The following is a 57671-nucleotide window of genomic DNA, read 5'->3' as shown; positions in this document are numbered from 1 at the left end:
GTGTGGCCGCCGAGGATCACCGGCAGGCCCGGGGCGGACCGGCGTACCTGACCGATGAGCTCCAGCGTCCGGTCGTCGTCGGGATGGCAGACGGAGACCGCGTCCGCACCGGCGCCCCGGGCGGCGCGGGCGACCTCCCCGGTCGACTTCTCCCCGCCGAACCAGGAGTAGTGCATGGTGTCGATGTCGGCGATGACGCCGATGTCCCAGGCGTCGAGGCCGCGCCGGTACGCCATCACGTCGTGCGGGTCGGGGCGCACCATCCCGTGCGCGGTCAGCGTCATGCCCACCAGGGCGTTGGCCCGGATGAAGGAGCCGCCGGCGACCTTCGCCACCGCGAGGGACGCCTTGAGCGCGTTGCGCATGAGCTGCACCCCGATCTGGAAATCGGGGCGGACGGCCTGCCGCACCGCGTTCACCACCAGCCCCATCGCGACCGTCCGGGCTGGATCGGCGGAGTCCTCGACGCTGTAGACCCGGTCGACGGTCTGCACGAGACAGCCGTCCGCGCCGCCCGCGTCCAGCGCCCGGGCCGAGCGCACGGCAGTGTCCAGTGTCGCCGCGAACGAGCCCTCGGTGAAGAACGGGGTGCCCGGCAGCGGCGACAGGTGGATCATGCCGAGGACGAGTTTCTGGCCCTCGGTGATCGAGTACGGCACAGTGTGGCCCCTTTCCTCGCTGTCGCGGTCAGCTCGCCGGGCCGTCGGCCAGCCGCCGACCGACGCGCTCGGCGGCTTCGGACAGATCAGACCAGCTGCGGGCCGTGGTCACCCGGCCGACACCGCCGGAGAGACAGAACGTGAGGATACCCGGGAAGACCGACACCCCGGTCTCGCGCAGCAGGTCACGGAAGCAGCGGTACGAGTCGTCCCAGCCGGGGAACTCGATGGCGAGGTTGATCGAGTAGGGGGCCGGGTGGACTATCGCCCGGGCCTCGTTGAACACCGCCGTGGCGCCGTCGCGCAGGGTCAGCAGCCCGTGCTCCCGGTTGATCCGGTCGTTGCGGTACGCGACGTAGGTGGCGTTGAGCAGGGCGGCGTCCATCGGGTACGTCGCCTCGAACTCGGCAAGCTCGGCCGGACCGACCTCCTCCCGGCCGCAGATCAGCCAGCGTTCCATCCGGGCCAGCACCTCGACCAGGGTGTACAGGAACGACGGCGGGCCGCCGAACGTGGTCGAGGCGTACTCGTAGTAGTCGGCGATGAACCCGGCGTCCGCGGTGATCCAACCGACCTTCAGCCCGGGCGCCGACCAGGCCTTCGACAGGCTCGACACCCGGATGACGTTCGGCGCGGCTCGCAACGCCCCGGCCCGGCGGGGGGCGCCCAGCCACTCGTGGCACTCGTCGAGCAGGATCATCGTGCCCGGCCCGGCCGCGGCGATCAGTCGACCCAGCTCCTCCTCGCAGACGGCGGCCCCGGTGGGGTTGCCGACCGTCTGGAGGAGGATCAGCGGGGTGGCCGGGGTGACCGCGGCGATCAGCGGCTCCAGCGACATCTGTCCGTCGGCGGACGGGAGCGGCACGAGCCGCACCGGGCGGCGACGGGCGACGGACTCGACCAGCGGCGGGTAGTTGGGGATGCCACAGAGCACCGGGTGGTCGGTCTCGCCCCGGCCGTGCAGGATGAAGTCGGCCAACGAGCTGACCGCGAAGGTGCCGCCCATGGTCAGCGCGATCTCGTCGACGGTGTAGGGGGCGCCCTCGATGCGCTCGTTCTCGTACGCGGCGACCGCCTCGCGGGCCGGGACCCGCCCACGGGAGTCGGAGTAGCCGTACCAGTCCTGGTCGAGCGCGAAGCGGAGGCAGTCCTTCAGGGACTCGGGCAGGCCCCACTCCTGCTCATCGACGGATCCGCTGGAGAGCAGGACGGTGTCGGGTGTCGCCAGGTCACCGTAGAGGTCGTCGCGGAAGTACGAGTTGAACAGCTCCTTGACGAACCGCACGGTGGCCCGCGACCCGAGCACCTCGTCGGGCGTCAGGGATTGCCGGGGGGCCGTCGACCGCCACCGGTCGGCGAGTCCGGGCCGGTGGCTGGCCGCACCGAGTTCGTGTTCCACCCGGCCGAGCCACAGGTCGCGCAGCTCCATCGGGTCGCCCGGGTCCTTGGCCCGGGCGAACACGTCCAGCACCCGGCTGTCGACGACCGGCAGGAGTCGACTGTCGGACGGGGCACTGGCCCGGGCCCGTTGGGCCGCGGCGTGTGCCTCGTCCGGGACCACGGCGGACCGCTGCCGGGGCACCGGGGCGAACAGTTGCATCTTCTTCTCCGATCGGGGCGGGACGGGGCGTTGCCGTGGCGGGCGGGTCACACGACACGCAGGCGTCGCAGATGCCGCCGGTGCGGAGAGGCGACGGCCGGCCCGGCGGTGCGGCCGTGGAAGAAGAACCTGTTGTCGATGACGACGAGGAGACCGGCCCGCCAGTGCACGCTGGAGGCCGACTCCGCCGAGTACATCGCGCGGAGCAGGTCGGCGATGGCGTCGTTGACGGTGTCCGCGTCGGCGTCACCGTGGCTGGTCCACTCCAGCGGCTGGGCGAGGAAGTCCCGGAAGGTGAACACGCATCGCCCGTCCTCGTACCGGACGATGGGCGACAGGCGGGCGTCGTGCCGGTACCGCACCTGGCTGAGCGTGGCGAGGCTGGCCGGGTCCATGGCCGCTGCGACGGCCCGCATGGGCACCAGGACGGTTCGCGCCGACGTCGCGTCACCCGGATCGTGGCACAGCAGCACGATGTACCGAGGCTGATCGCCCGGCGGCCGGCCGCTGCCCTCGGTGTGCAGGGACAGGTAGTTCGTGGCGAACGGCTGCAGGGCGACATCGCCGGTCCGGTTGTGCTCGCTGCGCAGGTTGAGGATCACCCGCTGCTCGACGTACGGCTGGACGGCCGGATCGGTCTCGGGCATCGCGGTGCCGAGCAGGCGGCCGAGGGCGAGGAAGCGGTCGTCGGAGAGGGAATCGTCGAGCTGGACGAGGCCGAGACCGTGGGTCTCCAACTGTGCGGTGAGCGCATCCGCCGCCGCCTCGGGAAATTGCTGGGATTCGGCCGTGAGGGCGGTCACATCGGGCCCCGGAAGCTCGCGCCCACCCAACAGGCCCTCACGCAACGTGAGGTACTGGTGTGTCGAGTGTCCTTCGAGGAATGTTCCGTCGGTCATGTCACTCCCGTGCTCGACCCGGGCAGCGCCGGGGCTTGGGCTGCCGACTTTCGGCAGGTCGGATTCCGGTGAGCCCGCCGTGCGCAGTGAGACAATGCCATACCTCGGCGCTCTCCACTAGACTCGATCAACATGGTCGATCTGCTCCCACCCCGCACCGACGGCGCATCCACCGATGACTCTCCGTCAATGTCACCGATCACCGACCCGCGTACCGGCAGCGAACGGTCCCGTGGTCGGCCCGGCCGGGAGGCCGAGGTCGCCGCGGTCGTGACGGCGGCCCGCCGGGCGCAGCCGGCGTGGTGGCGACTCACCGCCCGGGACCGGTCCCGCCGGCTGCTGCGGCTGGCCGACCGGATCGAGGAGCGGGCGGAGGACTTCCTCCGGGCGGAGCGGGCCGGCACCGGCAAACCGGCCAGCGAGATCAGCGGTGAGCTGGAACAGTGCGCGGACGTCCTGCGGTTCTACGCCGGTGCGGCGCGGTCCGACCTCAGCCCCGCGAGCGGGCGCCGGATCCCCGATCGGGAGAGCTGGGTACGGTGGGAGCCGCTCGGGGTCGTCGGCGTCATCGTGCCGTGGAACTACCCGCTGCTGATGGCGGCGTGGCGGCTCGGTCCCGCCCTCGCCGCCGGCAACACGGTGGTACTCAAGCCGGCACTGACCACTCCGGACAGCGCGGTGCTGCTCGCCCGGCACGCCGACGACCTGCTCGGGCCGGGCGTGCTCGGCGTGCTGCCCGGCGACCGGCGTACCGGCCAGCTCCTCGTCGAGAATGACGTGGACGCGATCGCCTTCACCGGCAGCAACGCGGGGGGCGCCGACGTGGTGGCCCGGGCCGGCGTGCGCCGGGTGAGCCTGGAACTGGGCGGCAACGCCCCCGCTCTGGTGTTGCCCGACGCGCCGGCCCACACCTATCAGGGCCTCGTGGACGCCTGCGTCTACAACGCCGGGCAGAGCTGCGCCGCCCCGGCCCGGGTCATCACGCTGCGGGACAACCACCGGGAGACCGTCGAGCGGTTGGCCGACGCGATGCGGCAGCGCCGCGCCGGCGTCGACTTCGGCCCGTTGAACAACCCCGACCAGGCGGCCCGGTTCGACCGGATCATCGCCGAGAGCGCCGCGCGGACCAGGCACGCCGCCGAGCTGAGCGTGACCGCGGAGGAGACCCACGGATACTGGCGGGCCGGCATGATCCTGGCCGACCTGCCCGACGACGACCCGGCGGTTCTCGGCGAGGTGTTCGGCCCGGTGCTGACGGTCCAGGCCGCCGACGACCCGGCGCACGCGGTCGCCCTCGCCAACTCCGTGCCCCAGGCGTTGGCCGCCAGCGTCTGGGGCTCCGACGCCGGCCTGCTGCTGCGCCTCAGCGGCGAGCTGGACGCCGGGGAGGTGTGGGTCAACTGCCATCTCGACCAGACCGCCGAGCTGCCGCACGGCGGTCGGCGCGGCTCCGGTCACGGTACCGACCTCAGCGTCCTGGCGCTGGCCGAGTACCAGCGCCCCAAGACCGTCACCGTCCGACTCTCCTGCCCCGGGGCGCGGCCCGGCCTCCGCGGCGGCGCGGCCGGGGGGCCGCCGGGCCGCGCCGGGCTCCCGTCCGTGCGGGGCGACGGGCTGGCCTGGCCGGGCCGGGGCCGCCGGTCGACGGGGCCGGGCCACGGCGGTCAGCCCGTGGGCCCGGGCAGCGGTTTGTGGAGATAGGCCCAGGACCGTCCGGACGGGTCGGAGTGCGTCGGCCCGCACGGCACGAAGCCGAGGCCGGTCAGCAGCGACCAGGTCGGGGCGAGGTCGGGGTTCGCCTCCGAGCGCAGGCTGTCGGCTCCGGAGGCCGCCGCGACCTGGACCGCCCGGCGTAGGCACCGGACCCCGATCAGGGAACCGGCGGCCAGTTCGTCCGGATGCACCGACAGCCGGCTCAGATAGTGGGGCTGCCGGGCGGCCGGGAACGGCACCGTTGAGGCGTCGTAGGGGGCCTCGGCGGTCAGGGTGAACATCCCGACCGCGCGACCGCCGACCCGCAGCAGGTGCACCGCGCCGGCCTCGACCCGTTGCCTCGTGGTCGCCAACCGCCGAGCCGGCGCCGGTGATCCGGTCGCCGCCGCCTGGTGGGCGTCCGAGGCGCAGAGCAGGTCGTGCACCTCGACCGGATCGTCGGCGACCGCCCAGCCGTCGGGAAGCGCCGCCTGCCCCGATGCCGGGTCGGTCACTTCACCAACGTCATGCGCTTGGTCGACTCGATCGGCATGTGCGGTACGCCGAAGGCCAGGATCTCGAGCACGTCGTCCACTTCGGGGTTGGTCTTGACGCCGTGGGCGAAGTTGGCCGGCACGTACACCGTGTCGCCCTCGGTCATCTCGTAGTCGACGCCGTCGACGTGGATGAAGCCCCGGTTGCGCAGCACGTACAGGATGTGGGCGCCGGGGTGGGTGTGCAGCTCGAAGGCGGACCCCGGCTGCATGATGAGCCGGTCGGCACCGATCTCCAGGCCGGCGTCGATCATGTCTGACACGCCGGCGACGCCGGCGATGCCGGGCACCACCGAGCCGTCCTCGGTGAAGAGCTTGACCTCGGGGCCGGTGAGCACGTTCTGCACATGCTCGGACATCTCGAAACGCTGATCCGGCATGGTGTCTCCCCACGGTTGGACGTCCCGTCGGTCGTGCCGCGGCCGGCGACGCTGGCTGCCGTACGCCGCATCCGACGGTTTCGTCCCTGAAATAGGTCATGGCTCTGCTTCTGATGTGTATCAAAGGCAGACGCCGGACACAATGTAGGGCTCGGATTGGTTCGCCGCAACCGTGAGAACTGTCTGCGACGGGGTCGGTCGGATTCGTCGACGTGTGCGCCGACCAATCGCGTAACGTGCGACCCGTATCGGCCGCGAAGCCGCAACCCCTACTCAGAAGAGCGAGTTCCCGGTATGGATGACGTCCTGCGTTCTGTCGTTGAGATCGCCCACCGCCACCTGTCCCCGAAGGCCGGCGCCGTGCTGCGGGAGGATCCGGACGCAGATCTGGCCGCCCTCGGCCTGACCTCGCTCAGAACGGTCGACTTCATGGTGGAGCTGGAGGAGCGGCTCGGTGTGGAGCTTCCGGAGGAGGCGATCCACGCGGAAACTTTCCGCACCGCGCGTACCGTCGCCGACGCCCTCCGTCAACTTCCGCGAGAGTCGGCACGTTGAGTTGCTGATCAGCGCTAGATGAGTCACCAATGAGTTCGGGTCGAAAAGCACGAGCCTTCCTGCCGAATTGTCCGGCATTGAAGCAAAACAAAATCCGCATTCTCGCTGTCACGCGGGACGCGGATGATCCGGTACTGTCCGAGCCAATTGCGAACGAACTAGTCACGAGGGGTATGTGACATGGGTGGCGGCGTCTTGGACCCGGCGATGTGGACTCCGCTGCGGGACGGCGCGGGCGGGCCGGACCTCGTGCTCACCGTCGACTTCGGTGGGGCCAGGCCGGAGGCCGGGTTCGTGGAGCTGGCCGCCCGGCTGCCGGCCGACCGCACCGTGCTGGCCACCCGGCCGCCGGACCGGGTCGTCGACGACCCGGCGGACGCAGCCCGGCAGATCGACGCCTGGCGGGACGCGGTCCTCGCCACCGGGGCGCGAGTCTCGGCGGTGATCGGGTACTGCTCCGGCGCGGCCGTGGCCGCCCGCCTGGCGCAGGACCTCACCGCCCACCGACACCGGGTCGGCCTGGTGCTGGTCGATCCCGCGGTGGCGACCCACGAACTGCTCCTGGACGCGTACCGCAATTCGATCGAATCGCTGGGGGCGGTGCTCGACCAACCGCCGGACACCGGCGACGAGGTATCCGGTCCGGGACCGGGGCGTACCGGGATGGTGGACCTGGCCCGGCGGCTGGGCGACAGCTACGCCCGCGTTGCCGGCCAGGTCGGCCGGGAACTGGAGCTGGACGACGAACTCGTCGAGGACCTCGTCGTCAGGTTCCAGCGCTACCTGTCGTACCTGGTGGTGGCCGCCGTCGCCGAGCTGCCGGCATCGCTCACCGGGCAGTCGGCCGCACTGCCGGTGCTGACCGTCCTCTCCGCCGTGCACCCCGAGGACGCCGTGCCGATCGTCGGCGACCGCCGGGTCCGGTTCGACATCTCCCGCGCCGACCTGCTCGCGGACGCCGGAGTCGGTCGGCTGGTGGCGGAGTTCATCACCGGGCGGTCGGCGACGCCAGCCCCAGGTCCCGGTAGAGCGCGTCACTGATCCGGTGCCAGATGGACTTGCCCGCCGCGAAGCCGGGCAGACCGTTGCCGTTGAAGGCCACCACCAGATCGTGTTCCGGGTCGACGTACGCCATCGGTGACGACCCGTGGCCCTGGTGGCCGAAGGTGCGGGGACTGGTGTGTGACCCGTAGTAGGCGTACTCCTCCCCGTGCCGTCTGCTCTCCAGGGTCAGGCCCAACCCGAAGTCGATGAGGGGGGCCTCGTCGAAGAAGCTCAGTCGCTGCGGTCGGATCATCTGCTGGACGGTAGGCGTGTCCAGCGGGCCTTCGGGCCCGGCGTTCCGCGCGTCGCCGACCGCGAGGCGGCAGAGCAGCTCGTAGAAGCGGGCCATGCTGCGGGCGCTGGCCCACAGCCCCTCACCGGGGTGCCTAATTTTGTGGACCACGCCGCTGGCCAGCAAGCGCCGGCTGGCGGCACCGGTCTGCGCCTCCTGCGGGCTGCTGAACTGCGCCGCCCGGTGCTGGTGGTAGGCGCCCACCCGGCCGCCGAGCGCCCGTAGCTCGTCTGCGGAGAAGCCGTAGTGGTACGTCGCGCCGAGCGGGCCGGCGATCTCGTCGGTCACGAACCGGTCGAATTCCCGACCGTCCACCTGCCGTATCACCTCCGAGAGCGTCAGCCAGCCGATGGCCGAGGAGGAGTACGACGGCTGCCGGCCGGGCACGTCGTCCGGGTGTAGCCGGGCCCCGAGAGCTCCCCGAACCGCCCGCTCATAGCCCACCGAGTAGGGGTCGGCGTCGGCCGGATCGTCGGTGAGTAGCCGTCCGGAGGAGTGGGTGAGCAGGTGGCGGAGGGTGATCGCGTTCTTGCCGCCGACGCCGAACGCCGGCAGGTAGGTCGCCACCGGCTCGTTCGGGTCGAGTGACCCGCGGCGCCACAGCTCGGCCAGGGACGCCGCGACCAGCGGCTTGCCGCCGCTGAACCAGGGTAGGAGGTCGTCGGGCTCCAGCGGCGTGCTGTCCTCGCGGTGCCCGGCGACCAGGTCGTGCACCGGCTCGCCGGCGATCGAGACGTAGAGCTGGACGCCGAGGTGCCGGACCTCCCCGAGCGCCTCGGCGAGCGCCCGGTCCAGCTCACCGGCGGCCGAACGGGCTGCCCGCCGGTCGGCCGCCGGCTCGTCCCGGTGGTGCTCGGCGCGTAGGACGGCCAGCCGTTCGGCGAACCGGCGCGGGGTGGATGCCGAGATGAGCGTGTCGAGGGGGATCGGCAGGCCGAGCGTCCGGCGTACCCGTTGGAGAAGCTGGATCGCCAGCAGCGACCGGCCGCCGGAGGCGAAGAAGTCGGCGTCCGCCGACAGTTCGGGCTGGTCGAGCAACTCCCGCCATAGAGCGAGCATGTCGGCCAGGAGCGGCTCGTCGCGGTCGACCGATCGCGACTCCGCCGGGAGGGGTCGGCGTGGCGACTCGTGGTCGACGCGTTCGTCCGGCTCGCTCTCCAGCATCATGGTCCTCTCGAACAACGGCCGGCGCACCTCAGGCGCAGGATTCCTGAGGCCACGACGGCGTCCGGTCGCTGGCCGGCCCGTGGGGCGGCGGACCCGCCCGGCCGGTCGTGGCGGTCATCGTAGTCGGCAGGGGACACCCCGTCCTGACCGTGGTGGCGACGTGGCCGATCGGCCGGAACGGGATGCGCCGGCCGCGCGGATGCCGCCGGCCGCGACGGTGGTCACCCGGGCGGCCACCCTCGGTCACGACGGGGTTGGTCCGGTCGGGCGCCGCCGGTCTCCGGCCACCCGATCGTCGCGACGATTGCGCAGGTCAGAGGGGATCGGCGGCGGGCTCGGGCGGGCTCCGACGGAGCACCCCTGGACGCTATTGATCACCCGATCCACTCCTGCTAGCGTCGGTGCCGCATCGGGGATCAACTGTGTTACATGTGCTGATTGTGGCTGAGGGCAGTGACCACAGGGGACGTAGCGACGTGACAGTCAGTGAGCGCACCGCTGCGACCCGGTCCGACCGGATGCCACGACCCGGACCGTGATCATTGCCCGGCCAGGTCGTCGGCGGGCTTCCGCCCGACAGACCCGTTCCGGCGTCCATCAACCATCACCCGGGCTTGTCGGCCCCGCTCACCCGGTGGGGTCCGGCCAGCCGCCGTAGGGTGGGCCGGATCTGCCCGGCCTTGGCGGTGACGCGCCAGCGCCACGGCTCGGTTCGGCTGACGCAGCACGGCCCGGCGAAGCATCGAGGCGGAAGGGACGGATCAGGCAGGTGGCAGGCTTCAGTGGCGTTGCCGGTTGGCCGAGGCGCTGGTGGTCCGGTGTCCGCGAACTGCCGAAGGTCGAGGCGATCCTGCTCGTCAACACCCTCGTCGGGTGCGTCGGGTTCGGCCTCTACACCGCAGTCAGCGTCATCTACTTCTCCACCTTCGCCGACGTGTCGGCGGTACAGGTGGGGCTCGGTTTCTCGCTCACCGCCTCGGTCTGGATCTTCGCGGCCGGGCCGGTCGGCCGGCTGGTCGACCGGATCGGACCCCGCGAGATGACCATCGGAGCCGGTGCGGTGCAGGGGATCCTGCTCGCCTGCCTGCCGCTGATCAACGGCGTCGCCTCGTTCCTGATCCTGATGTGCACCCTCGGCATCGCCGAACGGGGGGCCAGCGTCAGCCGGGAGGCGCTCCTGGCGCAGCTCGTCGACGAGAAGCGCCGGGTGGTCACCGCCGCACGGAGCCGCAGCGTCGCCAACATCGGCCTCTCGGTGGGCACCGCGCTGGCCGGCGTCGCACTCGCGGTGAACACCCGGACGGCGTTCGTCGTGCTCCTGGTCTGCTACGCGCTGCTCACCCTGGGGGTCAGCGCGATCAGCCTCCAGTATCCCCGGGTGCCCGGCCGGCGGGGGACCACCCGCAGCGGCCCCCGTGGGGTCTTCCGGGATCCGCCGTTCCTCGCGGTGTCCCTCCTCTCCGGTCTCGTCTCCATCTATGACACGGTGCTGGTGATCGGCCTGCCGCTGTGGATCGCCCACCACACCAACATTCCGACCACGATCTTTGCCGGGCTGATCATCGCCAACACCCTGCTCATCGTCCTGTTCCAGGTCCGGGCCGCGCGCGGCGTCGAGTCGGTGCCCGACGCGCGCCGGGCCCTCGTCCAGGGCAGCCTGGCCGCCGCGTTCGCCTGTGCCATCTTCGCCGTCACCGCCTGGACCGACACCGCCGTGCTGGCCGGGGCGATCCTCGCCGCCGGCGTCCTGCTGCTTACCGCCGGTGAGCTGCGCGCCGCAGCCGCAGACTGGGCCCTCCGGTTCGAGTTGGCCCACCGCGACGCCCAGGGCGAGTACGGAGCCATCCACTCCCTCGGGTCGACCATCCGGTCGATCTGCGGTCCGGTCCTGGTGACATACCTGCTGAGCGTCTGGACCGACACGGGCTGGTTCGTCCTGGTCGTCATCTTCCTGGCGCTCGCCGCCGCGACCGGGCCCGTCGTCGGATGGGCGCAGCGCACCCGCGACCGGTACACCCCCGCCGGCAGCCACCCCGCGCCGGTCCCCTCCGCCACCGACGGCGTCGCCGACGAACCGGTGCCGACTGCTCAACCCCAGGGAGCGACGCGATGAGCCCGCTGGTGCCGGCTAGCCCCGAGCAACGTCGACTGTGGCTGGTAGATCGGCACGAGGAGGGGGGTGCGGCCTACACCGTGCTGCTGGTCTGGCAGGTGTACGGCGAGCTGGACGTGCCGGCCCTCGAGGCGGCCCTCGACGCGCTGGTGGCCCGGCACGAGGCGCTGCGCTGCGCGTTCGTCGACGACGGCGACCAGGTGCAGATGCGCGTCAACGAGGCGACCGCCGGCAACCTGCGGGTGTCGACCGCGTCGGGAGCCGAGCAGGCCGAGGCCGAGTTGGCCGCGTTCCTCGACCGGCCGCTGAGCCTGCAACGCGGTGAGGTGTTCCGGGCGGCGCTCTGGACGCTGCCGGAGCAGGAGGCGCTGCTCGCCTTGGTCATGCACCACGCGGTGGTGGACGGCTGGTCGGCCGCCAACCTGGCCGAGGACCTCTCCGCTCTATACGCGAGGCCGGCCGACACCGAGGGGGCCGGCCCGGACCTGCCGCCGGTTCCGGGGCTGGCCGAGTTGGCCGCCCTGCAGCGCCGGGAGCGCACCGAGCAGACGCAGCAGGAGGCGGTCGGCCACTGGCGGGAGGTGCTCCGGGGTGCGCCCGCCGAGCTCGACCTTCCGGTCGACCGGGCCCGCCGCCCCGACCTGCTCGACTGGCGTGGTGGCATCCACACCCACGAGCTGGACCGGTCGACGGCCCAGGCGCTCAGGAAGCTGGCCGCCGACCGTCGTACCACCCCGTTCGTGGTGGCGATCTCGGTGCTCGGGGTCTTCCTCGCCCGGTGGTGCAACGTCGACGACCTGGTGATCGGCGTGCCGGTCGCCGACGACCGCGATGAGGTGACCGAACGGGCTGTGGGCTTCTTCGTCAACACGTTGCCGATCCGGCTCGACCTCAGCGGCGACCCGTCCTTCGACGAGCTGATCGACCGTACCCAGGCCCGCGCGTTCGAGGCGCTGCTGCACCGCGAGGCGCCGCTGGACCTCATCATCCGGTCCCTGGAGCTGGACCGGACCTCCGGGACGCATCCGCTGTTCCAGGTCATGATGACCTACCAGAACGTGCCGGAGTTGCACCTGCGGCTCGGCTCCGCCCGGGTGCACAACCGTCCGGTGTTCCCGTCCGGCGCGAAGTTCGACCTGCTGGTCGACCTGCTGCCCCGGGGCGAGGGCCTGAACGTGCGGTTCGAGTACCGCACCGCCCTCTTCGACGACCGGTCGATCGCCGACGCCGTCGGCTCGTACGTCGAGGTGCTGCGCCGCTGCCTCGCCGACCCCGGCGTCCGGGTGGGCGAGATCGACCTGCCCGCCGGGGAGCGGATGGCCGAGCGGACCGCCGAGCAGGCCATCGACTCGGTGCGGCAGCCGGCGGCCACGCCCCCGTCGGTGCTCGCCCTGATCGCCGACGCGGTCCGGGCCGAGCCCGAGGCGATCGCGGTGAGCTGTGGGGAGGCCCGGCTCACCCGGCGCGAGCTGTGGGGGGCCGGTCTCCGGCTCGCCGCCCGGCTCCGTGCCGCCGGCGTCACCCCGGGGGTGCCGGTCGGCTCGTACCTTCCCCGGGGTGTCGGTCTGCTGGTGTCCCTGCTGGGCATCTGGGGGGCGGGCGGGGTGTACGTGCCGCTGGACCCGCGCAACCCGCTGCCGCGCAACCTGTTCATCCTCGATGACGCGGGAATCGGGGTGCTGGTCGCCGAGCGGGCGGTCCCCGAGCTGGGCCGGCGCACCGCGGTGCTGCTGGGTGAGGACGGCGACACCGGCCCCACCGTCGGGGAGTTCCCGGCCGACCCCGGGTCGCCGGCGTACGTCATGTACACCTCCGGCTCCACCGGCCACCCGAAGGGTGTGTTGGTGGGGCACGGCAGCCTGGTCGGGCTGATCGCGGAGATGGAGCGGCTGGTGTGCCCGGCTGCCGGGGACCGGATGGTCGCGTCGACGACGGTCACCTTCGACATCTCGCTGGTGGAACTCTTGCTGCCGCTGAGCGCGGGTGTCGAGTGCGTGGTCGCGGACGACGCGACCGCGGCCGATCCGGTCCGGCTCGCCGAACTCGTCCGGGACCGTGGCGTGACCGTGGTGCAGGCGACGCCGAGCGTGTGGCGGATCCTCGCCGAGCACCTCGGCACCGGGGTACGGGTGGCGATCTGCGGCGGTGAACCGTTGACCGTGGAGGTCCGTGACGCGCTGCTGGGCCTGGCCGGGCGGGCGTTCAACGGGTACGGCCCGACCGAGGCCACCGTCTACTCGTCGGCCTGGGAGATGACCTCGGGGGAGATCTCCGTCGGCGTGCCGCTGCGCAACAACCGGTTCCTGGTGCGGGACCGGTGGGGCCGCCCGGCCCCCGCCGGCACCTGGGGCGAGCTGTGGATCAGCGGCCCGGCCCTGTCGCACGGCTACCTGAACCGACCCGAGCTGACCGCCGAGGCGTTCGTGACGATCGCCGGGATCGGGCGCGGCTACCGCACCGGTGACCGGGCCCGGCGTACCCGCGACGGCCGGTACCAGCTACGTGGCCGGGTGGACGACCAGTTGAAGCTGCGCGGCTACCGGATCGAGCCGGGCGAGGTGGAGAGCGCGATCAACCGGCTGCCGGGGGTGAGTGGTTGCACGGTCGTCGCGGTCGACGTCGACGACAACCGCAGCCTCGCGGCACTGGTGGTGCCCAGCGAGCGGGACGGGGCGAGCGCCGCCGTCGACGACTGGCGCACCCAGTGGGAAGAGGTCTACACCGACCTGGACCGGTCGGAGTTCAGCGGCTGGACGAGCAGCCTGACCGGCGAGTACTACCCGGACGCGGTGATGCGGGAGTGGTCCGGCCACACGGTCGACGCGCTGTCGCGCCTCGGGTTCGCCCACGTGCTGGAGATCGGGGCGGGGTCGGGGATCGTGACCCGGCCGCTGGCGCGTAAGGCCACGACCTGGCTGGCCACCGACATCTCGGCGCGGTCCGTGGACGCGCTGAACGCGGACCGGGAGACGCTGGGCCCTGGGTTCGCGGCGCTGCTGAGGTCGGCCGACGAGTGGGACGGGCTGCCGGATCGGTTCGACCTGATCGTGCTCAACTCGGTGATCCAGTACTTCCCGAACCGGGCGTACCTCGACGAGGTGCTGGGCGCGTGCCTGGACCGCCTGTCGCCCGGCGGCCGGCTCTTCCTCGGCGACCTCCGTTCGTGGCCGCTGGCGCGGGCGCACTACCGGGCGACGGCCGAGGCGCGGCATCCCGACGCGGACGAGCCGCAGCTGGTCGCGGCGGCCGACCGGCTCGCCGACGCCGAACGGGAACTGCTCGTCGACCCGGCGTACCTGTACCGGCTCGCCGGGGACCGGGGCGACCTGCGGGTCTCCCTGCGGCCCAAGCACCTCACCGCCTGGAGCGAGATGTCCGCGTTCCGGTTCGACGCGGTGCTGACCAGGGATGGGGCGCCGACCGCGCCCGACCGTGCCCCCGCCGAACACGTCTGGCGGACGCCGGAGGCGTTCGAGGGGATCTGCGCCCTGGTGGGCGACGGCCGTGACCCGGTGGTGGTCCGGGGGATACCGAACGCCCAGAATGCGGCCTGGCTTCCGGCCCCGGCGCAGCCGGCGACCCCGGCGACCCCGGCTGCGCTGGTGGAGCTGGCCCGCGCCCACGGCTGCGCCGCCGTGGTACGCGTCGACCCGCGCGACGCCACCCTGCTCTGCGCCTACCTCGACCGGTCCGCCACGGCCGCCCGGCGGCACGCGGAGTGGGACGCCGCGCGGTCCACGGTGGATCCGGACCGGCCGCTGGTCGGTGAGCCGCGGCGGTCGCCCGCGGCCGGGTTCGACCCGGACGACGCGATCGAGCGGCTGCGCCGGATCCTGCCGGCCTACCTGGTGCCCCACGTGATCGTCATGGTGCCGGCGCTGCCGCTGCTGCCCAGCGGCAAGGCCGACCGACACCGGGCGCGGCAGCTGGTGCGTGACCACGTGCGGGCCGGGCAGGGCCCGACCGCCCAGCCGGCCGACCCGCTGGAGGCGGCCGTGCGCGACGCCTGGGCCCGGGTGCTCGGCCACGACAGCTTCGACCGGGCGGATAGCTTCTTCCGCCTCGGTGGCGACTCGCTCGGCGCGGTACGTGTGCTGGCGGACCTGCGCCGCCGACTAGGGGTCCAGCTTCGCCTGCCGCAGTTCGTGCAGGCGCCGACGTTCGCCGGACTGTGTGGGTCGGTGCGCGCGCTCGCGGCGCCGCCGGGCGCCGGGGACTGCTGAGGGGTTGGGGCGGATGAGGGGAGCGGCAGGGTGACGGGTTCAGGGGGCACGGCGATGGTCGACGACACGGTGCTCGGCCTCTTCGAACGGTCGGTGCGGGAGCACCCGGACCGACCGGCGGTCAGCGACGGCGGCCGCCGGTTGACGTACGCGGAACTCGACCGCGAGTCCGACGCCGCAGCGTCCGGGCTGCGGGCCCGGGGGGTGGGCGTCGAGGACCGGATCGGGCTCTACGTCGAGCGGTCGGCCGACCTGTTCGTGGCGATCCTCGGGATCCTCAAGGCGGGCGCGGCCTACGTGGCGGTGGACAGCCGGTACCCGGACGGCCGACGGGACCTCATGCTGCGGGCCGGCGGCGCGAAACTGATCATCGGCGAGCCGGCGTGGCGGGACCGGTTGGCGCACCTCGCGGCCGAACTGGTGACGCTGGCCGAGCTCTCCGAGGTGTCCCCGGCCGGTCCGGCCGGTCCGGTGGCGGCGGCCGTCGAGCCGGACACTGCGGCCAGCGTGCTCTTCACCTCCGGTTCCTCCGGGGAGCCGAAGGCGATCGTCCTGGAACACCGCAACCTGGTGTCGTTCGCACTCAACCCGGGGCTGCCCCGGCTCACCTCGGCCGACCGGTCGGGCCAGATCTCCAGCGTGTCGTTCGACGCCTTCCACTTCGAGATCTGGACGACGCTGGCCGCCGGCGCCGAGGCGGTCGTGCTGCCGCCGGTCCCGGAGCTGCTGGCCGCCGACTTCCAACGGCAGATGAAGCGGTACGGCATCACGGCGATGCTGGTGCCGACGATGGTGGTCAACCACGTGGTCCGGGAGGACCGGGACGCGTTCGCCTCGCTGCGGATCCTCCAGGTCGGCGGGGACGTGCTCCAGCCGTCCGCGTGCCGGGACCTGCTGGGCGGCCGGTTCGCCGGGGAGCTGTACAACCTCTACGGACCGGCCGAGATCACCACGGCCTGCACCGCGTACCGGGTGACCATGGCCGACGCCGAGAGTGACCTGGTCCCCATCGGCGCACCGCTGCCCGGGGTGAGCGCCCACGTGCTCTCCCCGCAGCTGCGGGAAGTCGGGGATGGTGAGACCGGGGAGCTGTTCATCGGTGGGCCGGGGGTGGCCCGCGGCTACCAGGACCAGCCGGAGCTGACCGACGAGCGGTTCCGGACGCTGACCGGCGACGACGGCCGTCCGGTCCGGGTCTACCGCACCGGTGACCTGGTCCGCCGACGCGACGACGGGGCGCTGGAGTTCATCGGCCGGGTGGACGACCAGGTGAAGATCCGGGGTTACCGGGTGGAGCCGGGCGAGGTGGAGCGGGGCCTGCGCCGCCAGCGTCAGGTCCTCGACGCGGTCGTCCTGCCCGACGGGACGGCCGACGACCGGCGGCTGATCGCCGTGGTCGTGGTCGACGGCACGCCCGGCGTCGCGGAGCTGCGGGCCCAGGCGGCACGCGACCTGCCGGACTTCATGGTGCCCAGCCACTTCATCGTGGTGCCGCAGATCCCGGCCACCGAGCACGGCAAGCGGGACACCGCGGCGCTGCGCGAGTTGCTGGATGCCCATCGCCTGCGCCGGGAGAGCCATCTGCCGCCCGGCACGGAGACCGAGCGGTACCTCGTCGAGCTCTGGGAGCGGCTGCTCGGCGTGGAGAACATCGGCCGCAACGAGAACTTCTTCGCGTTGGGTGGTCACTCCCTCCAGGCGTTCCAGATGCACCGGCGGATCAGCCGGGACCTCGGGGTGAAGCTGCCGTTCCAGGCGCTGCTGGCCAACACCGTCCTGGCCGACCTCGCGGGCCTGATCGACCAGTCCGTGGCGGGGGGCGGGGCGGCGTGACGGCCGCAGCGGGTATCGACCTGACCGACGTCGACCTCTTCGTCCGGGGCGCGCACCTCGACGCGTTCGCCACGCTGCGGGCGGACGACCCGGTGTACTGGAACGAGGGGGCCGACGGCAGCCGCTTCTGGGCGTTGACGAAGTACGACGACGTGCAGTGGGCGTACCGGGAGCACGAGGTGTTCAGCTCGTCGCGGGGCGCCGTCGTCGGTGGCTCCTTCCAGAGCGCCGATGACACCGCCGCCGGCCGGATGCTGGTCGTCGCCGACCTGCCCCGGCACCGGCTGCTCAAGCAGGTCATCCACCCGGCGCTGTCCGGCGCGGTCGTGGGCGCGGTGTCCGCGCAGGTCGCCAAGCTGGTCGACCAGGCGGTCGACCGGCTGCTCGCCGACGGGGGTGGCGACTTCGCGGTGGACGTCGCCACCGAACTGCCGGCCGGGGCGCTGATGACGATCATGGACATCTCCTGGACGGACGCGCACGAGCTGATCCAGTTGACCAGGCGCATGGTCGGCTACCGCGACGAGGTCTTCGTCGACACGGGCGACGACGCCCGGCTGCGCCTGGCCTGGTTACAGGCGGAGATCTTCGACTTCTTCGAGGACCTGCTGGCGCAGCGGCGTCGGCGACCGGGGAACGACTTCGTCAGCCTGCTCGCCCAGGCGAGGATCAACGACCGTCCGCTGGCCAGCGACGAGATCCTCTACAACTGCATGAACCTGGCCGTCGGTGGCAACGAGACGTCGTCGTACACCGCCTGCACCGGCCTGCTCGCGCTCATGCAACACCCGGAGCAGCACGAGCGGCTGCTCGCCGACCACAGTCTGCTCGGCACGGCGCTGGACGAGATGCTGCGCTGGAGCTCCACCAACGCGTACGTGCAGCGGGTGGCGAAGCGCGACGTCGAACGCCGGGGCCGGCAGATCCGCGCCGGTGACTCGGTGACGCTGTGGAACGTCTCGGCCAACCGGGACGAGGAGCAGTACCCGGACGGTGACGTCTTCGACGTCGGGCGCACCCCGAACCGGCACCTGACCTACGGCTCGGGCATCCACCGCTGTATCGGGGCGCCGGTCGCCCAGGTCGAACTGTCGCTGCTGTTCCAGCGGCTGCTCACCGCCGGTGTGCGGTGCGAGCCCGCCGGCGAGCCACGCCGACTGCGGTCGAACTTCATCCTCGGCATCACCTCCCTGCCGGTGCGGATCGCCTGAGTCCGGATGGTTCAGCCGCCCCGTTGGGGCGTTACGCGGCTGTCTCGGCAGCCGCACGAATTGGTCGATCCGACCAGGTGGCCGGGGGCGTGGCCCGTTCACCGGGCATTCGGTGGAAAGCCGCACCGAATGCCCTCTCGATCATATTCGGCGCGTTTCCCACGCCATCCGCACGTCGTATTTGGCGAAATTGGTGACGGTCCCGGGCGGCGGTCTCCCGGAGCACGTCGCTGATCATTCGGTGGTCGCCGCCACCGGTTGGGGCCTCCAGCAGCCCGAAAGCCCTGCCATCGGCGCTTCTCGTCAGAGCAAGGGCCGTCCGGTTCGTTCCTCTGTCCGGTAGTCGACACGCCCGTGGGCGTACCCGTGGCGTGCCAGGTCAGCACGTCCGGCCGGAACGATCATCGGATTGGCGGACGCCAATAAGTCGACTTTGATCGGCCTGTGACGGGGAACACACTTGCCTCCAACTTGGACGCTGGGACATCCTTGCTCACGAATATCCGCGGGGGGTTTGGAGAACGATGCTCTTGTCATTCGAGGCCATCATCATCCACACAGATTCTGGGGCCGCGCGGTGAACTCGAATAGCGACCTCACTCTCCTGGACGTCACATTGCGTGACGGTGGTTATGTCAACGGACACAGCTGGACGACGCGCGAAGCCGAAGCGATTGTCCGCACCGTCGGCGCGTCCGGCGTTCCCTACGTCGAGGTCGGGTACTTCCGCGAGGTGCACGAGCCGCAGCGTCCGAGCGCGAGTTGCCCGCCCGCGTACCTCGCCGCGCTCGCCGCCGTGACCGACCCTCCGCGGCTCGCCGTGATGGTGCGCCCGGGCGAGGTGCCGGTCGCCCGGATCGCCGAGCTCACCGGGCACGGCGTGGCGATGGTGCGCGTCCTCGTCTCCGGCGGCTCCGTCGGGAAGGCCGCCCCCTACGCCGACGCGGCGCGGACGGCCGGGCTCGCGGTGGCGATGAACCTGACCAGGGTGAGCGAGCGCACGGACGACGAGATCGTCGCCGCGGTCCGGGCCTGTGCCGACGCGGGCGCGCAGCTGGTGTACCTCGCCGACTCCAACGGCAGCCTGGACCCGGAGACGGTCACCGAGCAGGTCGGCGCGGCGGTGGCGGCCAGCCCGGTGCCGATCGGGTTCCACCCGCACGACAACCTCGGACTGGCGTTCATCAACGCCAAGGCGGCGATGGCGGCGGGCGCCACCGCCGTGGACGCCTCGATCGCCGGCATCGGCAAGGGCGGCGGGAACCTCCGGCTGGAGGTCATCGTCGCGCACCTGATCGTCCGGCACGGCGCGGGCCTGCGGCTCGATCCGATCGCCGCCGACCAGACGACGCTGGCCGCACGGCTGCGCATGCTGGCCGACGGCAGCACCAAGGCCGTCCTCACCGGCCTGCTCGACCTGAACCTCGACGGCGCGGCCGAGTTCTACGACATGGTCGCCGCGAACGGGTACGACGCGACCATTTTGACCATGTCCGACCAGTGACCGTCGCCCGGGGCGTGGGCAGCGCCGAACGCGGTGCGCCCACCCGAGTCCGTGCGTCAACCCGACAAGGAAAGGGGAGCCCGATGACCGACTTCGTAGCCGAACTCGACCGGATGATCGGCGAGCGGAAGAAGATGACCAGCGAGCTCTACCAGACGATCCTCGCCGGCAAGGCGACGGAGCGACTGCTGCAGAACTTCGTCCTGCACCGCTGGCCGATCAAGAGCTTCTGGACCCGCAACATCCTGGGCATAGCCTCGCGGATCGAGGACTACCGGCTGCGGGTGCTGCTGGTGGAGAACATCTACGAGGAGGAGACGGGAAAACTGTCGGACTCCGGCCGTCACCTCGACACCTTCGCCGACTTCGGCGCGGCCGTCGGCGTGAGCGCCGAGGCGCTCGCGAAGGCGCCGGTGGCCCCGGAGACCGCCGCGGTGATCGCGCACAACGTCCGGGTCTGCAACGGCGAGGCGCACTTCACCGAGGGAGTGGCGTCCGTGTTGTTGCTGATGGAGGGCCAGCCGCCGATCACCAACGACAGCGGCAGGAGCATGCTGTCGGTGATGCGCGACGTGTACGGGCTGCCGGAGAAGGGCTACGAATTCTTCGTCCACCACGCCTCGGCCGACGCGGGCGACGGCGCGGTCAGCGAGCTTGAGGACGAGCACGCCGCGGCGGCCCGCGAGCTGCTGCGCCGCTACTGCGACACGCCGCTACTGCAGGAGAACGCGATCGCCGCGCTGGCCACCGCGCTGGAGCTGCGGCACCGCCACTTCGACATGATCCTCACCAGTTCGTACGAACCCGCGGAGCCCGTGTTCCGCCGCGCTGCGTGAGCGCGTCGTCGGCCAACGGCCAGGCCGCCGAGGGCTGGCCGCTGGCGCACCACCGTGGCGCGCTGGTGCCGAAGGGGCAGGCGACCCTGCCGATGGGCAGCATCGCCCTGCGGTACGGGGTCTCGGTGTTCGAGGGGATCCGGCTGTACCGCAAGGCATCCGGCGGGGTCACCCCGTGGCTGCTGGCACCGCACCTCGACCGGCTGCGTAACTCGTGCCGCCTGATGGGGCTCGACGACCTCTGCTGCGACGACGTGCCGGCGATCATCGACGAGCTGGTGGCGGCGCAGGCGATCGACGCGGACGGCTACGTGCGGGTCGCGGTCAGCGCGGCGAACGTCGGAGGCATCGACGAGGAGGCGGAGGCCGCGCTGACCGTCACCATCGCCCCCTCCGGGCGCAAGCGCTGGCTGGCCCGGGGCGAGGGCATCCGGTTGGGCGTCAGCTCGTGGCAGCGGCCGTCGGACGCGGTGTTCCCGAACGAGGCGAAGAACATCTCGGCGTACGCCGGCCCGCGCATCGCGCTGACCGAGGCGAAGCGGGCTGGCTTCGACTCGTGCGTGCTGCGGACGGCCGAGGGGTTGATCAGCGAGGCGCCGACCGCCACGGTGTTCCTGGTCGAGGGCGCCACGGTGGTCACCCCGCGCCTCGGCGACCACGTGCTGCCCGGGGTGACGCGGGCCTGGGTGCTGGCCACGGCGCGGGCGTTGGGTTACGACGCGGTCGCCGACGCGGTGACCGAGGACCGGCTCGCGGCGGCCGACGAGGTGGTGCTCTGCGGCACCGGGCTGGAGTTCGGCCCGGTGCGCTCGGTGGCGGGAATGGAGCTGTCCGGGTGGCCGGTCTGCCCGGTCACCACCGCCCTGGTGGACACCTACTTCGACCAGGTGCGCGGCCTCGCCCCACCCACCCCGGTGGACTGGGCGCTCACGTCCGGGAGGGTGCGTTGAGCGTGTCCGGGCTGATCGACTGGCCGGCAGCCCTGCTCCTCGCCCACGTCACGGTGTCCCGTGCGGCGGAGACCGAGCGGGCGGTGCGGGCCGCGCTGGCGGCCGGCCCGGTGTTCCGGAACAGGGACTTCCCGCTGTCACCGGTTCCGGTGCTGGTCCGCGACGACCGGGCGCAACTGCTGCAACCGCTGCTCACCCGGTACGTGGACCTGCTCGGCAAGGCCGGATCGCTGTGGCGTTCCCGGGCGGACGTGCGGGCGTTCTACGCGCTCGGCTCCGCCGCCGACCGGCTGGTCGCCGCCGACCGGGCGCTCGGAGACGCGCCCTGGGTGTGCCGGCTCGACGGCTACCTGGAGGCGGGCACCGAGCGGCTGCGGGTGCTGGAGAACAACGCGGACTCGCCGGCGGGCACGCTCTTCACCGCCCGGATCAACGAGACCGTCGCGGCCGTCGTCCGGGAGTTGACCGCCGGGGAGGTCCGCCTGACCGAGTTGACCTACAGCGGCGAGGACCGCTTTCTCGACGGCCTGCGGGCGGCGGCCCGGGCGGCGGCGAGGCGCGAGCCGGGCAGGTGCGCGGACCCGGCCCGGATCGCCGTGCTCCAGCCTACGGGCGCCGCCAACCGGGAGAGCGTCGAGCTGGTCGAGCGGATGCGCTCCGTCGGGGTCGACGCGTTCCTGGCCGACCCGCGCGCCGTCGACGTCGACGGCACCCGAACCCGGTTCGACGGCCGACCGGCCGACCTGTGCTGGAACAAGGTCAACACGGTCTCCTGGGTGGCGTACTGCGCCGATGAGGAGTTCGTCGCCCGGTGGGAACGGGCGGTCCGGGACACCGCGATGGTGCACGTCAACCCGTTCGGAGCCCGCTACGTGGCCGAGAACAAGCTGACGCTGGCGTTCGTCCAGCAGCCGGAGTTCGTCGACCTGTTCACCCCGGACGAGCGGGCGCTGGTGGCCGGCCTGCTGCCGTGGTCGCGCAAGCTCACCCCGGGCGCGGTGGACGACGACGGCACCCCGCTGGCCGAGCGGCTGCTGGCCGACCCCCGCGAGTTCGTGCTCAAGCAGGCCTACGACATCCGGGGCGACGGGGTCACCATCGGCCACGACTGCCCGCCGGGCGCCTGGCGGGAGGCGGTGGCCGCTGCGGTGCGCGGCGGGCACGTCGTCCAGCGTCGGGTCGTGCCGACCAGTTACCCGGTCGTGGAGCCCGGCGTGGGGCGGGTGAGCGCCCTGCCGATCAGCCTGGACACGTACCTCCTGGGGGGACGGGTCGCGGGCTTCGGCGCGAAGGCCAGCCGGAACTCAAAGATCAACATTTTTCAGGGAGGCCAGAAGTTGGCTGTTCATGTCGTCGCGGGCGGTACCCGGTGAGCGCCCTCGGTGCGGCGCTGGCCGCACACGGCACGGCCGCGGTCAGCGACGCGCTCGACCTTGCCGGAGTGTCGAGCACCCTCTGGGGAGTGCGACGCCTCTCGGGCACGGGAATGGTCGTCGGCCCGGCCTTCACCGTACGGTTCGCACCGGTCGCCGACGGCGTGCGGGCCCCGGCGGCGGACTTCATCGACGACGTTCCCCCCGGATCGGTCGTCGTGATCGCCAACGAGGGACGACACTGCACCGTGTGGGGCGACATCCTCGCCGAGGTCGCCCTGGCCAGGCGGCTCGCCGGCACGGTCGTCGACGGCTACTGCCGGGACATCGACGGCATCCGCGAACTCGGCTATCCGATGTGGGCGCGGGGCGCCTTCATGCGCTCCGGCAAGAACCGGGTGCGGATGGCCGCCGCGCAGGAGCCGGTGACCGTCGGCGCCGCCGACGACCGGATCACCGTGCGCCCCGGCGACCTGGTCGCCGCCGACGGCAGCGGCGTGGTCGTCGTACCCCGAGGCCTGGTGGACGAGGTCGTGGAGACCGTGACGCGCGTCGCGGCGATGGAGCGGCTGGTCCTCGCGGACGTCCGCGCGGGCACGCCGCTGCGCGAGGCGCGCGCCAACCACGGCTACAACGAGGTGGCGCGGCGGTCCACCGCCGGAGGGCCGTCGTGACCGGATCCGACCGGGACCGGGCCGCCGCCAAGCCGCTGCGCGCGCCGCTGCTGGTGGGGATCGTGCTGCGCCCGCAGCGGCACTACAAGGTGCCCGAGTGGGAACAGCTCGCCGCTGCCACGGCCGTGGTCATCCAGCTGTGCCTGTTGCTGCACGAGGCGGGCTGGTCCTCGATCTGGCGGACCGGGCCGCTGCTCGACGCGCCGCCGGTCCGCGCGGCGATGGACGTCACGGAGGGGGAGAAGCTGCTCGGGTGGCTCTACGTGGGCCGGCCGGACCCGCCGGCGCCCCGCCCCGACCGTCCCCCCGCCGACCCCCGCGCGTACCTGAGCGTTCTCGGCGCCGAGGCCACCGGACCGGTGTCCCGGTGGTGAACGCGGGCCACCGCGCCGACCCGCTCGCGGTGGCCGAGAAGCCCCGGTTGGGCCCGGAGTTCGGGAAGTTCTGGACGGCGGCCGCCTGCTCCGGCGTCGGCAACGGGATCTCGCTGGCCGCCGCCCCGCTGATGGCCAGCAAGCTCACCGACGACCCCCGGCTGATCGCGGGCGTGACCATGGCGCTGACCCTGCCCTACGCCATCTTCGGCATCCCCGCGGGCGTCCTCGTCGACCGGCTCGACCGCCGCCGGTCGATGGCCGTCATCGACGTCGTCCGGTTCGGGGCCATGGCCGGTTTCGCCGTGACCGTCTTCCTCGGACACACCCACCTCGGCGTGCTCTACCTGTGCTTCTTCGTCATCGGCACGGGCGAGACGTACTACCGCAACGCCGCGCAGGCGCTGGTGCCCTCGATCGTGGCACGCGACGGGCTCATGCACGCCAACGGCCGCCTCGTGGCTACCCAGAGCGCCACCACCCAGTTCGTCGGCCCGCTGGCCGGCGCGGGGTTGTTCGCGCTCACCCCGGTGCTCCCGTTCGGCATCGACGCGATCACGTTCCTGCTCTCGGCGGTGCTGCTGAGTCGGCTGCGGCTGACCGGCCGACAGGAGTTCGTCGGTGCCGCACCGGCCGATTCCGGTGCCGCCCGTCGGCTGCTCGCCGACATGACCACCGGGGCCCGCTGGCTGTGGCGGCACCACCTGCTGCGCAACCTCGCCGCGATGGCCGGGGCGCTGAACTTCGTCGTGGCCGGCGCGATGGCCGTCCTGGTCGTGTACGCCCACGACACCCTCGGGCTCAGCGACCTCGGATACGGCATGCTCCTGGCTGCCGAGGCCGTCGGCGCGGTGCTCGCCGCCCCGGTGGCGCCCGCGCTGGTCCGGCGGATCGGCCGGGACCATGCCCTGGTGGTCGTCGCGGCGACGCACGCCGTGGCCTGCCTGATGCTCTGGCTGGTCCCGACCTGGCCGATGGCGGTCGCCGCGTTCTTCGTCGCCGCGTGCGGCTCGGTCACCTGGGACGTCGTGGTGGTCGCCCTGCGCCAGACCCTCATCCCGGACGGGCTGCAGGGGCGCGTGAACAGCGTCTACCGGCTGGTTGCCTGGGGCGCGATCCCGCTGGGCGCGGCCACGGCGGGCGTGGTCTCGCACCGCTTCGGCCCACCGGCCGTGTACGGCTTCGGCGCGGCGCTGATGGCACTGATCATGCTGCGGGTGCTGTTCGGCGCGCGACGCCGCTGGATCACCCGGGCACTGGAGACGGAGGTGGCGCGGTGAGCGGGCCGATCCTGGAACACCCGGGCACTGGAGACGGAGGTGGCGCGGTGAGCGGGCCGCCCCTGGCACCGGTCGTGCGGGCCGACACGGTCTTCGACCTCACGGCGGCGCTGGTCGCGGTGGGCTCGGTCAGCCGGGACGAGGCCGGGCTGGCCGATCTCGTCGAGGCCCGGCTCACCGGGCGGGCGCCGCACCTGCGGGTGACCCGGGTGGGCAACAACGTCGTGGCCAGGACCGCGCACGACCGGCCCACCCGGGTCATGCTCGCCGGTCACCTCGACACCGTGCCCGGCGTGCCACCCACCGGGCCACCGGCGAGCGGTGACGTGATCGAGGGCCTGGGCGCCGTCGACATGAAGGGCGGGGTCGCGGTCATGCTGATGCTCGCCGAACTTGTCCGCGACCCGGCCCACGACCTCACCTTCGTCTTCTACGACAGGGAGGAGATCGGCTCCCACCAGAGCGGGATGCGGTTGCTCTTCGACGAACACCGCGAGCTGGTGACGGCTGACGCCGCCGTGCTGCTGGAACCGACCGACGGCCTGCTGGAGGCCGGGTGCCAGGGCAACCTCGTCGTCGAGTTCACGTTCACCGGGGCGCGGGCGCACACGGCCCGGCCGTGGCGGGGCCGCAACGCCGTGCACCTGGCGATCCCCGCGTTGGCCCGGTTCGCCGCGTTTGAGCCGCCACCGGTGGAGATCGACGGACTGGTCTACCGGCAGTCCGCGTCGGTGGTCGCCGTCACCGCCGGGGTGCAGGGCAACGTCGTGCCGGACCGGTGCACCGTGAAGGTCAACTACCGGCACGCGCCCCACCTGGGCACGGCGGCCGCGATCGAGGAGCTGACCGCGCTGGCGCCGGAGGCGGACGAGGTGCACGTCCTACTCACCTCGCCGCCCGCCGCGCCGGCGCTCACTCATCCGCTCCTCAGCGCGCTGCGCCGCACCGGCGGGCTCGACGTGCGCCCCAAGCTCGGCTGGACCGACGTCGGCCGCTTCGCCGCCCACGGGATCCCCGCCGTCAACTTCGGACCCGGCGACTCCGAGCTGGCGCACACCCCGCACGAGGTGGTCAGCCGCGACGCGCTGGGGCACTGCCTCGCCGTGCTGCACCGGTTCGTCGGCGCCACCGACCGCACGGCCGATCCCACCTGACGTACACGACTGGAGACCTCGACCATGGCAACCCACGCAGCCATCCCGGCGGGCCGCGACCTCACCGTCGGCTACCTCGAAGAACTCTCCCGGCTGGGGGTCGACCCGGCCGGGCTGGCGGTGCACGCGATCGGGTCCACCCGGCTCGCGGTGGCCTACCGGGACCGGTTCCTGCCATGCCCCGTGTTCCTGGAGCCGGGCGAGAGCCGCCAACTCGGCGAGGACCTGCTGCTGACCCATGACCTGCTCACCGAACTGCCGGATCGGCTGTTCGACGGCGACCGGGTGGCGCTCGGGCGCGGCCTCGGGCTCACCGAGCCGCAGATCGAGCTGATACGGCGGGCCCCGACCGGGCCGATGACGGTGCTGGCCCGGTCCGACCTGTACCGGGCCGTGGAGGGGTTCAAGCTCCTGGAGCTCAACATCACCTCGGCGCTGGGCGGGTTCGAGAACGCCGACATCAACCGGGCGATGCTCGCGCACCCGGCGCTGGCCGGGTACGTCACGCAGCGCGGGCTGGAGTACCACGACACGTTCCGGGCGATCGTCGACACCATGCGCTACGAGCTCGGTGACCGGGTGACGGGCCGGCGACCCGTGATCGCCCTGGCCGACTGGCCGGAGAGCTACCAGTTGTACGCGCCCCGGCTCGGTGTCATGGCCGGGCTCTTCGACGAGCTCGGCATCGACGCGATCCCCTGTCACGTCGGTGAGATCGAGGAGAAGAACGGCACGCTGACGGCCCACGGTCGGGTGGTCGACCTGGTCTACCGGTTCTTCCTGCTGGAGGAGATCGTCACCCCCGAGGACCTCGCCCTGGTGGAGCCGGTGATGTCGGCCGTGGAGCGCGGAACGGTCGTGCTCTTCTCCCGGATCGACGCCGAGCTGTACGGGAACAAGGGCGCGCTGGCGATGCTCTCCGACGACCGCAACGCCCACCTGTTCAGCGCTCGGGAACAGGAGTGCCTGCGGCGTCTGCTCCCCTGGACCCGGTACGTCCGGCCCCGGACGACCGGTCCCGAGGGCGAGGCCGTTGACATCGTGGCCTACGCGAGGGCGCACCAGCGAGACCTGATCCTCAAGCCGATCATGCTGCACGGCGGCTCCGGGATCGTCCCCGGGTGGCGGGTCGACGCCGCCGAGTGGGAGGCGCGGCTGACGCAGGCCATGGACGGGCCCTGGGTCCTCCAGCAGCGGGTCCGCCCGGCACCCGAACCCTTCCCGGTCGTCGGCGGCGAGGGCTACCAGGATTTCTACCTGAACTGGGGTGTCTTCGTCGCCGACCCGAGGGCGGTCGGCGGCGACGGCTACGCCGGGTGCATCGTGCGGGGGACGGAGGATCCGCAGGTTGGCGTCGTGAGCATGGGCGCGGGCGCCCTGGTCGGCTGCTGCTTCCACCCCGGCGCCCTCGACGCCTGAGGCGGACAGGCCGGGGTGGTGTTCCGAGGAGGCCCGGGTCGGCCGAAACGGGCAGGGAGCGGGGGTGGCGTGCCGACCATTGCCATCGTGGACGGCTACTCCACGGGCAGCGCGCTGAGCAGGGCGTTGGCCGAGCGGGGCGTCGTCTGCGTGCACGTCTGCGGCGCGGCGACCGCCGCCGGCTACTTCCGAAAGACGTTCCGCCCCGGTGACTACGAGGTCGACCTCGGCTACGTCGCCGACCGGGAGGAGTTGGTGGGCCGGCTGCGGGCGTTCGGGGTCGACCGGGTCGTCGCGGGCACCGAGTCGGGCGTGATCCTCGCCGACACCCTCAACCACCTGCTCGGTACGCCCGGCAACGAGATCGCGACGGTCGCGGCGCGTCGGGACAAGTCGGCGATGGCCGAGGCCGTGCTCGCCGCCGGGCTCGCCGCGCCCACCGGCCGCGCCTGCGCGTCGGTGGACGAGGCGGCCACCTGGTACGCGGCCGCCATCTCCGGCCCGGCGGTGGTCAAGCCGCTGGACAGCGCGGGCACCGACAACGTGCGGTTCTGCCGGGACGTCGACGAGGTCCGCGCGGCCAGCGCCGACGTGCTCGCCGCGCGCAACATCTATGGGGCGGCCAACCGGCGGATCCTGGTGCAGGAGCGGCTCGTCGGCACCGAGTTCTATGTCAACAGCGTGTCCCACGGCGGGTCGCACCGCATCGCCGAGATCTGGCGGTACGCCAAGCGCCCGGGCCCCACCGGTGCCCCGATCTACGACTACGAGGAGCCTGTCGACCCGGCTTCGGCCCTGGCCGCGACCATCAGGGACTTCGTCTTCGCCGTACTCGATGCCCTGGGAATCCGGTCGTCGGCCGCGCACACCGAGCTCATGCTCACCGACCGGGGGCCGGTGCTGATCGAGACCGGAGCCCGTCTCGGCGGGGCGACCCTGCCCGACGTCGTGGCGAAGCTGTCCGGTGTCTCGCAGACCTCGTTGCTGGTCCAGTCCCTGGTCGACCCGGCCTCGTTCGCCGCCTTCGACGACCGTGCGTCGCGCTGGTCCGCTGCCGTGCGGAACATCTCGCTGATCAACCCGATCCTGGTAGCCGCGCAGACGCCCGACTGGCAGGCCCGCCTGTCGGAGCTGCCGACGGCGGTGGCCGTCGCCGCGAGCTGCGTGCCGGGCGCGGAGTTGCCGCAGACCGTCGACCTGATCAGTTCGCCCGGGTTCGTCTACCTCGTATCCGAGTACCCGTCGGAGGTGGAGCGGGACTACCTGGCGTTGCGCCGATGGGAGCGGTACGGCCTGTACGGCGGTTGATGGTCGCGGTCCCGCCACCGTGGGTCGTCATCGCGCCAATCTATGGGCCCGCGGCACCTGCCCGGTCAGCTCCGCTCCCGGCGTCCGCCGGTGGGCTCCGCCGAATCCACTCTCCACCCGCCAGTACATTTGTCACGAAACACACCCATTTGTAGGCATCAATGCTAAGCTGGGCCGGCCTGTCCCGCCAGACCCGCTGCTTCCGAGGGGATGAAAACCATGATCGTCCGGGCAGTTCGTGGTGCACTCACCGTCACCGTGCTGGCCGCAACCGGCCTGACCGTCGCCGCGCCGGCGCAGGCGGCCCAGGCCGACATCACCGTCACCTCAGCCAACGTCGCCAACATCAACGAGCTCCAGGTGTACGGCACGGTGACCTGCACCGGGTCGACCGGCGCCGCGCACATCACCGTGACGGCCACCCAGGTCATGCCGTTCTCGTTCGGTTCGGCGTCCATTAACGTGCCCTGTGCGAGCGGACCGGTCCCCTGGGAGGTCACCCTGTTCAGCGGCTTCGGCTGGCAGTCCTTCCACACCGTCTCGGTGAACGCGCACATGACCGACGACGACGCGGGCACCGACAGCTCCTCCGGCACCTGGTTCGTGTAGGGGAGCGGGAGCGAGGAGGGACGGTTCGGGGTCGGACCCGAGGGCATCCCGGAACCTGACGGTCACCTCGGCGCGTATCGACGCGCGCCGTCCGACGACGCCTGCCTGGCGATCACGGCCCAGCATCGGGTGGATGTTGGGACAGGATCGCCAGGCAGGAAGGTCGCTCACGCCAACGTGACGGTCAGCCCGGGATGTCCCGCGGGTCGCGGCTGCGCGGGTACGTGTTCTTCTCCGCGATCGTGCCGTCGGTCTTCTTGATCACGTGCTCGACGCCCCGGTCCTTCGCCATCTCCCGCCCCGGCTCCTGCGCGTCGGCCTTGGTGTCGTGCGTGCTGCTGGCCTGCTGATTGCCTTCCGGGCGGTTCTTCCACTGCCCGTCTTCGTAGTAGGTCTCGATGTCGCCCTTCGCCATGGCCACCCTCCCTAGCGGACTTGCACGGTCGACCACGTACGTGCCCCGCCACCGTCCCGTCCTAAACGCACCGAACGACCCCGCCCCCGCCTGGACCCGCGTCTCGCGCATTTCCCGGGCGTACTTTCCCGGAAAGAGTGGCATCCGCGCGCCGAATGGCCACTCATTCCCAGAAAGTGCAGGCCGGCGGGGGCCGCGGTGGGCGGGTGGCGGGGGAGTGCGGGGTCGGCTTGGCTTCGAGGGTGTGTTCCTGTGGGCCGGTTACACCGTGGTGACCGCCTCCCAGCAGGAGCCACGGCTCGGTCAGATGGTCTCGGGGACGACGTGCGCGTACTGCTCGCGTAGCCGGGTGAGGACCCGGTGGTCGGTGGGGTAGCTGGTGTGGTCGATGGCGGCGAGGGGGCGGATGGCGCCGACGGCGTTGGTGGCGAAGGCGGCGGTCATGCGGGGGAGGTGGGACAGGTGGACGGGCTCGGTGCGCTGCGGGCCGTGGTGGGCGGCGGCGAGCAGTCGCATGGTTACCCCGGGTAGCACGTCGGCCTGTGGCCAGACGATGGTGTCGTGGCGGATGAAGCCGATGTTCCAGGTGACGCCCTCGCTGACGAGCCCGTCGTGGTTGGTGAACAGGGCGTCGTCGTAGCCGGCGAGTTGGGCGCGGCGGCGTTCGTAGAGCGCGCCGAAGAGCCCGGTGTGTTTGATGGTGGGTGCGTCGCGTTCGTACGTGGTGGAGCGCACGCGCAGGGGCGGCGGGGTCTGCGTGGCGGGGGCGCGGGTGGTGACCGCGACGTGCGGGTGGGCGGGCGCGGCGGGGTGGGTGAGCGGGAGGTGCGGGTCGGTGACGGTGACCCGGACGGTCAGCGGGCCCTCGGCGGTGGCGGTGCGGAGGCGTCGTCGGACGTGGGCGGGGCAGAGGTCGGCCGAGAACACGGCGGCGCAGTCTGTGACGAGCCGGTGGAGGTGCAGGCCGAGGCCGCGCACCGCGTGGTGTTCGACCCGCATGGTGGTGAAGTGGCCGTAGGCGGTCATCGCGGGGTCGTCGGTCGCCGTCATGGCGGCCAGTCTGTCACCGTCGGTGTTCGTCTCCGGGGCGGTGCCGCATGGCCGCCCCGGCTGCTCTCCGTTACGCTCGGCGGCGTGACGGGAGCGAGGGGTCGGCAGCTCGGCGGGCAGCGGGGCGCGGGTGTGTCCACCGCCGCCGGGTCGCTCCGTGGCGCCTGACGGCCTGCGCCGGGTGTTGTCGGCCGTCGACCGCACGACGGCGCTGTCGCGGACCGGCCTGGACGCGGTCGCGGACCCCGCGCTCGACCGGTTCGCGGCGATGGTGGGTACGGTGCTGAGCGCGCCGATGGCGCTGGTGTCGCTGGTCGACGCCGAGCGCCAGTACTTCCCGGGGGCGAGCGGGCTCGGTCCCGCCGTGCAGCGGCAGCGGCAGACACCGCTGAGCCACTCGTTCTGCCGTCACGTCGTCGCCGACGCGCGGTCGTTCGCGATCGCCGACGCCCGGCGGGACCCCCGGCTCAGGACGAACCCGGCCATCGAGGATCTCGCGGTGGTGGCGTACGCCGGCGTGCCGCTTACCGATGCGGACGGCGTCGTGCTCGGCTCGCTCTGCGTGATCGACCACCAGCCCCGGCAGTGGGCCCGCCGCGAGCTGGACCTGCTCGCCGACCTCGCCGCCGCCTGCTCCGACAGCCTACGGCTGCGCATCGCCGCCTTCCACGCCGAACAGGACCGGATCCGGACGGAGGCGCTCAAGCAACGCTCCGAGCGCGCCTTCACCCGCAGCCAGTTGCTGTTGCGCGCCAGCGTGGCCCTGTCGCCCGCCGAGACGGTGGCCGACGTCATCGCCACGGTCAGCCAACTGGTCACCGGCAGCCTCGACCCGGCCCATGTCGGTGTGGCGCTGCGCGAGGACGGCCGGTACCTGGCCATGGCCGCCGCGCCGATCCTGCCCCCCGACCTCGCCGCCCGTTGGGCCCGCTATCCGGTCACCGCAGACGTCCCGCCGGCGGTGGCCGTGCGCACCCGCCGACCCGTCCTGCTCAACGACGCGGCGGCGGTCCGGGACCGGTTCCCGCACCTGGTCGACGACCTCAATCGGCTCGGCTGGCAGGCGCTGGTCAGCGTGCCCCTCAACGGGCTGCGCGGCGTGCTCGGGGCGCTGACCTTCGTCTGGGAACAGCCCTACGACATCGACGTCAGCGAAGAAGCGGTCATCACCACCCTGGCCGGCTACGTCGCCCAGGCGCTGGAACGCGCCACCGTGCTCGACGAGCAGCGCACCGTCGCGCAGACCTTGCAGAAGGCGTTGCTGGGCGCGCTGCCGCGCCACGATCGCATCCGGATCGCCGCCCGGTACCTGCCCGCGCACCGCACGGACCACGTCGGCGGCGACTGGTACGACGTCGTCACGCTGCCTGACGACCGGCTGGTCCTGGTCATCGGTGACGTCACCGGTCACAGCATCGCCGCCGCCGCGGCAATGAGCGAGCTGCGCAGCATCCTGCGCGGCCTGATCATCGACCGGGCTGAACCGCCGTCCGCGCTGCTGCGCCGCCTCGACCACGCCAACCAGGCCCTCGGCAGCTCCATCATGGCCACCGTGCTGCTGGCCTACCTCGACCCCGCGCCCGACGGCGGGCACCGGCTGCGCTGGTCCAACGCCGGACACCCGCCCCCGACGCTGGTCACCCCGGACGGGCGGATCGGCCTGCTACCCGGACGCGACCCGTTGCTCGGCGCGGTGCGCGACGCCCCGCGCACGGACCACACGTGTCACCTACCGGCGGGCAGCTTTCTGCTGCTGCACACCGACGGCCTGGTCGAGAGCCGCACCGCGACCATCGACGACGGCTTCGCAGCCCTGCACCGCGTCCTTGCCCACAGTCGCGAGACGGATCCCGAGCGGCTTGCCGACCTGGTGTTGCGCCGTACCCCGGAGCTGGCCTTGCTGGGCGGCCCGGTGGCCGAGGACGACGTGGCCCTGCTGATCGCCGCCACCCCGCCCGACCCCACCGGGCCCGACCCGGCGCGCGGCTGACGAGCCGCTTCCGAAAGAAACCTTCGTCGCGGGGAGGCTGAGTGTAGACATTATTTCCGCCACGGCCTATCGTCGCCGCATCGCTAAGTGTCGATGAAGGAGTAGTGGGCCGATGGGACAACTACGTCCGTGGACCAACGTTTCGATGGCTCTTTTGGCGGCGGGGATCCTGCTGGGCGGTCAGCCTGCGGTCGCCGTGGCGGCGCCCAAGCCGGTGCCCCCGATCCCGACCGTCACGGAGGCCGTGACCAGCAAGCTGCTCGGCCAGGCCGAGCGCTCCGCCACGAGCTCCGCCGCGGCGGAGCAGACCCGGATCACGGTGAGCCGACAGGACGGTCGATGGGCGTTCGGCACCGCCGTCGCGGTCGCGCCCCGAACGAAGGACGCCCACCCGACCGGAGCGGTGTTCATCGCGCGCGCCGACGCCGGGCGGTGGCAGGTCGCGTTCGACGGTGAGGCCGCCTTCAGCGCCCTGGCCGCCGAGTCGCCCCTCGTCACCGAGCGGGAGCGCCAGGTCTTCGGCACCAGCCCGGCCCCCATGCTCGCCGGCGGCGACTACCGGACCGGGATGGCCCTGCCGTTCGCGGTCGGGCAGACCTGGACGCTCACCGGCGGCCCGCACGGCTGGGGCGGCGGTGCGCCGTACAGCTCCGTGGACCTCTCCGGTGGCGACCAGGTCGTCCGCGCGGCCCGGGGTGGCACGGCGTACACCATGTGCCAGGGCTGGATCAGGGTGATCCACGACCGGGGCTACTCGACCGACTACTACCACCTCTGGAGCAGCATCTCGGTCAACGGGGCGGCCGTCGGCGAGGGTGCGTACCTGGGCTACACCGGCACCGACGTCACCTGCGGCGGTTCCGCCACCGGCCGGCACGTCCACTTCGGACTCCGGCAGAACAGCGCGTACGTCGCCATCGCCGGGCACGGCATCGGCAAGTGGGAGATCGTCGCCGGAGCGGCCTACCAGGGCGGCGCGCGGCACGGATCGGCCTGGGCGGGGATCGGCGGCGGGGTCTACAACTACGGCGCGCTCGGCTTCAACCAGGCGGTGGTCGACGCCAACGGCGGCGGCACCCTCACCCGGCGCTCCGGCCCCGGCTCCGGCTACGGCTCCCTCGGCTCGGTCGGCGACGGCGCCACCGTGACCATCTCCTGCTCCGCGAACGGCACCTCACACACCGGGCGCTATGGCACCACGGCACTCTGGAACCGGCTCAGCGACGGTAGCTGGGTGTCCGACGCGTACCTCTGGACCGGGGTGAACGGCCCGGTCAACGGCTGGTGCTGACCCTCGCCCGGCGCGGCGGCCCACCGCCGCGTCGGGCCATCTCTTCTTCCCTTGATCGTCCGTGAGGAGTGGCAGTGACCGTTCGATCTCGCCCACGACGTCCCCACCGCCTGCTCGGCGCCGCGCTGGTCGCCGCCGTCGGGCTGGCCGGCGCGGCCGGTGCCGCGGCACCGGCCGCGGCGACCGCGTCGCCGTCGGGTGCCCTGGCCGCCGCCTTCGACCGCGCGGCTGCCCGGTACGACGTCCCCCGTGACCTGCTCGTCGCCCTGGGGCAGGCCGAGACCCGCCTGGACGGGCACGCCGGCACGCCCAGCGCCTCCGGCGGCTACGGCGTCATGCACCTGGTGAGCAGCCCCCGGCCGGCCACCCTGGAGAAGGCGGCCACGCTCACCGGACTCGCCCCGGCGGCGTTGCGCACCGAGGTGGGCGCGAACATCACCGGGGCGGCGGCGGTGCTGCGCTCCTACGCGGACGCCACCGGCCTCGGCCGGGCCGAGCGGGCCGACCTCAACCGCTGGTACGAGCCGATCGCCCAGTACGGCGGCGCTGCCGACCCGGCGGTCGCCCGGCTCTACGCCGACGGCGTCTACGACCTGCTGCGCAGCGGCTTCTCCGCCGCGTCCGGCGCGGCGCTGACGGTGCCCGGTCGCCCGGTCGCGCCGCAGCGGGGTGCCCTGAGCCGGGCGTCGGCGGCGGGCGGCTACGAGACCCTGAGCACCGACTACGGGCCGGCCGCGTGGGCGGCGGCCAGCACGAGCAACTACACCGTGGCCACCCGCCCGAGCAGTCACCCGGTCGCGTACATCGTCATCCACATGACGCAGGGCTCCTACGCCGGCGCGATCAGCTGGTTCCAGAACCCGGCGGCCCAGGCGAGCGCGCACTACACGTTCCGCTCCTCCGACGGCGCCGTCACCCAGTCGGTCCGGGAGAAGGACATCGCCTGGCATGCCGGCAACTGGACCTACAACACCCAGTCCATCGGCATCGAGCACGAGGGCTACGTCGACAACCCCGCCTGGTTCACCGACGCGATGTACCGCGCCTCGGCGAAGCTCACCCGGAGCCTGGCCACCAAGTACGGCATCGCGAAGGACCGGGCGCACATCATCGCCCACCGCGAGGTGCCCGGTGCCACCCACACCGATCCCGGTGTGAACTGGAACTGGACCTACTACATGCAGTTGGTCAACGGGGTCACCGGCACCGGATCCGGCACGGTCGACACCACGGCGAGCAGCCTCAACGTGCGCTCCGGGCCCGGCACCGGCTACGGCGTCGTCGATTCGGTCGCCGACGGCGCCGCCGTGACCGTCTACTGCCAGGCCACCGGCACCTTGGTCACCGGCCCCCACGGCACCACCAGCATCTGGCACCGGATCGGCACGAACCGCTACGTCTCCGACGCCTTCCTCCAGACCGGCTACGACGGCTTCATCCCCAACGTGCCACGCTGCTGACACCCGGGCGTCGACGCCCACACGAGCGCCTCTCTCCGCCCCCTCGCCGCCGACGCGAGGGGGCGGAGCACGTCAGACCGCCATCCCTCGTCCCGACGCCTCGCGTCCGGCCGCGTCGACTGGTGATTTTGCCGATGCGGGGCGGGCGAGGCACACAGAAGACTGACATGCGTCGATACAACCCCGAAGTAGCAGGGAGTGCCCGACGTGCGATCAACCACCACCAACCGCCCCCGCTCCGCCGTCCGTGCCGTGGCCAGGCTGACCGTGGCCGCCGTCCTGGCCGCCGGAGGTGTCCTGGCGGCGTCCTCCAGCGCGCAGGCTGCGGAGAGCCCGTACGAGCGCGGCCCCGATCCGACCAGCGCCATCCTGGAGGCCAGCCGCGGCCCCTTCGCCACCGCCTCGCAGAACGTCTCCTCGATCAGCGTCACCGGCTTCGGCGGCGGGGTCATCTACTACCCGACCAGCACCAGCGAGGGCACCTTCGGCGCCATCGCCATCTCGCCCGGGTTCACCGCGAGCTGGTCCAGCATCAGCTGGCTCGGGCCACGGATCGCCTCGCACGGCTTCGTGGTCATCGGCATCGAGACCAACACCGTCCTCGACCAGCCGGACAGCCGTGGCCGGCAGCTGCTGGCCGCGCTCGACTACCTGGTCCAGCGCAGCTCCGTGCGTACCCGGATCGACGCCAGCCGGCTCGCCGTGGCCGGGCACTCGATGGGAGGCGGGGGGAGTCTGGAGGCCGCCGCCGCGCGCCCCTCGCTCCAGGCTGCCGTGCCGCTCGCGCCATGGAACCTCACCAAGAGTTGGTCCAACCTGCGGGTGCCGACGCTGATCATCGGCGGTGAGAGCGACAGCGTCGCCCCGGTCGCGTCGCACTCGGAACCGTTCTACAACAGCATCCCGGCCTCCGCGGAGAAGGCGTACCTCGAGCTCAATGCGGCGAGCCACTTCTTCCCGCAGACCGTCAACACGCCCACCGCCAAGCAGACGGTGGCGTGGCTGAAGCGGTTCGTCGACGACGACACCCGCTACGAGCAGTTCCTCTGCCCGGGCCCCAGCGGCTCCAGCATCGAGGAGTACCGCAACACCTGCCCCAGCTCCTGACCGCGATCGGGGCGGCAGCCACGCGCTGCCGCCCCGACGCGTGCCGGCCCGGCGTCGCGTGTTCCGGGTCGGGCCGTCGGCGCGTCGTACGAGGGGCTTCCGTCCGGCAGGACGGCAGCTTATATGGCATGGCCAGTGCAATTAGGGGGAACCGCCGTGGAGGTCTGCGTGCAGTTGCACGGCGGCATCGGCTTCACCTGGGAGCATCCGGCGCACCTCCACCTCAAGCGGGCCCGCAGCGCCGCGATCGCCTTCGGCCCCGCCGATCGGCACCGGGCGGTCCTGGCGCGGCTGGCCGATCTGCCCCCGCCACCGCTGGTCGTGTATCCGCCGAGCCACGTCGTGTATCCGCCGAGCCACGCCGACGCGGAGACCGCTGCGCGGGGGCCGGTCGCGTCGGCGGATCGGTGACCGCCGGCCGGGAGGCCGGAACGAGCCATCGAGGGTGTTGACGAAACACTTCAGAAAAATACACTAGCAGTGTAAATGCATGCGACCGGCATGGGGGATGCGTGATGGAGCAAGGGCTCGCACTGCACCACATCGGGGTGCGCTTCGGTGGCCTCACCGCCCTCGATGACGTCTCGCTGCGGGTCCCCGCCGGCAGCGTGGTGGGCGTCATCGGCCCCAACGGGGCCGGCAAGACCACCCTGTTCAACGTCATCTGCGGCTTCATCGCGCCGGAGACGGGATCGTTGACCCTCGACGGCCGGCCGCTGCGGCCCCGACCGCACCAGCTCAATCGGCTCGGCATCGCCCGGACCCTCCAGGGCACCGGGCTCTTCGCCGGGCTGACGGTGCTGGAGAACGTCATGGCCGGCGCCTCGCACACCGCCCGGGCCGGCTTCCTGTCGGCCCTGCTCGGCCTGCCGCGCAGCGACCGCGACGAGCGGCGGCTGCGCCGGCACGCCCTCGACATCCTCGACGGCCTGGGCGTCGCCGACCACGCCGGCGCCGCGCCGGCGACGCTGCCGTTCGCCGTACGCCAGCGGGTCGCCCTGGCCCGCGCGCTCGCCGCCCGGCCCCGACTGCTCCTGCTCGACGAGCCCGCCGGCGGCCTGGGCGGCGACGACATCGCCGAGCTGGCGACCCTGGTCCGAGGCCTGCCCCGGCGCGACACCGACCCCTGCGCCGTGCTGCTGGTGGAGCACCACATGGACCTGGTGATGTCGGTCTGCGACGAGATCGTGGTGCTCGACTTCGGGCGGGTCATCGCCGCCGGCACCCCCGAGGAGATCCGCGCCGCCCCGGCGGTCGCCGACGCCTACCTGGGCGCCGCCGTTGACGAGGCCGCCGCGTGAGCGCCGCCGGCCTGCTCACCGTGCGCGGGCTGGTGGCTGGCTACGGCGCGGCGCCGGTGCTGCACGCGGTCGACCTCCGCGTTCCGCGCGGCGCCATCGTGGCGGTCGTGGGGGCCAATGGGGCCGGTAAGACCACCCTGCTGCGCAGCCTCTCCGGCATGCTGCCTCTCACCGCCGGCCGGATCACCCTCGACGGGGAGGACCTGCGCGGGGTGCCGGTGGAGCAGCTCGTCCGACGCGGCCTGGCACACGTGCCGGAAGGGCGGGGAGTGGTCGCCGAGCTTACCGTCGACGAGAACCTGCGACTCGGCGGGCTGTGGCGCCGGGACCGGGCGGACGCCGCGCGCGCCCTCGACGAGGTCTACCAACTCTTCGAGCCGCTGGCCCGACGGCGACGGCAGCTCGGGCACCAGCTCTCCGGCGGCGAGCGGCAGATGCTCGCCCTCGGCCGGGCGCTGGTCGGCCGACCCCGCGTGCTGCTGCTCGACGAGCCGTCGCTCGGCCTGGCGCCCCGGGTGGTCGCCCAGATCATGGCCCTGCTGCGACAACTGCGCGACGGCACCGGGCTGACCGTGCTGCTCGTCGAGCAGAACGTCCGCAGCGCGCTCTCCGTGGCCGACCAGGGCGTGGTGATGGCCCTCGGCCGGGTCGTCGCCACCGCACCGGCCGCCCGGCTGCGCGACGACGAAGACCTGCGCCACGCCTACCTCGGTTTCTGACCACCCCGTCCGCCGGAAGGAGGACCGTTGGACCGCTTCGTCTTCCTCACCCTCGACGGGCTGTCGAGGGGCGCGGTCTACGCCGCGTTCGCGTTGGCCCTGGTGCTCATCTGGCGCGCCGCCCGCATCGTCAACTTCGCCCAGGGGGCGATGGCCGTCGCCGCCGCCTACGTCGCCTACGGCGTCTGCGCGGCGACCGGCTCCTACTGGCTCGGCTTCCTGGCCGCGCTGTTCGCCGGGCTGCTCCTCGGCGCGGTCGTCGACGTGGCCGTGATGCGCTTCGTCGACCACCGGTCCCCGCTCAGCCCGGTGATCGTCGCGCTCGGGCTGGTCCTGCTGATCCAGGCCGTGCTGGGCATGGTCTACGGCAACGAGTTCCGACCCGCCGAGGCGCCGTTCTCGCGGGCCGCCCTCACCGTGGGCGGCTTCGCCGTCCTCTCGCCGTACGACCTGTTCGCCTTCGCGGCAGTCGGGGTGGTGGTCGTCGCCCTCGCGTGGACCTTCACCCGCACCGCGGTCGGCCTGCGAATGCGCGCCGCGGCGTTCGCCCCCGAGGTCTCCCGCCTGCTCGGGGTCAACGTCGGCGGCATGCTCACCCTCGGCTGGGCCCTGGCCTCCGGCGTCGGCGCCCTGGCCGCCATGCTGATCATCCCCACCGAGCTCGGCCTGCACCCGCACGCGATGGACCTGGTCTTCGTCTCGGCGTTCACCGCAGCCGTCGTCGGCGGGTTGGACAGTCCGCCGGGAGCCGTCGTCGGTGGCCTCCTGGTCGGTCTCCTGCTCTCCTACGTCAGCGGCTACGCCGGCAGCGACCTCACCCCCCTCGCGGTGCTGGCCCTGCTGCTGGCGGTGCTGCTGGTCCGCCCCGCCGGCCTGTTCGCCCCGGTCACCGCGAGGCAGGTGTGAGCGCCACCCGGGCGGCGGCCCCACCGGCGAGCCGGACGCCCGCCGCCCGCGACCGCCCGGCCGAGGGTCACCGTGGCTCGACCCTGCTGCGCCACCTCGCCGTCGTCGCCGTCGCCGCGCTGCTGCTGGTGGCCGTCAGCTACGGCGTGGAGCCGTTCCGCAACTTCCAGCTCGCCACCGTGGCGGCCTACCTCTGCGCGACGGCCGGGCTGACCGTCCTCACCGGGCTCAACGGGCAGCTCTCGCTGGGGCACGGCGCGCTGATGGCCGTCGGCGCGTACACCGTCGCCCTCTGCCAGAACGCCTTCGCCGACGCCGGGTCCACCGGCGGGTGGCTGCTCGCGGTCTCGCTGGTCGCGGCGGTGCTGACCACCGTCGCCGTCGGCGCCGTCATCGGCGTGGCCGCAGCCCGGTTGCGGGGGCCGTACCTCGCCGGGGTCACCCTGGCCGTCGCGGTCGTCGTGCCGGCGCTGACCGTCACCTTCGACGGCGTGTTCAAGGGCGAGCAGGGGCTGTCGGTCCCCGTCGAGCCACCACCGGCGGCGCTCGGCGCCTACTTCCCCTACGAGCGGTGGCAGCTCTGGGTCGCCGGGGCGGCCACCCTGCTCGCCCTGCTGCTGCTGGCCAACCTCCTCCGCAGCCGATTCGGCCGAACGTTCCGGGCGGTCCGCGACGACGAGGTCGCCGCGCGCCTCGCCGGCATCCACGTCGCCCGCACCCAGGTGCTCGCCTTCGTGGTCAGCGCCGCCGGCGCCGGGCTCGGTGGTGCCCTGCTCGCGGTGCTCGCCCAGAGCGCGTCGCCGGGGGCGTTCTCCCTGACGCTCTCGCTGTTCCTGCTCATGGCCGTGGTCATCGGCGGGCTCGGCCGCCTCGCCGGTGCGGTGTGGGGAGCCGCCCTGCTGGTCGTCCTGCCCGACCTGACGCACACCGTGAGCGACCTGCTCACCCTCTCGCCGGCGGTGGCGCAACGGCTGGAGGGCAACCTGCCGCTGGCGATCTTCGGGATCACGTTGGTCGTCGTCATGATCGCCGCGCCCGGTGGCGTGCAGGGCCTGCTGTCGCGCCTCGGCCACGCCCTGCTCGCCCGGTGGCGGCTCCGGCGTTCCTGAGCTGCTCCCTGTCGTCCCACCCGCCGGCCGGCCGTCACCGGCCGGCGGATCACCCCACCACCAGCAGCAACCGGACCGAGGAAAGGTCGGTGTTCCACATGCCACGCGTCGCACGCCACGCTCTCGCGATCACCACCGCCATCACCCTGCTCGTCACCGCCGTCGGCTGTACCGGCGAGGAGTCCGACTCCGGGGGCCGTCAGGTTCCCGGCGTCACCGACTCCGAGATCGTGGTCGGCACCCACATGCCGCTCACCGGGCCGGCCTCGGCCGGCTACTCCAAGATCGCGCCCGCCACCAAGGCGTACTTCGACTACGTCAACGCCAACGGCGGGGTGCACGGCCGGAAGATCACCTACAAGGTCATGGACGACGGGTACAACCCGGCGAACACCCAGCAGGTGGTGCGCCAGCTGGTCCTCCAGGACAAGGTCTTCGCCGTCGTCAACGGCCTGGGCACCCCCACCCACAGCGGGGTGCTCGACTTTCTCAAGAGCAACCGGGTGCCCGACCTCTTCGTCGCCTCCGGCAGCCGCAACTGGGACCAGCCCGACAAGTACCCGGGCACGTTCGGCTTCAACACCGACTACACCGTGGAAGGCAAGATTCTTGCCTCCCACGTGAAGTCCACCCTGCCCGGGCAGAAGGTCTGCTTCCTCGGCCAGGACGACGACTTCGGGCGGGACAGCCTGGTCGGCGTGGAGAAGGTGCTCGGCGCCGGCGCCGTGGTCGCCAAGCAGACCTATGTCACCAGCAATCCCAACGTGGCACCCCAGATCGGCGCGTTCAAGGCGGCCGGCTGCCAGGTCGTCATCCTCGCCACCGTGCCCGGCTTCAGCGCGCTCTCCATCGGCACCGCGGCCCGGCTGAAGTTCAGGCCGCAGTGGCTGGTCTCCAACGTCGGCGCGGACCAGCCGACCCTGGCCAAGCAGCTCGGTGCCGCCGCCCCGCTGCTGGAGGGCATGGTCGGCGCCAACTACCTGCCGATGCAGGACGACGCCGAGAACCCGTGGATCCAGCTCTTCACCAAGGTGAACAAGGCGCACAACGCCGAAGCGCCGTTCGACGGCAACAGCGTCTACGGCATGGCGGTGGGGTACCTCTTCGTGCAGGCTCTCCTCGCCGCAGGCAAGGACCTCACCCGTGAGTCGCTGCTCGCCGCCGTCGCGAAGGGCGGCTTCCAGGGGCCCGGGCTGGCCCCGCTGCGCTTCTCCGCCACCGACCACTCCGGCTACGGCGGGGCGCGACTGAGCAGGGTGAGCGGGGGGAAGCAGAGCTACTTCGGCCCGGCGTACGAGACCGACGAGGGCGACGGGCCGGTCAAGGAGTACACCGTGGCGCCGGTGACGCCCCCGGCCAACGGGGTGCCGACGGTCTCCTGACCGGACGGCTTCCTGCCTGCCACGGGCCGGTCCGACCGGGCGCGTTCGCGTGTCCCGTCGGGCCGGCCCGGTTCGGTTTCCGCACGTACGGTGCTTCCCGTTTAACCGGGCGGTTTCCTCGCCACCGCCGTTGACGTGGCCCGACCCGGCAACAAATACTTGCACTGTGAGTGCAAATTCAGCTCGGTTTGCGGGTCGGGTCGCGCTCGTCACCGGCGCCAGTCAGGCTCGCCTCGGGGCCCGGACGGATCCACCACTGCATGCGGCTGGTCGGCATGGCCGAACGGGCCATCGAGCTGATGTGTCGGCGGGTGATCGACCGGCACGCCTTCGGTGGGCCGCTGGCCGAGCAGGGCGTCGTGCGGGACTGGATCGCCGAGGCCCAGGTGCGCCTGGAACAGGCCCGGCTGCTGGTACTCAAGACCGCCTGGCTGATGGACACCGTCGGCAACCGGCGGGCGCACACCGAGATTCAGGCGATCAAGATCGTGGTACCCGAGGCCGCCCAGTGGATCATCGACCGGGCCGTTCAGACGCACGGCGCCGCGGGGCTGAGCCAGGACACCCCGCGGGCGAGCCTCCGGGCCCGCGCCCGCGCCCTGCGGCTCGCCGACGGTCCGGACGAGGTGCACCGGCAGTCGCTGGCGCGCCGGGAACTGCGCCGGCACCAGCCGGATCTGCGCTGCCCACCCCGCGTCTAGACTCGGCGCGGGTGCGGTCACGGGTGACGTGACGACGGTGAAGGGGGAGGTGCCGGTGGGCAGTGCCGAGGCGCCGGGCCGGGTCGACGGGCGGACGGCCCGGGCCGAGCGGACCCGGGCGGCGATCGTCGAGGCGCACCTCGCGCTCATCTCCGAGGGTGACCTGAGACCGACCGGCGAGCGGATCGCTGAGCGGGCCGGTATTTCCCTGCGCACCCTCTGGACCAACTTCAAGGACATGGAGACGCTCTTCGAGGCCAGCGGTGAGGAGCTGCTACGGCAGCAGGACGCGGCCTACCGGCCGATCTCGCCCGCGTTGCTGCTGGCCAAGCGGGTCGACGCGTACTGCCGGCAGCGGGCGCGGCTGCTTCAGCTCATCGCGCCGTCCGCCCGGGCGGCGCAGATGCGCGAGCCGGTCTCCCAGCAGCTGCGCCGCAACCGCCTCAAGCACGTCGACCGGGTCCGCGACGAGGTCGAGCAGTTGTTCGCCACCGAGCTGGAGCAGGCCGGCGCGGGCCGGGACCAACTGGTCAACGCCCTGGTCGCCACGAGCATGTGGCCCAACTGGTCGTTGCTGCGCGACGGTCTCGGGCTCGGTGTGGATCAGGCCCGCGCGGTGATGACCCGCACGGTGGCCGCCCTGCTGTCCGAGCCGGCGGCCCGCTGAGCGCCTCAGCTCAGCCGGCGAGGAAGTCGACGATCGCCGGGGCGAAGCCGGGTCACGGACGACGCCCAGGTGGCTGTGTGGCCGTCGGGCACCGCGGCGGTTCAGTGGCGGACGGGTGCGCCCGGCCGCTCGCGGCGATGCCCCGTGCCGGGAGTGGCCCCCGCGTCCGGGGGTTGCAGGGCGCGCCGCGTGGCCTCGGTGGCGGCGGCGTCCCGGCCCGTCGCGCGCCTGCCACGGGTGCGCTGGCTCAGTACGACGCAGGCCAGCACGACCAGCGCCGCCCCGATCGAGGCGGGGGTGACGGCCTCGCCGAGTAGGAGCGCTGACCAGAGCAGGGTGAGCACCGGCTGGGCGAGCTGGATCTGGCCGACCTGGGCGATGCCACCTCGGGCCAGCCCCGCGTACCAGGCGAAGAAGCCCAGGAACATGGAGATCACGGTGAGGTAGCCGAACGCCGACCAGGCGGCCGCCCCGGCGCGCGGCGGATTGGCCGAGGCCGCGACGAGCGTGACGAGCAGGGTGGCGGGGAGCGAGAGCAACAGCGCCCAGCAGATCGTCCGAGCGCCGCCCAGTTCCCGGGCGAGCGCGCCGCCCTCGGCGTACCCGAGTCCACACAGGACGACCGCCGCGAGCAGGAACAGGTCGGCGGCCGACACCGCGCCGTGCACCGCGTCGCTGGCGATCAGGAAGGCGAGCACCGCCACCAGCCCGCCGCCGCTGGCGACCCAGAACAGCGGCGGTGGGCGCTCGCCGGCCCGCAGCACTGCGAACACGGCGGTCATGGCGGGGAGTGTGGTGATGACGACCGCGCCGTGCGCGGAGGTCTGGGTGGTCAGTGCCAGCGAGGTGAACAGCGGGAATCCGACGACGACGCCGAGGGCGACGACCGGCAGCCGCCGCCACTGGCTGCGGGTGGGTCGCGGCGCGCCGGTGAGACGCAGGTACGCCCCGGCCAGCAGCGCCGCGCCGACGGCCCGGCCGAAGGCGACGAACCACGGGTCGAGCTGCTGCACGGCGACGCGGGTGGCGGGCAGGGACATGCTGAAGGCGAGCACCCCCAGCGCGCCGAGGGCGAGGCCGGCGAGCCGGTCAGCCGTTACCGGGTTGGAGACAGTAGCGCTACTCTTAGCCTTCATGAACAACGGTAACGCAGCGGCCCGTGTTATCCAAGATCTGCGCGGGCTCGTGGCCACCGCCGCCGGGACCCGGCTGCCCTCGGTGCGCGAGTTGACCGCCCGGCACCAGGCCTCGCCGGTGACCGTCGCCGAGGCGGTCCGGCAACTGGTGGCGGAAGGGCTGATCGAGACGCGGCCGGGGAGGGGCACCTTCGTGGCCGCCCGGCCGGACGAGCGGTGCCCACCCGACCTGTCGTGGCAGACGGTGGCGCTCGGCGCCCGCCGTCCGGGCGAGGACGAGATGCAGGCGTTGCTCGCGTTGCCCCGGCCGGGCGCGATCCCGCTCTCCGGGGGCTACCTGGACGCGGACCTGCAGCCGGCCGCGGCGCTCGGCGCCGCGCTCGCCCGCGCCGCCCGGCACCCGGCGGCCTGGCAGCGCGGGCCGGCCGAGGGGCGGGCGGACCTTCGCGACTGGTTCGCCCGCGAGGCGGGGGCCCGGCTGCGCGCCGACGACATGGTGATCTGCCCGGGCGGGCAGGCGGCCCTGTCGTCCGCGTTGCGCGCGCTCGCCGCGCCCGGCGACACCCTGCTCGTCGAGTCGCCGACCTACCTGGGCGCACTGGCCGCGGCCCGGGCGGCCGGGCTGCGGGTGGTGCCGGTGCCCGCCGACGCCGAGGGTGTCCTCCCCGACCAACTCGCCGCCGCGTTCGCCCGCACCGGCGCGCGGCTGTTCTACTGCCAACCGCTCTACGCCAACCCGACCGGCGCGACCCTGGCGGCGCACCGCCGAGCAGAGGTCGCCGACGCCGTACGCGTCGCCGGAGCGTTCCTGATCGAGGACGACTACGCCCGCGACCTCACCGTCGACGGAGAGGCCCCGCCGCCGCTGGCCGCCGACGATTCCGACGGGCACGTGATCTACCTGCGCTCACTGACCAAGTCCGCCGCCCCCGGCCTGCGGGTCGCCGCGATGGGCGCCCACGGCCCGGCCGGAGCCCGGCTGCGCTCGGCCCGGCTGCTCGACGACTTCTTCGTCGCCGGCCCGCTGCAGCAGGCCGCGCTGGAGTTCGTCACCGCCCCGGCCTGGCCGCGGCACCACCGCACCCTGCGCACCGCGCTGCGGGCCCGGCGCGAGGCGCTGCTGACCGCGCTGCGCCGGCACCTGCCGACCTTCGTCCCACCGATGATCCCCCGCGGCGGCCTGCACCTGTGGGCCCGCCTGCCCGACGGCGTCGACGACGGCGCGCTGGCCGCCGCGGCCTCCGCCGAAGGCGTCATCGTCTTTCCCGGCCGCCCGTGGCACGCGGCCGAACCACCCGCGCCGCACCTGCGCCTGACCTACGCCGCCGCCCCACCCGACCTCATGGACGAGGCCGTCCGCCGCCTCGCCCGCGCCCTCGGTCCGGACTCGACACGTCGCTGACCCGCCGCCTGCGTCCCCGGAGGGCGAAACACTGGGCCGGGCCGCCAGCGGCCTCTTTCCATCAGGTTAACGATGGGTAACACTGACTAGATGGTTCATGCATCAACAGTGCAAATAGCCGTACTGCGTGGCCGGGACGACGAGTGCCGGGCGATCCGCGGCCTGCTCGACGGCGTGGCGGTTGGTGGGGGAGCGCTGCTGTTCCAGGGCGAGCCGGGCTCGGGCCGGAGTGCGCTGGTCAGCTACGCGCACCGGCAGGCGCGGGGCTTCACCGTCCTGTCCGCCTCCGGGCTCGCGGAGGAGGCGACGCTGCCCCACGCGGGGCTGCAACGGCTCCTCGATCCGGTGCTCGACCGGGCCGTTGCCCTGCCCGACCTGCAGCGGCACGTGCTTCGGCGCGCCCTCGACGGCGAGGGCTGCCCCGCCGAGCAGCGGCTGGCGTTCTCGTTGGCCGTGCTCGGGCTGCTCGCCGTCGCCGCCCGGGAGCGCCCCCTGCTCTGCACCGTGGACGACGTCGACGTCGGCGACCGACCCACCGCCGATCTGCTGGCGTTCGTCGCCCGCCGGGTGCGCCACCTGCCGGTCGTCGTCGTCCTCACCGGGGCCGCCGACACCGCGCCGGGAGGCATTCCCGCCCACCGGCTGACGCCCCTCGACGAGCGCGACAGCCGCGCCGTCCTCGTCGACCGGCTGCCCGCGCGCCCGTCCGACCTGGTCGCCACCGCGCTCAGCGCGGTTGGCGGGGGAAACCCGCAGGCGTTGGTGGATCTCGGCGGCTCGCTGAGCTCCGCCCAGTGCCGAGGAGAGGAACCCCTGCCCGCCGCGCCGCCGGCCGACGGCGTCCTGGGCCGTGGCTACCGGGCCCGGCTGGGCCGTCTGCCCGACGAAACCCGGCGCTTGCTGCTGATCGCCGCCCTCGACGACGAGCTGGACGCGGCCACCCTGGTCCGGGCCGCGCGCGCCGCCGGGACGGTGATCGAGGCGCTCGCCCCGGCCGAGGTCGCCGGCCTGGTCCGCGTCGAGCCACACGGCGTGACGTTCCCGCACCCGCTCGCCCGGGCGATGGTCGAGGCCACGACGCCCCTCGCCGAGCGGCGCACGGCACACCTGCTGCTGGCCGCCCTGCTCGACGGCCCCGGGCAGCGGCTGCGTCGGGCCCTGCACCGCGCCGCCGCAGCCGAGGGCCCGGACCCCGTGCTGGCGACCGAGTTGGAGGAGGCGGCGCGGGGCGGAGGCCGCCACGCCATCCTGTCGGCGGCGCTACGCCGCGCCGCCGAGCTCAGCGCCGAGCCGGCCCGCGCCGCCGCCCGGCTGGTGGCCGCCGCCCACCACGCCTGGGCGGCGGGCCAGCCGTACCGGGCCCGGCTGCTGCTGCGGGGCCTGCCCGCCGACGCGCCGGGGGCGGCCGTGGCCGGTCGGGCCGAGCTGCTGCACGGCGAGATGGAGTTGCGCTGCGGCCGGACCCCGGTCGCCCTCACGACGCTGCTGGCCGCGGCGGACGCGCTGGCCGGCACCGATCCCGCCCCGGCCCTCGGCGCGCTGGTCCGCGCCGGCGAGGCGGTCTGCTTCGCCGGCGACCAGTACCGGTACGCCGAGGTGGCGCGGCGGGCGCGGGCACTGCACCGCCCCGGGGAAGCGCCCGCGACGGAGCTGATGGCGACCCACGTCGCCGGTGTCGCGGCGACGCTGCGGGGCGACCACGAGCGGGGCGGGCCCGCGCTGCGCCGGGTCGTCGTCCTCGCCGACCAGCTCACCGGGGCCGACCTGACCCCGGCCGCACTGACCTGCGCGTCGGTGGCCGCCCTGCTGGTGGCTGTGGACGGCACGGCACACCGGCTCGCCGACCGGGCCGTCGAGCTGGCCCGCACCCGCGGCGAACTGTCGGTTCTGTCCCGGGCGCTGGAGCTGCGCGCGGACGCTGAGTACTGGTTGGGCCGGCACGAGACGGCGGCGGACACCTCCCGGGAGGGGTTACGCATCGCCCGGGTCACCGGCCAGGCCACCTGGACCGGTGTCCACCTGGGAATGCTGGCGGTGCTGGCCGCCATCCGCGCCGACCGCGAGGCCAGTCTGCGACTGATCCGGGAGATCGGCGAGGACTTGGCAGCGGACAGCCGCCCCGCCGCTCTGGCCGGCTGGGCCCTGGCGGTGCTCGACCTGGCCGACGGGCGGCAGTCCGACGCCGCGGAGCGGTTGGCGGCCCTGGCCCGGCCCCGTACCGGACGCGGTCAGGTCATCGTCCAGGTGATGGCCACGCCGTACCTGGTGGAGGCCGCGGTCCACCAGGCCCACCGGCCGGCGGCCGTCGCCGCCCTCGCCGTCTTCGACCGGTGGGCCAACAGCACGGCGAGCCCCTCGCGGCGGGCCCTGTCGGCGCGCTGTCACGCGCTGCTGGCCCCCCGGGGCAGCGCGGAGGCTGAGGAGGGGTTCCGCACCGCGCTGCGGTTGCATCCGGCGGGCGGCGGGGCGTTCGACCGGGCCCGCACCGAGCTGCTCTTCGGCCGGGAGCTGCGCCGCAGCCGGCGGCCCCGCGACGCCCGCGCGTACCTGCACGACGCCAGCGACACGTTCACCGTCCTCGGGGCGACCGCCTGGGCCGAGCAGGCCGCCGCCGAGCTGCGCGCCGCCGGGGAGTCGGTCGGTGGGCCGGATTTGTCGGCGGCCCGGGTGCTGACCGGGCAGCAGCTCCGGATCGCGCAGCTGGTCGCGGAGGGCGCCACCAACCGGGAGATCGCCGGCCGGATGTTCCTGTCCACCCGCACGGTCGACCACCACCTGCGCAACATCTTCCACCGCCTCGGCATCCGCTCCCGCACCCAACTGGCCCGCGCGCTCTGCTGACCGGCCCGGGGCGCAGCCCTAGGACCGCCGCCGGCGCCACCAGACCCGGTGCGGTGTCACGCGGTCTGCCGCAGGAGCCACCAGGACGCTGTCCTCGGCCACCGAACGGACAGGCTGCGCCGGGAGGTTACGTTGGAGGACTCCGACGCGATGAGTTGCCATCAAGGAAACACATCGCTATGGTTTCCGACATGGAAACACAGTTCACCGGTGATCCGTCCTCCGCTGCTGCCCGTCGGATGCTGGACGCGGCCGAGGCAGCGGAACACGCCACCATAAATCCTCCCCTGACCTGGACCTACTTCGTCATCCAGGCGGTATTGCTGGCGGTGGTGTGTGCGGCACAGATGCTGCCGGCAGCCGCTGCGAGGGGGGTCGCGCTCGTGGGGATCGTCGCCGTCGTCGCCGTCGGTATCCGATGGGTGTTCTATCGGTCGGGCTATGGAGTGGTGCTTCCGGACGGCACGGGTGCCTACCCGTACCTGATCGCCATGATCATCACCGTCGGCATCCCGGCCGGGCTGGCGCTCGGGTTCGAGCAGCCGTGGATCTGGCTGGTCGCGGCCGTCTGCGCGGCTGCCACGACACTCGACATGGGCCGCCGTTACCGCAAGATGACGAACCGTGCCTGACGCCGTGTTCGACGAGTTGATTCATGCCCCGCAGCGGCTGCGCATCTGCGCCATCGCCAACGCGGCGTCGTTCGTGGAGTTCGGGGAGCTTCAGGCCCGCCTGGGCGTGTCGAAGTCCGCACTCAGTAAGCACATCGCTCAACTCGTCGCCAGTGGATACCTGGACGAGGAGCACGTCACGCGCGACGGTCGCGCCCGGTTGCGGCTGTCTCTGACGCCGAAGGGTCGCAAGGCCTACCGTGGTCACACGGCGGCCCTGAGGAACATCATCGCCGCAGAGACCTGACGCACGTGCGTCAGGACGAGTTCGTCGAGACGAGTTCGTCGAGCTGGCGGAACGTGGTCGGATCAGCGCAGGCGAGGCCCGCATCAGGGCCAGCGGCAGACACGTCGAGGTCTTCTGGATGAGGCGTGCGGAAAGCCCATCCTCGGGCGACCTCGGCCGCTGTTCGTAGCCCACACGCCAACCCCGCATCTCCGTCGAGCCCTTTGCTCTGCTGCCCCCGACGCAACAACCTTGCTCTGCTCCCCTCGACGCAACAACCTTGCTCTGCTGCCCCCGACGCAACGCTCACGCAGCGCGACGCTTCCCGTCGTCGGCTCGCGCTGCGTCCGAACCGTGAAAGGGCTGCGTAGTGCTGGTGTTGCGGATACGGCAGCAGAGCAAAGGAGCCGAGGTCGGCATGGTCCGGCCGGCACCCGACAACGGAAAACCTGACCTAGCGTGAGGGAGTAGCCCCCGGCGCTCGGGTGTTGCCCGGTCGCGGAGGGGCCACGACCGCAGCCCACGCGTCCACGACCTCGCGGACGCAGCCGGCGTCGCAGCCCGCTGGACCAGGCGCTAGGGTCGGACCACCGTGCGTGCTCCCTCGCCCCGGGCCATCCGGGCGAAGGCCTCCGGAGCGCCGTCCAGTGTGGTCCGGTCGGTGATCAGCGGGGTCAGGTCGAGGGTGCCGTCGAGCACGGCCCGGGCCAGCTCCGGGACGTCCCGGTCCGGATCGGACGAGCCGTAGACCGACGAGCGCAGCGTACGAGCCGAATGGAAGATCTCCAGGGCGCTCAGGCCGACGATGTCGTCCTTGGCACCCATGCCCACCACGGTCACCTGTCCGCCCCGGCGGGTCGCTCGCCAGGCGGTGCGGATGGTGCTGGCCCGCCCGACACACTCGAAGGCGTGGTCGACGCCCCGCCCGTCGGTGCGTCCGCGCAGCGCCCGGTTGATCTCGTCGTCGGCGATCAGGAACTCGGTGGCGCCCACGGCGAGAGCCAGCTCCGCCTTGGCGGGCGACACGTCGACGGCGAGCACCGGGCCGGCGCCTGCGGCGCGGGCGGCGGAGACCACCGACAGTCCCACCCCGCCGAGGCCGATGACGGCCACCGCGTCGCCGGGGGCAACTGCGGCGGTCCGGCGGACCGCGCCGATTCCGGTGAGCACGGCACAGCCCAGCAACGCGGCGGCCTCCATGGGCAGCTCGGCGGGGACCGCGATCACCGCGTGCTGCGGCACCACCACCTGCTCGGCCAGGGCACCCAGGCCCAGTGTGACGTGCAGCGACTCACCGTCGACGCTGCCGCCCCTGGGGACGGCGGGTGCGCCGGCGCGCTCGCAGAGCCACGGCTCGCCGTGCCCGCAGTACCAGCACCGTCGGCACGGCGGCGACCAGTTCAGCACCACGTGCTCCCCGGGGGCGACCCGGGTCACGCCCGCGCCGACCTCGGCCACGACGCCGGCCGCCTCGTGACCGAGCACCAGCGGGTACGGCGCTGCCACCGTGCCGTTGATCATCGACAGGTCCGAGTGGCACACCCCGGCGGCCCGGATCTCCACCCGTACCTCGCCGGGGCCGGTGGGCGGCAGGTCGATCTCCTCCACCCGGGGCGGCTCCCCGACGGCCCGGGCGACCAGCGCCCTCATCGCTGGATTGCCTTGGTCTGCAGGAACTCGTCCAGCCCGTAGCTGCCCAGCTCCCGGCCGAGGCCGGACTGCTTGTAGCCACCGAACGGGGCGAGCGGGTTGAACGGGGCGCCGTTGATGTCGACCGCGCCGGTGCGCAGCCGCCGGGCCACCCGCAGCGCCCGCTCGGAGTCGCCGGACCAGACCGCGCCGGCCAGCCCGTACCGGGAGTTGTTGGCCACCGCGACGGCGTGGGCGTCGTCGTCGACCGGGATCACCGCCAGCACCGGCCCGAAGACCTCCTCCTGGGCCAGCGCACTGTCGGGGTCGACGTCGGCGATCACCGTGGGGGCGACGAACCAGCCCCGGTCCGGCACCGGGGCGTCCGGGCCGCCGGCGATCAGCCGACCCCCGTCGGCCAGGCTCTTGTCGATGTGGTCGCGTACCCGTTGTCGTTGGGTCGCGGAGACGAGCGGGCCGAGCCGGGTGGCCGGGTCGAACGGGTCGCCGAGCCGGTATCCCTCGGCGGCCCGCGCGGCGAGGGTCAGGGCCTCCTCGTACCGGGACCGGTGTACCAGCATCCGGGTCCAGGCGGTGCAGGTCTGCCCGGAGTTGAGGAAGGCGTTGCCGACGCCCACCTTCACGGCCGTGGCCAGGTCGGCGTCGTCGAGGATGACGTTGGCCGACTTGCCGCCGAGCTCCAGCGCGACCCGGGCGACGCGGTCGGCGGCCAGGTGGGAGATCCGCCGGCCGGTGGCCGTGGACCCGGTGAAGGAGACCATGTCGATGCCCGGGTGGGCGGCGATGGCCTCGCCGACCACCGGGCCGGTGCCGGTGACCAGGTTGACCACGCCGGGCGGGAACCCGGCCTCGTGGACCGCGTCGAAGAGGAGGTATGCCACCAGCGGCGTCAGCTCGCTCGGCTTGAGCACCACCGTGCAGCCGGCCGCGAGGGCCGGGGCGAGCTTGGCGACGACCTGGTGCAGCGGGTAGTTCCACGGGGTGATCGCGCCGACCACGCCGACCGGTTCCCGTACCACCAGAGAGTGGCCAACGGTCTGCTCGGCCGGTGGCCGGGCGGCCAGGTCGACGTACCCGCGCAGGACGGTGAGGGGGAGCCCGGCCTGCACCCGCACGGCCACCTTGAGCGGGGTGCCCAGCTCGGCGGCGACGGTCCGGGCGATCTCGTCGGCGCGGGCGGTCAGCGCGGCGTGCAGCCGGTCCAGGTGGGCCGACCGGTCGGCCGGCGCGGTGGCGGCCCAGCCGTCGAACGCGGCCCGGGCGGCGGCGACGGCCCGATCGACGTCGGCCGCCGTGCCGGCCGGCACGGTCGCGATGACCTGCTCCGTCGCGGGATTGTGCACCGGGAGGCTCTGCCCGGGCGACGCGCTGACCCAGTGGCCGTCGAGGTAGAAATCGGTCCGTGCGAGATCCATCGCGCCCCTCACGTACGTCACTGGAAACTAGCGGTGCAAGTTTTTACTTTAATGGGTGTCCGCATCCGACGGCAGGGGCGGCGGGGCGGCGATGGTCCGCTCGTAGGTGCGGGTGAGGCCGTCGATGAGCGCGTCGAGGCCCAGGGCGAACGCGCCCTCGTCGACACGCTGCTGGTGTTCGGCCAGGCGGTGGGCCTGGGTGAGGTGCGGATACTGCTCGGCGTAGAGCCCGGGGTCCTCGACGAAGCCCCGGGCGAACGACCCCAGCGCCGATCCCGCGACGAAGTACCGCATGAGCGCGCCGATGTGGGTGGCCCGGGCCGGCGGCCAGCCCGCGTCGACGAGCCCCCCGTAGACCGCGTCGGCCATGGCCAGCGCGGCCGACCGGCGCCCGGGGCCCCGGGCCAGGTACGGCACGATGTGCGGGTGGGCGGCGAGCGCCGCCCGGTACGAGTGCCCCCACCGGCGCAGCGCCTCGCGCCAGTCGACGGCACCGAAGAACGACACGTCCACCTGCCCGGTGATGCTGTCGGCGACCGCGTCGAGGATCTCGTCTTTGGTGGCGAAGTGGTTGTAGAGCGACGGGCCGCGGACGCCGAGCTCGGCGGCGAGCCGCCGGGTGGAGAACCCCTCCAGCCCTTCGGAGTCGATCAGCGCGGCGGCGGCCTCGATGATCCGCTGCCGGCTGAGCAGCGCCTGCCGCGGCCGGGGCATGGTGGTTCTCCTTCGGTCGGTGGTCCGTGCGGAAACTCTGCCACAGTCGGGTCTGGACGGACTAAAACTTGCACCGCTAGTTTATTGGGCATGGACCTTCAGCTCTCCGCCGAGCAGGTGGCGGTCCGCCGGCTCGCCGCCGACTTCGCGGCTCGCGAGGCGAGCGAGGCTGCCGTCCGCGCGGCCAACGACGCGGTCCAGGTCTTCGGCGGGTACGGCTACATCGACGAGTACCCGGTCGGCAAGTACCTGCGCGACGCCCGGGCCGCCACCCTCTACGAGGGCACCAGCCAGATCCAGCAACTCCTCTTCCTGGCCAGCGACGACGCGTCGTACGTCAGCGGACAGACCCTGTACGTCAACGGCGGCGCGCGCTGAGTCGCGCCCCGCTCGATCAGCACCCGGAGGGGACATGGACTTCGCGCTTTCCGACGAGGAGCGGGCCATCCGTGACACGGCCCGCGACTTCATCACCAGGGAGGTCATGCCGCTGGAGCAGGAGCTGCTGCGGCGGGAACGGGCGCACCGGCCCGGCCTGGAACGCGGCGAGCTGCGGGAGTTGCAGCTCAAGGCGAGGAAGTTCGGCTTCTGGGGGCTGGCCACCCCGCAGGAGTACGGCGGCATGGACCTGCCCGCCGTCACGCAGTCGCTGATCTGGACCGAGCTGGGCCGCACCTTCATGCCGTTCCGCTTCGGCGGCGAGGCCGACAACATCCTCTTCCACGCCACCGAGGAGCAGAAGCGGGAGTTCCTGCTCCCCACCATCGAGGGGGAGCGGGTCTCCTGCTTCGCGATCACCGAGCCGGGCGCCGGCTCGGATGCCGCCAACATCAGGTTCGCGGCCCGCCGTGACGGCGACGACTGGATCCTCGACGGCGAGAAGACCTTCATCACCGGCGGCAACGACGCCGACTTCGCCATCGTGGTCGCGGTGACCGACCGGGACCGGGGCGCCCGCGACGGCGGGGCGACCGCCTTCCTGGTGGACCGGTCGATGGGCTGGCGCTCGGAGTTCATCCAGACGATGGGGGAGGGCGGCCCCGCGTCGCTGGTCTTCGACGGCGTACGGGTGCCGCACCGCAACGTCCTCGGCGAGGTGGGCCAGGGCTTCGCGCTGGGCATGAAGTGGATCGGCAAGGGGCGCTACACCATCCCCTCGCACGCCATCGGCATCGCCGAGCGGGCGTTGCAGATGGCGATCGACCACGCCAACACCCGGGAGACGTTCGGCGCGAAGATCGGCACCAACCAGGCCATCCAGTGGATGATCGCCGACTCGGAGACCGAGCTGGAGGCGGCCCGCTGGCTGGTGCTCCGGTCGGCCTGGACGGTCGACCAGGGGCACGACCCCCGGCACGCCTCGTCGATGGGCAAGCTCTACGGCGCCGGGATGGTCAACCGGGTGGTGGACCGGGTGCTCCAGATCCACGGTGGCATGGGCTACACCCGGGAGTTGCCGATCGAGCGCTGGTACCGGCAGGTGCGGCTGTACCGGATCTTCGAGGGCACCGACGAGATGCAGCGCCTTATCATCGCCCGGGACCTGCTGCGCGGCTACACGAAGATCGGCGGGCACCTGGCATGAGGATCTTCGCCGACACCGGGGAACTGGCCACCGCTGTCGGGGAGACTCTCGGCCCGGGGCCCTGGGAGCGGATCGACCAACACCGGGTCGACCTCTTCGCCGACGCCACCGACGACCACCAGTGGATCCACCTGGACGCCGAACGGGCCGCGACCGGGCCGTTCGGCGGCACGATCGCGCACGGCTACCTGACCTTGTCGCTGCTGCCGGCGCTCGTCGGCCGCCTCTACCGGGTCGACGGGGTGCGGATGGGCGTCAACTACGGCCTGAACCGGGTGCGCTTCCCGGCACCGCTGCGAGTCGGCAGCGCGGTGCGGGCCACCGCCGCCATCGCCGAGGTGGCCCCGGTCGCCGGCGGGGTGCAGCTCGTCACCTCCGTCACCGTGCACAGCGACGCCGGCGGCAAGCCGGTCTGCGTCGCCGAGTCGGTGAGCCGGCTCTACGTCGGGGCACCCCGGTGACTCCCGCACGGCTGCGGTGACCGTCGAACCGGCGCGGTGATCCGCAGGAGCGTCCCGCCGGATCACCGCCCGCGACCGGCCCCGGCGGTGCCCGCCGCGGCGGGCCGGGGTGGAGCCTCCGCCCCGAGCCCGCCGCGGCCGGCCCGGGGGCGGAGGCCAGGCACGCCTGCCGGGCAGGCCGAACCGCCGGCGCCGGGGACCGGTCAGTGTTCCCGGTAGGTGGCGAGGTCGAAGTCGGCGTGGACGCCGTCGCCGCCGAGATCCTGCACCCAGAGGCCGAGGAACGCCCCGGTGAAGCCCCACGCCGCCGGCTCCCCGTCGATGATCAGTGCGGCGTGCTCGTCGGAGAGGATGGTCGCGTCGAGGTCCACCGGAAGCTGCTGCCAACCGGCGCCGAGGTCGTAGCAGAAGCGCACGACCGGACCGTCGAACAACCCGCGCAGGCCGACCCGGGTGACACCGGTGACGTCGACGGTCAGGCCCGGATAGGTGGTGCGCCGGCCGCTGTCGGAGCTCAGCAGCTCCAGCACGGCCCGGCCGTCGTCGGCGCGGGTCAGGTAGAGGTGGTGCCAGTTGAGGGTGTTGTAGTAGGCGGTGATCCCGGCCAACTGGAGGTGGTCGACCGGGTCGAACTCGACCACGGTCTCCAGCGAACAGCGCGTTGCGCCGACGCGCTGCGCGACCAGGCTGGGGGCCTGCCTGCCCACCGGCGACTGCCCACCATGGAGGCGCAGGTGCGACCGGCGGGCCCGCAGGTCGACCCAGTCTCCGGTGGCCGGCCGGCGCAGCGTCGACCAGGCCGGCCCCAACTCGGCGGCGTCGAAGTGGTCGGTGGCGGGCTCGGCGGGCCACGGGTGCGGGGGCAGGCAGGGCGCGGCGACGGTGTCCGCCGGCACCCCGCCGGGGACGCGAGGCCAGCCGCCCGGCGGCCACTCGACCCGCTGGATCGCGGTCTCCCGCCCCAGCACGCAACTGCCCAGCGGGGTGTAGGGGCGCCCGACCAGGTGGGCCAGGTACCAGTCGTCATGCGGGGTGCGGACCAGGCTGCCGTGCCCAGCCTTCTGCAACCGCAGGTCCGGCCGGCCCACGGAGGTCAGTAGCGGCCCGGCCGGGTCCACCTCGTACGGCCCGAACAACTCGCGCGAGCGCGCCACGGTGACCTGGTGCTCCCAGCTCGTGCCTCCCTCGGCGGTGACCAGCCAGTACCAGCCCTCGTGGCGGTACAGGTGCGGGCCCTCGGTGAGCCCGACAGAGGTGCCGGTGAACAGCAGGCGGGGCCGGCCGACGAGCCGGCGCGTGGCCCGATCGTATTGTTGTATCTCGATGCCGGCGAAGCGGTCGCGGCCGGGGCGCCAGTCCGCGCTCATGCTCAGCAGCCAGCTGGTGCCGTCGTCGTCGTGGAACAGCGAGGCGTCGAAACCGCGCCCGTGCAGCTTCACCGGATCCGACCAGGGGCCGGCGATGTCGGGGGCGGTGACCAGGTAGTTCTGGGGATCCCAGTAGCCGCTGGCGAAGCTGGCCACGTCGCTGTAGACGAGGAGGAACTCGCCGTCGTGGTAGGACAGGTCGGGTGCCCACACCCCGTTGGAGTCGCCGCAGCCGCGCAGGTCGAGCAGGCGGCGCTCGGTGATGATCCCGCCCAACGCGCGCCAGTGGACGAGATCACGGGAGTGGTGCACCCGGACCCCCGGATACCACTCGAAGGTCGAGGTGGCCAGGTAGTAGTCGTCGCCGACCCGAAGGATCGACGGGTCCGGGTGGAACCCGGC

48 protein-coding genes and 2 pseudogenes (2 of these 50 cut by a window edge) are annotated in these 57671 nt (G+C 72.9%); 37 read left to right on the top strand and 13 right to left on the bottom strand.

Annotated features, from left to right (window positions below; all coding sequences use genetic code 11):
• The 3 genes in view from SNR22_RS01725 to SNR22_RS01715 are tightly spaced (at most 47 nt apart) and all read right to left on the bottom strand, a layout consistent with a single transcriptional unit that may run on beyond the window.
• On the bottom strand, nucleotides 1–659 hold the 5' portion of the coding sequence (locus tag SNR22_RS01725; protein WP_320064508.1) for a BtpA/SgcQ family protein. 145 nt of this gene lie to the left of the window's left edge; 659 of the gene's 804 nt are visible here — the first part of the coding sequence; it begins with the start codon at nucleotides 657–659; the stop codon falls past the left edge of the window.
• A gap of 28 nt (nucleotides 660–687) precedes the next feature.
• Nucleotides 688–2259, bottom strand: a complete 1572-nt coding sequence (locus SNR22_RS01720; RefSeq protein WP_320064506.1) for a pyridoxal phosphate-dependent aminotransferase — start codon at nucleotides 2257–2259, stop codon at nucleotides 688–690.
• Nucleotides 2260–2306: 47 nt separating this feature from the next.
• Nucleotides 2307–3158 carry a TauD/TfdA family dioxygenase gene (locus SNR22_RS01715; RefSeq protein WP_320064504.1) on the bottom strand — a complete coding sequence of 284 codons (852 nt, stop codon included), beginning with the start codon at nucleotides 3156–3158 and terminating at the stop codon, nucleotides 2307–2309.
• Nucleotides 3159–3290: 132 nt separating this feature from the next.
• Between SNR22_RS01715 and SNR22_RS01710 the strand changes: the two genes are divergently transcribed.
• Complete coding sequence (locus SNR22_RS01710) at nucleotides 3291–4859, top strand: aldehyde dehydrogenase family protein (RefSeq protein ID WP_320064503.1); 1569 nt, start codon at nucleotides 3291–3293, stop codon at nucleotides 4857–4859.
• Here the strand turns inward: SNR22_RS01710 and SNR22_RS01705 are convergent.
• Together SNR22_RS01705 and SNR22_RS01700 are read right to left on the bottom strand one after the other, a co-directional pair.
• The gene (locus SNR22_RS01705; RefSeq protein ID WP_320064502.1) at nucleotides 4823–5365 is read right to left on the bottom strand and encodes a hypothetical protein; all 543 of its coding nucleotides are present in this window, start codon (nucleotides 5363–5365) and stop codon (nucleotides 4823–4825) included. The two genes, SNR22_RS01710 and SNR22_RS01705, sit on opposite strands and share 37 nt — an antisense overlap.
• The gene (locus SNR22_RS01700; RefSeq protein WP_320064501.1) at nucleotides 5362–5784 is read right to left on the bottom strand and encodes a cupin domain-containing protein; all 423 of its coding nucleotides are present in this window, start codon (nucleotides 5782–5784) and stop codon (nucleotides 5362–5364) included. Before SNR22_RS01700 ends, SNR22_RS01705 begins: the two co-directional genes overlap by 4 nt.
• Nucleotides 5785–6078: 294 nt before the next feature.
• On the opposite strand from SNR22_RS01700, the gene SNR22_RS01695 reads away from it, so the two are divergent.
• A complete protein-coding gene (locus SNR22_RS01695) occupies nucleotides 6079–6339 on the top strand; it encodes a phosphopantetheine-binding protein (RefSeq protein WP_320064500.1) in 261 nt (86 codons plus the stop codon).
• A 180-nt stretch (nucleotides 6340–6519) separates the two neighbouring features.
• Nucleotides 6520–7380, top strand: a complete 861-nt coding sequence (locus SNR22_RS01690) for a hypothetical protein (RefSeq protein WP_320064499.1) — start codon at nucleotides 6520–6522, stop codon at nucleotides 7378–7380.
• Here the strand turns inward: SNR22_RS01690 and SNR22_RS01685 are convergent.
• Nucleotides 7328–8857, bottom strand: coding sequence for a serine hydrolase domain-containing protein (locus SNR22_RS01685; RefSeq protein WP_320064498.1), 1530 nt, complete (start codon nucleotides 8855–8857; stop codon nucleotides 7328–7330). The genes SNR22_RS01690 and SNR22_RS01685 overlap by 53 nt on opposite strands.
• Before the next feature lie 754 nt (nucleotides 8858–9611).
• On the opposite strand from SNR22_RS01685, the gene SNR22_RS01680 reads away from it, so the two are divergent.
• The 15 genes from SNR22_RS01680 to SNR22_RS01610 all read left to right on the top strand — a co-directional run bounded on the left by SNR22_RS01680 (nucleotide 9612) and on the right by SNR22_RS01610 (nucleotide 29703).
• Entirely contained in the window at nucleotides 9612–10955 is a 1344-nt protein-coding gene (locus SNR22_RS01680) for an MFS transporter (RefSeq protein ID WP_320064497.1), read from the top strand.
• A complete protein-coding gene (locus SNR22_RS01675; RefSeq protein ID WP_320064495.1) occupies nucleotides 10952–15178 on the top strand; it encodes an amino acid adenylation domain-containing protein in 4227 nt (1408 codons plus the stop codon). Before SNR22_RS01680 ends, SNR22_RS01675 begins: the two co-directional genes overlap by 4 nt.
• Before the next feature lie 30 nt (nucleotides 15179–15208).
• Nucleotides 15209–17011: a non-ribosomal peptide synthetase gene (locus tag SNR22_RS01670; RefSeq protein ID WP_320064493.1), complete on the top strand. Its 1803-nt coding sequence runs from the start codon at nucleotides 15209–15211 to the stop codon at nucleotides 17009–17011.
• The gene (locus SNR22_RS01665; RefSeq protein ID WP_320064492.1) at nucleotides 17008–18222 is read left to right on the top strand and encodes a cytochrome P450; all 1215 of its coding nucleotides are present in this window, start codon (nucleotides 17008–17010) and stop codon (nucleotides 18220–18222) included. Before SNR22_RS01670 ends, SNR22_RS01665 begins: the two co-directional genes overlap by 4 nt.
• Before the next feature lie 577 nt (nucleotides 18223–18799).
• Complete coding sequence (locus SNR22_RS01660; protein ID WP_320064490.1) at nucleotides 18800–19726, top strand: hypothetical protein; 927 nt, start codon at nucleotides 18800–18802, stop codon at nucleotides 19724–19726.
• Between the two features lie 83 nt (nucleotides 19727–19809).
• Nucleotides 19810–20562 (top strand): iron-containing redox enzyme family protein, encoded by a 753-nt coding sequence (locus tag SNR22_RS01655; RefSeq protein ID WP_320064489.1) that lies wholly within the window; start codon nucleotides 19810–19812, stop codon nucleotides 20560–20562.
• Nucleotides 20559–21512 (top strand): aminotransferase class IV, encoded by a 954-nt coding sequence (locus tag SNR22_RS01650; protein ID WP_320064488.1) that lies wholly within the window; start codon nucleotides 20559–20561, stop codon nucleotides 21510–21512. Before SNR22_RS01655 ends, SNR22_RS01650 begins: the two co-directional genes overlap by 4 nt.
• 2 nt (nucleotides 21513–21514) lie before the next feature.
• Complete coding sequence (locus SNR22_RS01645) at nucleotides 21515–22885, top strand: hypothetical protein (protein WP_320064486.1); 1371 nt, start codon at nucleotides 21515–21517, stop codon at nucleotides 22883–22885.
• On the top strand, nucleotides 22882–23559 hold the full coding sequence (locus SNR22_RS01640) for an RraA family protein (protein ID WP_320064485.1): 678 nt from the start codon (nucleotides 22882–22884) through the stop codon (nucleotides 23557–23559). The genes SNR22_RS01645 and SNR22_RS01640 overlap by 4 nt, the downstream gene beginning before the upstream one ends.
• Nucleotides 23556–23933 (top strand): nitroreductase family protein, encoded by a 378-nt coding sequence (locus tag SNR22_RS01635; RefSeq protein WP_320064484.1) that lies wholly within the window; start codon nucleotides 23556–23558, stop codon nucleotides 23931–23933. Before SNR22_RS01640 ends, SNR22_RS01635 begins: the two co-directional genes overlap by 4 nt.
• Entirely contained in the window at nucleotides 23927–25213 is a 1287-nt protein-coding gene (locus SNR22_RS01630; protein WP_320064483.1) for an MFS transporter, read from the top strand. The genes SNR22_RS01635 and SNR22_RS01630 overlap by 7 nt, the downstream gene beginning before the upstream one ends.
• 47 nt (nucleotides 25214–25260) lie before the next feature.
• Nucleotides 25261–26367 carry a succinyl-diaminopimelate desuccinylase gene (gene dapE / locus SNR22_RS01625; RefSeq protein ID WP_320064481.1) on the top strand — a complete coding sequence of 369 codons (1107 nt, stop codon included), beginning with the start codon at nucleotides 25261–25263 and terminating at the stop codon, nucleotides 26365–26367.
• A gap of 24 nt (nucleotides 26368–26391) precedes the next feature.
• The gene (locus SNR22_RS01620; protein ID WP_320064479.1) at nucleotides 26392–27786 is read left to right on the top strand and encodes a hypothetical protein; all 1395 of its coding nucleotides are present in this window, start codon (nucleotides 26392–26394) and stop codon (nucleotides 27784–27786) included.
• Between the two features lie 69 nt (nucleotides 27787–27855).
• Nucleotides 27856–29094 carry an ATP-grasp domain-containing protein gene (locus tag SNR22_RS01615; protein WP_320064478.1) on the top strand — a complete coding sequence of 413 codons (1239 nt, stop codon included), beginning with the start codon at nucleotides 27856–27858 and terminating at the stop codon, nucleotides 29092–29094.
• Nucleotides 29095–29313: 219 nt separating this feature from the next.
• On the top strand, nucleotides 29314–29703 hold the full coding sequence (locus SNR22_RS01610; protein WP_320064477.1) for a hypothetical protein: 390 nt from the start codon (nucleotides 29314–29316) through the stop codon (nucleotides 29701–29703).
• 184 nt (nucleotides 29704–29887) lie between these two features.
• On the opposite strand, the gene SNR22_RS01605 is transcribed toward SNR22_RS01610, so the two are convergent.
• Together SNR22_RS01605 and SNR22_RS01600 are read right to left on the bottom strand one after the other, a co-directional pair.
• On the bottom strand, nucleotides 29888–30118 hold the full coding sequence (locus SNR22_RS01605; RefSeq protein WP_320064475.1) for a DUF2188 domain-containing protein: 231 nt from the start codon (nucleotides 30116–30118) through the stop codon (nucleotides 29888–29890).
• Between the two features lie 303 nt (nucleotides 30119–30421).
• A complete protein-coding gene (locus tag SNR22_RS01600) occupies nucleotides 30422–31372 on the bottom strand; it encodes an aminotransferase class IV (RefSeq protein ID WP_320064473.1) in 951 nt (316 codons plus the stop codon).
• Here SNR22_RS01600 and SNR22_RS01595 point away from each other — a divergent pair.
• From SNR22_RS01595 to SNR22_RS01540, 12 genes and pseudogenes are all read left to right on the top strand, one after another.
• A complete protein-coding gene (locus SNR22_RS01595) occupies nucleotides 31326–33158 on the top strand; it encodes a SpoIIE family protein phosphatase (protein ID WP_320064471.1) in 1833 nt (610 codons plus the stop codon). The two genes, SNR22_RS01600 and SNR22_RS01595, sit on opposite strands and share 47 nt — an antisense overlap.
• Nucleotides 33159–33270: 112 nt before the next feature.
• Nucleotides 33271–34449 carry a peptidoglycan DD-metalloendopeptidase family protein gene (locus SNR22_RS01590; RefSeq protein ID WP_320064470.1) on the top strand — a complete coding sequence of 393 codons (1179 nt, stop codon included), beginning with the start codon at nucleotides 33271–33273 and terminating at the stop codon, nucleotides 34447–34449.
• 74 nt (nucleotides 34450–34523) lie between these two features.
• Nucleotides 34524–35909, top strand: a complete 1386-nt coding sequence (locus SNR22_RS01585; protein WP_320064468.1) for an N-acetylmuramoyl-L-alanine amidase — start codon at nucleotides 34524–34526, stop codon at nucleotides 35907–35909.
• A gap of 207 nt (nucleotides 35910–36116) precedes the next feature.
• Entirely contained in the window at nucleotides 36117–37016 is a 900-nt protein-coding gene (locus SNR22_RS01580) for an alpha/beta hydrolase (protein WP_320064467.1), read from the top strand.
• A 153-nt stretch (nucleotides 37017–37169) separates the two neighbouring features.
• A pseudogene (locus tag SNR22_RS29325) lies at nucleotides 37170–37316 on the top strand (acyl-CoA dehydrogenase family protein); the annotation flags it as partial.
• A gap of 215 nt (nucleotides 37317–37531) precedes the next feature.
• Nucleotides 37532–38317, top strand: a complete 786-nt coding sequence (locus SNR22_RS01570) for an ABC transporter ATP-binding protein (RefSeq protein ID WP_320064466.1) — start codon at nucleotides 37532–37534, stop codon at nucleotides 38315–38317.
• A complete protein-coding gene (locus tag SNR22_RS01565) occupies nucleotides 38314–39036 on the top strand; it encodes an ABC transporter ATP-binding protein (RefSeq protein ID WP_320064465.1) in 723 nt (240 codons plus the stop codon). Before SNR22_RS01570 ends, SNR22_RS01565 begins: the two co-directional genes overlap by 4 nt.
• A 27-nt stretch (nucleotides 39037–39063) precedes the next feature.
• Nucleotides 39064–39942, top strand: coding sequence for a branched-chain amino acid ABC transporter permease (locus SNR22_RS01560; RefSeq protein ID WP_320064464.1), 879 nt, complete (start codon nucleotides 39064–39066; stop codon nucleotides 39940–39942).
• Nucleotides 39939–41051, top strand: a complete 1113-nt coding sequence (locus tag SNR22_RS01555) for a branched-chain amino acid ABC transporter permease (RefSeq protein WP_320064463.1) — start codon at nucleotides 39939–39941, stop codon at nucleotides 41049–41051. The genes SNR22_RS01560 and SNR22_RS01555 overlap by 4 nt, the downstream gene beginning before the upstream one ends.
• 98 nt (nucleotides 41052–41149) lie before the next feature.
• A complete protein-coding gene (locus SNR22_RS01550) occupies nucleotides 41150–42433 on the top strand; it encodes an ABC transporter substrate-binding protein (RefSeq protein WP_320064461.1) in 1284 nt (427 codons plus the stop codon).
• 236 nt (nucleotides 42434–42669) lie between these two features.
• Nucleotides 42670–43134 (top strand): annotated as a pseudogene (locus tag SNR22_RS01545) (acyl-CoA dehydrogenase family protein); the annotation flags it as partial.
• A gap of 28 nt (nucleotides 43135–43162) precedes the next feature.
• Nucleotides 43163–43801 (top strand): TetR/AcrR family transcriptional regulator, encoded by a 639-nt coding sequence (locus tag SNR22_RS01540; RefSeq protein ID WP_320064460.1) that lies wholly within the window; start codon nucleotides 43163–43165, stop codon nucleotides 43799–43801.
• Between the two features lie 101 nt (nucleotides 43802–43902).
• Here SNR22_RS01540 and SNR22_RS01535 read toward each other — a convergent pair whose 3' ends face one another.
• The gene (locus SNR22_RS01535) at nucleotides 43903–44937 is read right to left on the bottom strand and encodes a DMT family transporter (protein WP_320064458.1); all 1035 of its coding nucleotides are present in this window, start codon (nucleotides 44935–44937) and stop codon (nucleotides 43903–43905) included.
• Between SNR22_RS01535 and SNR22_RS01530 the strand changes: the two genes are divergently transcribed.
• The 4 genes from SNR22_RS01530 to SNR22_RS01515 all read left to right on the top strand — a co-directional run bounded on the left by SNR22_RS01530 (nucleotide 44936) and on the right by SNR22_RS01515 (nucleotide 50098).
• Nucleotides 44936–46339 (top strand): PLP-dependent aminotransferase family protein, encoded by a 1404-nt coding sequence (locus SNR22_RS01530; protein ID WP_320064457.1) that lies wholly within the window; start codon nucleotides 44936–44938, stop codon nucleotides 46337–46339. The genes SNR22_RS01535 and SNR22_RS01530 overlap by 2 nt on opposite strands.
• A gap of 108 nt (nucleotides 46340–46447) precedes the next feature.
• A complete protein-coding gene (locus tag SNR22_RS01525; RefSeq protein WP_320064456.1) occupies nucleotides 46448–49180 on the top strand; it encodes a LuxR family transcriptional regulator in 2733 nt (910 codons plus the stop codon).
• A gap of 191 nt (nucleotides 49181–49371) precedes the next feature.
• Nucleotides 49372–49812 (top strand): hypothetical protein, encoded by a 441-nt coding sequence (locus SNR22_RS01520; protein WP_320064454.1) that lies wholly within the window; start codon nucleotides 49372–49374, stop codon nucleotides 49810–49812.
• Nucleotides 49805–50098, top strand: a complete 294-nt coding sequence (locus SNR22_RS01515) for a transcriptional regulator (protein WP_320064453.1) — start codon at nucleotides 49805–49807, stop codon at nucleotides 50096–50098. Before SNR22_RS01520 ends, SNR22_RS01515 begins: the two co-directional genes overlap by 8 nt.
• Nucleotides 50099–50653: 555 nt before the next feature.
• Here SNR22_RS01515 and SNR22_RS01510 read toward each other — a convergent pair.
• From SNR22_RS01510 to SNR22_RS01500, 3 genes are read right to left on the bottom strand one after another with little or no spacing between them, the layout of a single operon-like run.
• Entirely contained in the window at nucleotides 50654–51727 is a 1074-nt protein-coding gene (locus SNR22_RS01510) for a Zn-dependent alcohol dehydrogenase (protein WP_320064451.1), read from the bottom strand.
• Complete coding sequence (locus SNR22_RS01505) at nucleotides 51724–53142, bottom strand: aldehyde dehydrogenase family protein (RefSeq protein ID WP_320064449.1); 1419 nt, start codon at nucleotides 53140–53142, stop codon at nucleotides 51724–51726. The genes SNR22_RS01510 and SNR22_RS01505 overlap by 4 nt, the downstream gene beginning before the upstream one ends.
• A 48-nt stretch (nucleotides 53143–53190) precedes the next feature.
• Nucleotides 53191–53856 carry a TetR/AcrR family transcriptional regulator gene (locus SNR22_RS01500; RefSeq protein ID WP_320064447.1) on the bottom strand — a complete coding sequence of 222 codons (666 nt, stop codon included), beginning with the start codon at nucleotides 53854–53856 and terminating at the stop codon, nucleotides 53191–53193.
• A 90-nt stretch (nucleotides 53857–53946) separates the two neighbouring features.
• Here SNR22_RS01500 and SNR22_RS01495 point away from each other — a divergent pair, with 90 nt between their 5' ends.
• From SNR22_RS01495 to SNR22_RS01485, 3 genes are read left to right on the top strand one after another with little or no spacing between them, the layout of a single operon-like run.
• Nucleotides 53947–54234: an acyl-CoA dehydrogenase family protein gene (locus SNR22_RS01495; RefSeq protein WP_320064445.1), complete on the top strand. Its 288-nt coding sequence runs from the start codon at nucleotides 53947–53949 to the stop codon at nucleotides 54232–54234.
• A gap of 34 nt (nucleotides 54235–54268) precedes the next feature.
• Nucleotides 54269–55441 carry an acyl-CoA dehydrogenase family protein gene (locus tag SNR22_RS01490; protein WP_320064443.1) on the top strand — a complete coding sequence of 391 codons (1173 nt, stop codon included), beginning with the start codon at nucleotides 54269–54271 and terminating at the stop codon, nucleotides 55439–55441.
• The gene (locus SNR22_RS01485; RefSeq protein ID WP_320064442.1) at nucleotides 55438–55902 is read left to right on the top strand and encodes a MaoC family dehydratase; all 465 of its coding nucleotides are present in this window, start codon (nucleotides 55438–55440) and stop codon (nucleotides 55900–55902) included. Before SNR22_RS01490 ends, SNR22_RS01485 begins: the two co-directional genes overlap by 4 nt.
• A 203-nt stretch (nucleotides 55903–56105) precedes the next feature.
• On the opposite strand, the gene SNR22_RS01480 is transcribed toward SNR22_RS01485, so the two are convergent.
• Nucleotides 56106–57671, bottom strand: partial view of a glycoside hydrolase family 43 protein gene (locus SNR22_RS01480; protein ID WP_320064441.1) — the 3' portion only. The gene runs 60 nt beyond the window's last position; only the last 1566 of its 1626 coding nucleotides appear in the window; its start codon lies beyond the right edge, outside the window — the gene reads right to left on this strand; it ends in the stop codon at nucleotides 56106–56108.

Origin of the sequence: Micromonospora sp. RTGN7 (assembly GCF_033804645.1) — a bacterium.
In the GTDB taxonomy this organism is placed as follows: Bacteria; Actinomycetota; Actinomycetes; order Mycobacteriales; family Micromonosporaceae; genus Micromonospora.
Note: the sequence above shows the minus strand (reverse complement) of the source record. Positions and strands in the feature narration are given on the sequence as shown.

What these genes read in the sequence shown, in the direction of transcription:
- SNR22_RS01720 (WP_320064506.1), bottom strand. Translation starts at nt 2,259, where the DNA reads ATGCAACTGTTCGCCCCGGTGCCCCGGCAGCGGTCCGCCGTGGTCCCG.
- SNR22_RS01715 (WP_320064504.1), bottom strand. Translation starts at nt 3,158, where the DNA reads ATGACCGACGGAACATTCCTCGAAGGACACTCGACACACCAGTACCTC.
- SNR22_RS01710 (WP_320064503.1), top strand. Translation starts at nt 3,291, where the DNA reads ATGGTCGATCTGCTCCCACCCCGCACCGACGGCGCATCCACCGATGAC.
- SNR22_RS01700 (WP_320064501.1), bottom strand. Translation starts at nt 5,784, where the DNA reads ATGCCGGATCAGCGTTTCGAGATGTCCGAGCATGTGCAGAACGTGCTC.
- SNR22_RS01695 (WP_320064500.1), top strand. Translation starts at nt 6,079, where the DNA reads ATGGATGACGTCCTGCGTTCTGTCGTTGAGATCGCCCACCGCCACCTG.
- SNR22_RS01690 (WP_320064499.1), top strand. Translation starts at nt 6,520, where the DNA reads ATGGGTGGCGGCGTCTTGGACCCGGCGATGTGGACTCCGCTGCGGGAC.
- SNR22_RS01675 (WP_320064495.1), top strand. Translation starts at nt 10,952, where the DNA reads ATGAGCCCGCTGGTGCCGGCTAGCCCCGAGCAACGTCGACTGTGGCTG.
- SNR22_RS01655 (WP_320064489.1), top strand. Translation starts at nt 19,810, where the DNA reads ATGACCGACTTCGTAGCCGAACTCGACCGGATGATCGGCGAGCGGAAG.
- SNR22_RS01620 (WP_320064479.1), top strand. Translation starts at nt 26,392, where the DNA reads ATGGCAACCCACGCAGCCATCCCGGCGGGCCGCGACCTCACCGTCGGC.
- SNR22_RS01610 (WP_320064477.1), top strand. Translation starts at nt 29,314, where the DNA reads ATGATCGTCCGGGCAGTTCGTGGTGCACTCACCGTCACCGTGCTGGCC.
- SNR22_RS01605 (WP_320064475.1), bottom strand. Translation starts at nt 30,118, where the DNA reads ATGGCGAAGGGCGACATCGAGACCTACTACGAAGACGGGCAGTGGAAG.
- SNR22_RS01590 (WP_320064470.1), top strand. Translation starts at nt 33,271, where the DNA reads ATGGGACAACTACGTCCGTGGACCAACGTTTCGATGGCTCTTTTGGCG.
- SNR22_RS01570 (WP_320064466.1), top strand. Translation starts at nt 37,532, where the DNA reads ATGGAGCAAGGGCTCGCACTGCACCACATCGGGGTGCGCTTCGGTGGC.
- SNR22_RS01550 (WP_320064461.1), top strand. Translation starts at nt 41,150, where the DNA reads ATGCCACGCGTCGCACGCCACGCTCTCGCGATCACCACCGCCATCACC.
- SNR22_RS01530 (WP_320064457.1), top strand. Translation starts at nt 44,936, where the DNA reads ATGAACAACGGTAACGCAGCGGCCCGTGTTATCCAAGATCTGCGCGGG.
- SNR22_RS01535 (WP_320064458.1), bottom strand. Translation starts at nt 44,937, where the DNA reads ATGAAGGCTAAGAGTAGCGCTACTGTCTCCAACCCGGTAACGGCTGAC.
- SNR22_RS01520 (WP_320064454.1), top strand. Translation starts at nt 49,372, where the DNA reads ATGGAAACACAGTTCACCGGTGATCCGTCCTCCGCTGCTGCCCGTCGG.
- SNR22_RS01510 (WP_320064451.1), bottom strand. Translation starts at nt 51,727, where the DNA reads ATGAGGGCGCTGGTCGCCCGGGCCGTCGGGGAGCCGCCCCGGGTGGAG.
- SNR22_RS01505 (WP_320064449.1), bottom strand. Translation starts at nt 53,142, where the DNA reads ATGGATCTCGCACGGACCGATTTCTACCTCGACGGCCACTGGGTCAGC.
- SNR22_RS01500 (WP_320064447.1), bottom strand. Translation starts at nt 53,856, where the DNA reads ATGCCCCGGCCGCGGCAGGCGCTGCTCAGCCGGCAGCGGATCATCGAG.
- SNR22_RS01495 (WP_320064445.1), top strand. Translation starts at nt 53,947, where the DNA reads ATGGACCTTCAGCTCTCCGCCGAGCAGGTGGCGGTCCGCCGGCTCGCC.
- SNR22_RS01490 (WP_320064443.1), top strand. Translation starts at nt 54,269, where the DNA reads ATGGACTTCGCGCTTTCCGACGAGGAGCGGGCCATCCGTGACACGGCC.
- SNR22_RS01485 (WP_320064442.1), top strand. Translation starts at nt 55,438, where the DNA reads ATGAGGATCTTCGCCGACACCGGGGAACTGGCCACCGCTGTCGGGGAG.